Annotated in this window: 57 protein-coding genes (2 of these 57 cut by a window edge); 46 read left to right on the top strand and 11 right to left on the bottom strand. The window is 43.9% G+C overall.

Features of this window, described 5'->3' with window-relative positions:
• Positions 1-587, top strand: partial view of a mechanosensitive ion channel family protein gene (locus K9M52_RS12310; protein WP_224068726.1) — the 3' portion only. The gene continues 352 nt to the left of window position 1, outside the view; 587 of the gene's 939 nt are visible here — the last part of the coding sequence; the start codon falls outside the window, past its left edge; the stop codon is at positions 585-587.
• Between the two features lie 85 nt (positions 588-672).
• On the opposite strand, the gene uvrB is transcribed toward K9M52_RS12310, so the two are convergent.
• The gene (gene uvrB, locus K9M52_RS12315) at positions 673-2,718 is read right to left on the bottom strand and encodes an excinuclease ABC subunit UvrB (protein WP_224068727.1); all 2,046 of its coding nucleotides are present in this window, start codon (positions 2,716-2,718) and stop codon (positions 673-675) included.
• 122 nt (positions 2,719-2,840) lie between these two features.
• Here uvrB and K9M52_RS12320 point away from each other — a divergent pair, with 122 nt between their 5' ends.
• The 10 genes from K9M52_RS12320 (at position 2,841) to K9M52_RS12365 (ending at position 15,852) form a co-directional block, all read left to right on the top strand.
• Positions 2,841-3,578, top strand: coding sequence for an MBL fold metallo-hydrolase (locus K9M52_RS12320; protein ID WP_224068728.1), 738 nt, complete (start codon positions 2,841-2,843; stop codon positions 3,576-3,578).
• A gap of 784 nt (positions 3,579-4,362) precedes the next feature.
• Positions 4,363-5,556, top strand: a complete 1,194-nt coding sequence (locus K9M52_RS12325; protein WP_224068729.1) for a sensor histidine kinase — start codon at positions 4,363-4,365, stop codon at positions 5,554-5,556.
• A 154-nt stretch (positions 5,557-5,710) separates the two neighbouring features.
• Positions 5,711-6,655 carry a dienelactone hydrolase family protein gene (locus K9M52_RS12330; protein ID WP_224068730.1) on the top strand — a complete coding sequence of 315 codons (945 nt, stop codon included), beginning with the start codon at positions 5,711-5,713 and terminating at the stop codon, positions 6,653-6,655.
• A 244-nt stretch (positions 6,656-6,899) separates the two neighbouring features.
• A complete protein-coding gene (locus K9M52_RS12335) occupies positions 6,900-7,604 on the top strand; it encodes a phosphoadenylyl-sulfate reductase (RefSeq protein ID WP_224068731.1) in 705 nt (234 codons plus the stop codon).
• Between the two features lie 33 nt (positions 7,605-7,637).
• Positions 7,638-8,546 carry a sulfate adenylyltransferase subunit CysD gene (cysD, locus tag K9M52_RS12340; RefSeq protein WP_224068732.1) on the top strand — a complete coding sequence of 303 codons (909 nt, stop codon included), beginning with the start codon at positions 7,638-7,640 and terminating at the stop codon, positions 8,544-8,546.
• Positions 8,547-8,631: 85 nt separating this feature from the next.
• Positions 8,632-9,873 (top strand): sulfate adenylyltransferase subunit 1, encoded by a 1,242-nt coding sequence (locus K9M52_RS12345; RefSeq protein ID WP_224068733.1) that lies wholly within the window; start codon positions 8,632-8,634, stop codon positions 9,871-9,873.
• 40 nt (positions 9,874-9,913) lie between these two features.
• Entirely contained in the window at positions 9,914-10,789 is an 876-nt protein-coding gene (gene cobA / locus K9M52_RS12350) for a uroporphyrinogen-III C-methyltransferase (RefSeq protein WP_224068734.1), read from the top strand.
• 37 nt (positions 10,790-10,826) lie between these two features.
• The gene (locus K9M52_RS12355) at positions 10,827-12,560 is read left to right on the top strand and encodes a diflavin oxidoreductase (protein WP_224068735.1); all 1,734 of its coding nucleotides are present in this window, start codon (positions 10,827-10,829) and stop codon (positions 12,558-12,560) included.
• 25 nt (positions 12,561-12,585) lie between these two features.
• Positions 12,586-14,280 carry an NADPH-dependent assimilatory sulfite reductase hemoprotein subunit gene (locus K9M52_RS12360; RefSeq protein ID WP_224068736.1) on the top strand — a complete coding sequence of 565 codons (1,695 nt, stop codon included), beginning with the start codon at positions 12,586-12,588 and terminating at the stop codon, positions 14,278-14,280.
• A gap of 9 nt (positions 14,281-14,289) precedes the next feature.
• The gene (locus tag K9M52_RS12365) at positions 14,290-15,852 is read left to right on the top strand and encodes a TSUP family transporter (protein ID WP_224068737.1); all 1,563 of its coding nucleotides are present in this window, start codon (positions 14,290-14,292) and stop codon (positions 15,850-15,852) included.
• A gap of 279 nt (positions 15,853-16,131) precedes the next feature.
• Here K9M52_RS12365 and K9M52_RS12370 read toward each other — a convergent pair whose 3' ends face one another.
• Positions 16,132-17,811, bottom strand: a complete 1,680-nt coding sequence (locus K9M52_RS12370) for a pyruvate dehydrogenase complex dihydrolipoamide acetyltransferase (RefSeq protein WP_224068738.1) — start codon at positions 17,809-17,811, stop codon at positions 16,132-16,134.
• Between the two features lie 441 nt (positions 17,812-18,252).
• Between K9M52_RS12370 and infA the strand changes: the two genes are divergently transcribed.
• The 8 genes from infA (at position 18,253) to K9M52_RS12410 (ending at position 22,908) form a co-directional block, all read left to right on the top strand.
• Positions 18,253-18,471 carry a translation initiation factor IF-1 gene (gene infA, locus K9M52_RS12375; protein ID WP_066208999.1) on the top strand — a complete coding sequence of 73 codons (219 nt, stop codon included), beginning with the start codon at positions 18,253-18,255 and terminating at the stop codon, positions 18,469-18,471.
• Between the two features lie 83 nt (positions 18,472-18,554).
• Positions 18,555-18,671, top strand: coding sequence for a type B 50S ribosomal protein L36 (ykgO, locus tag K9M52_RS12380; protein ID WP_091398692.1), 117 nt, complete (start codon positions 18,555-18,557; stop codon positions 18,669-18,671).
• Positions 18,672-18,703: 32 nt separating this feature from the next.
• Positions 18,704-19,084, top strand: coding sequence for a 30S ribosomal protein S13 (rpsM, locus tag K9M52_RS12385; RefSeq protein WP_224068739.1), 381 nt, complete (start codon positions 18,704-18,706; stop codon positions 19,082-19,084).
• A 148-nt stretch (positions 19,085-19,232) separates the two neighbouring features.
• Positions 19,233-19,637 carry a 30S ribosomal protein S11 gene (gene rpsK, locus K9M52_RS12390; protein ID WP_224068740.1) on the top strand — a complete coding sequence of 135 codons (405 nt, stop codon included), beginning with the start codon at positions 19,233-19,235 and terminating at the stop codon, positions 19,635-19,637.
• Between the two features lie 135 nt (positions 19,638-19,772).
• A complete protein-coding gene (gene rpsD, locus K9M52_RS12395; RefSeq protein WP_224068741.1) occupies positions 19,773-20,378 on the top strand; it encodes a 30S ribosomal protein S4 in 606 nt (201 codons plus the stop codon).
• A gap of 116 nt (positions 20,379-20,494) precedes the next feature.
• A complete protein-coding gene (locus K9M52_RS12400; RefSeq protein WP_224068742.1) occupies positions 20,495-21,493 on the top strand; it encodes a DNA-directed RNA polymerase subunit alpha in 999 nt (332 codons plus the stop codon).
• Between the two features lie 73 nt (positions 21,494-21,566).
• Positions 21,567-22,154, top strand: a complete 588-nt coding sequence (gene rplQ, locus K9M52_RS19210) for a 50S ribosomal protein L17 (RefSeq protein WP_224068743.1) — start codon at positions 21,567-21,569, stop codon at positions 22,152-22,154.
• Positions 22,155-22,326: 172 nt separating this feature from the next.
• Positions 22,327-22,908 carry a DUF6580 family putative transport protein gene (locus K9M52_RS12410; RefSeq protein WP_224068744.1) on the top strand — a complete coding sequence of 194 codons (582 nt, stop codon included), beginning with the start codon at positions 22,327-22,329 and terminating at the stop codon, positions 22,906-22,908.
• Positions 22,909-22,995: 87 nt separating this feature from the next.
• Here the strand turns inward: K9M52_RS12410 and metG are convergent, their stop codons facing one another.
• On the bottom strand, positions 22,996-25,143 hold the full coding sequence (gene metG / locus K9M52_RS12415) for a methionine--tRNA ligase (RefSeq protein ID WP_224068745.1): 2,148 nt from the start codon (positions 25,141-25,143) through the stop codon (positions 22,996-22,998).
• A 349-nt stretch (positions 25,144-25,492) separates the two neighbouring features.
• Between metG and K9M52_RS12420 the strand changes: the two genes are divergently transcribed.
• The 5 genes from K9M52_RS12420 (at position 25,493) to K9M52_RS19040 (ending at position 30,539) form a co-directional block, all read left to right on the top strand.
• Positions 25,493-26,734, top strand: a complete 1,242-nt coding sequence (locus K9M52_RS12420) for an MraY family glycosyltransferase (RefSeq protein ID WP_224068746.1) — start codon at positions 25,493-25,495, stop codon at positions 26,732-26,734.
• Between the two features lie 242 nt (positions 26,735-26,976).
• On the top strand, positions 26,977-28,419 hold the full coding sequence (locus K9M52_RS12425) for a glycine--tRNA ligase (RefSeq protein ID WP_224068747.1): 1,443 nt from the start codon (positions 26,977-26,979) through the stop codon (positions 28,417-28,419).
• Positions 28,420-28,621: 202 nt separating this feature from the next.
• Positions 28,622-29,206: a LemA family protein gene (locus K9M52_RS12430; RefSeq protein ID WP_224068748.1), complete on the top strand. Its 585-nt coding sequence runs from the start codon at positions 28,622-28,624 to the stop codon at positions 29,204-29,206.
• A 50-nt stretch (positions 29,207-29,256) separates the two neighbouring features.
• Positions 29,257-29,718 (top strand): TPM domain-containing protein, encoded by a 462-nt coding sequence (locus K9M52_RS12435; RefSeq protein WP_224068749.1) that lies wholly within the window; start codon positions 29,257-29,259, stop codon positions 29,716-29,718.
• Positions 29,719-29,735: 17 nt separating this feature from the next.
• Positions 29,736-30,539, top strand: a complete 804-nt coding sequence (locus tag K9M52_RS19040) for a TPM domain-containing protein (RefSeq protein WP_262902405.1) — start codon at positions 29,736-29,738, stop codon at positions 30,537-30,539.
• Positions 30,540-30,899: 360 nt separating this feature from the next.
• Here the strand turns inward: K9M52_RS19040 and K9M52_RS12445 are convergent, their stop codons facing one another.
• Positions 30,900-31,454 carry an aminotransferase class IV gene (locus K9M52_RS12445; protein ID WP_224068750.1) on the bottom strand — a complete coding sequence of 185 codons (555 nt, stop codon included), beginning with the start codon at positions 31,452-31,454 and terminating at the stop codon, positions 30,900-30,902.
• A gap of 34 nt (positions 31,455-31,488) precedes the next feature.
• The gene (locus tag K9M52_RS12450) at positions 31,489-32,490 is read right to left on the bottom strand and encodes an aminodeoxychorismate synthase component I (RefSeq protein WP_224068751.1); all 1,002 of its coding nucleotides are present in this window, start codon (positions 32,488-32,490) and stop codon (positions 31,489-31,491) included.
• On the opposite strand from K9M52_RS12450, the gene K9M52_RS12455 reads away from it, so the two are divergent.
• Positions 32,475-33,167 (top strand): anthranilate synthase component II, encoded by a 693-nt coding sequence (locus K9M52_RS12455; protein ID WP_224068752.1) that lies wholly within the window; start codon positions 32,475-32,477, stop codon positions 33,165-33,167. The two genes, K9M52_RS12450 and K9M52_RS12455, sit on opposite strands and share 16 nt — an antisense overlap.
• Before the next feature lie 10 nt (positions 33,168-33,177).
• On the opposite strand, the gene K9M52_RS12460 is transcribed toward K9M52_RS12455, so the two are convergent.
• The gene (locus tag K9M52_RS12460; protein WP_224068753.1) at positions 33,178-34,170 is read right to left on the bottom strand and encodes a sugar nucleotidyltransferase; all 993 of its coding nucleotides are present in this window, start codon (positions 34,168-34,170) and stop codon (positions 33,178-33,180) included.
• 144 nt (positions 34,171-34,314) lie between these two features.
• Here K9M52_RS12460 and K9M52_RS12465 point away from each other — a divergent pair, with 144 nt between their 5' ends.
• The 11 genes from K9M52_RS12465 (at position 34,315) to K9M52_RS12510 (ending at position 42,709) form a co-directional block, all read left to right on the top strand.
• A complete protein-coding gene (locus K9M52_RS12465; RefSeq protein WP_224068754.1) occupies positions 34,315-35,595 on the top strand; it encodes a serine hydroxymethyltransferase in 1,281 nt (426 codons plus the stop codon).
• A 1,445-nt stretch (positions 35,596-37,040) separates the two neighbouring features.
• Positions 37,041-37,310 carry a hypothetical protein gene (locus K9M52_RS12470; RefSeq protein ID WP_224068755.1) on the top strand — a complete coding sequence of 90 codons (270 nt, stop codon included), beginning with the start codon at positions 37,041-37,043 and terminating at the stop codon, positions 37,308-37,310.
• Between the two features lie 80 nt (positions 37,311-37,390).
• Entirely contained in the window at positions 37,391-38,017 is a 627-nt protein-coding gene (locus K9M52_RS12475; RefSeq protein WP_224068756.1) for a hypothetical protein, read from the top strand.
• Between the two features lie 966 nt (positions 38,018-38,983).
• A complete protein-coding gene (locus tag K9M52_RS19045) occupies positions 38,984-39,118 on the top strand; it encodes a hypothetical protein (RefSeq protein WP_262902406.1) in 135 nt (44 codons plus the stop codon).
• Between the two features lie 34 nt (positions 39,119-39,152).
• Positions 39,153-39,374: a hypothetical protein gene (locus K9M52_RS12480; RefSeq protein ID WP_224068757.1), complete on the top strand. Its 222-nt coding sequence runs from the start codon at positions 39,153-39,155 to the stop codon at positions 39,372-39,374.
• A gap of 316 nt (positions 39,375-39,690) precedes the next feature.
• Positions 39,691-40,020 carry a hypothetical protein gene (locus tag K9M52_RS12485; RefSeq protein ID WP_224068758.1) on the top strand — a complete coding sequence of 110 codons (330 nt, stop codon included), beginning with the start codon at positions 39,691-39,693 and terminating at the stop codon, positions 40,018-40,020.
• Positions 40,001-40,498, top strand: a complete 498-nt coding sequence (locus K9M52_RS12490) for a hypothetical protein (RefSeq protein ID WP_224068759.1) — start codon at positions 40,001-40,003, stop codon at positions 40,496-40,498. The genes K9M52_RS12485 and K9M52_RS12490 overlap by 20 nt, the downstream gene beginning before the upstream one ends.
• Positions 40,499-40,537: 39 nt before the next feature.
• Complete coding sequence (locus tag K9M52_RS12495; RefSeq protein ID WP_224068760.1) at positions 40,538-41,017, top strand: hypothetical protein; 480 nt, start codon at positions 40,538-40,540, stop codon at positions 41,015-41,017.
• A complete protein-coding gene (locus K9M52_RS12500) occupies positions 41,017-41,337 on the top strand; it encodes a hypothetical protein (protein ID WP_224068761.1) in 321 nt (106 codons plus the stop codon). Before K9M52_RS12495 ends, K9M52_RS12500 begins: the two co-directional genes overlap by 1 nt.
• 40 nt (positions 41,338-41,377) lie before the next feature.
• Positions 41,378-41,755 (top strand): hypothetical protein, encoded by a 378-nt coding sequence (locus K9M52_RS12505; RefSeq protein WP_224068762.1) that lies wholly within the window; start codon positions 41,378-41,380, stop codon positions 41,753-41,755.
• A 519-nt stretch (positions 41,756-42,274) separates the two neighbouring features.
• Positions 42,275-42,709 carry a hypothetical protein gene (locus tag K9M52_RS12510; RefSeq protein WP_224068763.1) on the top strand — a complete coding sequence of 145 codons (435 nt, stop codon included), beginning with the start codon at positions 42,275-42,277 and terminating at the stop codon, positions 42,707-42,709.
• A 62-nt stretch (positions 42,710-42,771) separates the two neighbouring features.
• Here K9M52_RS12510 and K9M52_RS12515 read toward each other — a convergent pair whose 3' ends face one another.
• The 4 genes from K9M52_RS12515 to K9M52_RS12530 form a co-directional block, all read right to left on the bottom strand.
• The gene (locus tag K9M52_RS12515; protein ID WP_224068764.1) at positions 42,772-43,689 is read right to left on the bottom strand and encodes a helix-turn-helix domain-containing protein; all 918 of its coding nucleotides are present in this window, start codon (positions 43,687-43,689) and stop codon (positions 42,772-42,774) included.
• A 288-nt stretch (positions 43,690-43,977) separates the two neighbouring features.
• Complete coding sequence (locus K9M52_RS12520) at positions 43,978-45,393, bottom strand: bifunctional UDP-3-O-[3-hydroxymyristoyl] N-acetylglucosamine deacetylase/3-hydroxyacyl-ACP dehydratase (RefSeq protein ID WP_224068765.1); 1,416 nt, start codon at positions 45,391-45,393, stop codon at positions 43,978-43,980.
• Positions 45,394-45,503: 110 nt separating this feature from the next.
• The gene (gene lpxD, locus K9M52_RS12525) at positions 45,504-46,544 is read right to left on the bottom strand and encodes a UDP-3-O-(3-hydroxymyristoyl)glucosamine N-acyltransferase (RefSeq protein WP_224068766.1); all 1,041 of its coding nucleotides are present in this window, start codon (positions 46,542-46,544) and stop codon (positions 45,504-45,506) included.
• Positions 46,545-46,609: 65 nt separating this feature from the next.
• Positions 46,610-47,827: an HD domain-containing protein gene (locus tag K9M52_RS12530; RefSeq protein WP_224068767.1), complete on the bottom strand. Its 1,218-nt coding sequence runs from the start codon at positions 47,825-47,827 to the stop codon at positions 46,610-46,612.
• Positions 47,828-48,239: 412 nt separating this feature from the next.
• On the opposite strand from K9M52_RS12530, the gene ileS reads away from it, so the two are divergent.
• On the top strand, positions 48,240-51,623 hold the full coding sequence (gene ileS, locus K9M52_RS12535; protein WP_224068768.1) for an isoleucine--tRNA ligase: 3,384 nt from the start codon (positions 48,240-48,242) through the stop codon (positions 51,621-51,623).
• Here the strand turns inward: ileS and K9M52_RS12540 are convergent.
• Positions 51,594-52,046: a hypothetical protein gene (locus tag K9M52_RS12540; RefSeq protein WP_224068769.1), complete on the bottom strand. Its 453-nt coding sequence runs from the start codon at positions 52,044-52,046 to the stop codon at positions 51,594-51,596. The genes ileS and K9M52_RS12540 overlap by 30 nt on opposite strands.
• Before the next feature lie 28 nt (positions 52,047-52,074).
• Here K9M52_RS12540 and K9M52_RS12545 point away from each other — a divergent pair, with 28 nt between their 5' ends.
• The 9 genes from K9M52_RS12545 to K9M52_RS12585 all read left to right on the top strand — a co-directional run.
• The gene (locus tag K9M52_RS12545; RefSeq protein ID WP_224068770.1) at positions 52,075-52,605 is read left to right on the top strand and encodes a TraR/DksA family transcriptional regulator; all 531 of its coding nucleotides are present in this window, start codon (positions 52,075-52,077) and stop codon (positions 52,603-52,605) included.
• Between the two features lie 70 nt (positions 52,606-52,675).
• Positions 52,676-52,825 (top strand): hypothetical protein, encoded by a 150-nt coding sequence (locus K9M52_RS12550; protein ID WP_224068771.1) that lies wholly within the window; start codon positions 52,676-52,678, stop codon positions 52,823-52,825.
• A gap of 70 nt (positions 52,826-52,895) precedes the next feature.
• Positions 52,896-53,702, top strand: a complete 807-nt coding sequence (surE, locus tag K9M52_RS12555; protein ID WP_224068772.1) for a 5'/3'-nucleotidase SurE — start codon at positions 52,896-52,898, stop codon at positions 53,700-53,702.
• Entirely contained in the window at positions 53,695-53,988 is a 294-nt protein-coding gene (locus K9M52_RS12560; RefSeq protein WP_224068773.1) for a hypothetical protein, read from the top strand. The genes surE and K9M52_RS12560 overlap by 8 nt, the downstream gene beginning before the upstream one ends.
• A 9-nt stretch (positions 53,989-53,997) precedes the next feature.
• The gene (locus K9M52_RS12565; RefSeq protein ID WP_224068774.1) at positions 53,998-54,600 is read left to right on the top strand and encodes a DNA-3-methyladenine glycosylase family protein; all 603 of its coding nucleotides are present in this window, start codon (positions 53,998-54,000) and stop codon (positions 54,598-54,600) included.
• A gap of 99 nt (positions 54,601-54,699) precedes the next feature.
• Entirely contained in the window at positions 54,700-55,266 is a 567-nt protein-coding gene (gene efp, locus K9M52_RS12570) for an elongation factor P (RefSeq protein WP_224068775.1), read from the top strand.
• Between the two features lie 198 nt (positions 55,267-55,464).
• Complete coding sequence (gene accB / locus K9M52_RS12575; RefSeq protein WP_224068776.1) at positions 55,465-55,950, top strand: acetyl-CoA carboxylase biotin carboxyl carrier protein; 486 nt, start codon at positions 55,465-55,467, stop codon at positions 55,948-55,950.
• Positions 55,951-56,120: 170 nt separating this feature from the next.
• On the top strand, positions 56,121-57,464 hold the full coding sequence (accC, locus tag K9M52_RS12580) for an acetyl-CoA carboxylase biotin carboxylase subunit (RefSeq protein ID WP_224068777.1): 1,344 nt from the start codon (positions 56,121-56,123) through the stop codon (positions 57,462-57,464).
• Between the two features lie 126 nt (positions 57,465-57,590).
• Positions 57,591-57,671, top strand: the 5' portion of a protein-coding gene (locus tag K9M52_RS12585; protein WP_224068778.1) for a DEAD/DEAH box helicase. It continues 2,790 nt past the right edge of the window; only the first 81 of its 2,871 coding nucleotides appear in the window; it begins with the start codon at positions 57,591-57,593; the stop codon falls past the right edge of the window.

The raw sequence follows: 57,671 nt of genomic DNA on the forward strand, positions 1-57,671 counted from the left end.
TTGGCAGTACGCTAAACGGGACACTGGGGAATTTTGCAGGCGGGGTCATGATTCTGATTTTAAAGCCCTTTAAAGTAGGCGATTTGATTGAGGCGCAACAGCAGTTTGGGATCGTTAAAGAGATTGGTATCGTTTACACGTCGATATTAACCTCACAAAATAAAACCATACGGTTACCCAATGGTGCATTGAGCACAGGTGTGATCAATAACTATACGGATCAGGATAACCTCCGGATAGATATTAAAGTGCCGGTAGCGGACTACACTAATGTAGATAAAGCAAGACAAGTGGCTATCGAGGCGATGAAGACGATTCCTACAGTCATTTCAGACCCGGCGCCGGATGTAAAGGTGACAGAACTTACCGGAGACGGTCCGGTCCTTGTGCTGTGGCCAAGGATTAAAATTAAACCTTACGATCATAAAAATCCACGCCAGATGGAAGCCGATTATTATAGTGTCTATTTCGGGGTGCGAAAAGCGGTTTACGACGCCTTCGTCTTAAATAATATATCTACCCCAAGTAATACTTTTGAGGTAACGATGATGGGAGAAAGAGCGCCACATAAGGGGTTTGATGTGTAGAAATCGATCTGTATGTCGGTATTTATACTAAAATGCCGGTGTCTATTCATTATGCCGGGCATCTTAGCAGTTGAGCCGTTTCCTATTATTTTTTTGCTTTTAACTCATTTTGTAAAGCGAACATTTCGTCTCTCAGGCGGGCCGCTTCTATAAAGTCCAGGTCTTTAGCCGCCTTTTCCATTTGCTTCTTAACCTTGGTAACAGCTTTCTCCAGGAAGGGGATCGTCCGCCTGGCCGGATCCACCTGGGATTCGCTCACCTTGTGTTCGATGATATCCTCATTATAACCGATCGCATAGGCTTTATGCTCGTCAAATCCTTTAATGTCCAGGACGGCTGTCTGGGCAAAGACCTGCTCTTTACTTTTTGCAACCGTTGTAGGGATAATATGGTGTGCCTCATTATAGGCGATTTGCTTTTCCCTTCGCCGGTTGGTTTCGTCAATGGTGCGCTGCATGCTCATGGTCATCTTGTCTGCATAAAATATGACCCGGCCTTCTGCGTTACGGGCCGCGCGACCTGCCGTCTGGGTTAGGGATCTTTCATTTCTTAAAAAGCCTTCTTTATCGGCGTCCAGGATGGCGACTAAGGTCACTTCCGGTAAATCCAGCCCTTCACGCAGCAAATTCACCCCGACCAATACATCGATCTCTCCGAGTCTTAATTGACGTAAGATTTCCACACGGTCAAGCGTATCGACATCACTGTGGATATACTTGGAATTGATATTGATCTTTTTGAGATATTTATCCATTTCTTCGGCCATTCTCTTTGTTAGCGTAGTAACGAGAACACGACCTCCTTTTTTAACCTGTTGGTCGATCTCATCCAGAAGATCATCGACCTGATCATGGCTGGGCCGGATTTCAATCGGTGGATCTAATAAACCCGTGGGCCGCACGACCTGTTCGACTACTACGCCGCCGGTTTTTTCGAGTTCATAATTGCCGGGCGTGGCAGAGACAAATATGGTCTGCCCGATCATGGATTCAAACTCGCTGAAACTGAGTGGGCGGTTATCTATTGCACTGGGAAGCCGGAATCCATATTCGACAAGTGTCAATTTTCTGCTTCTGTCTCCTCCATGCATGCCGGAGATCTGGGGTATGGTCTGATGTGATTCGTCCAGAATACATAAAAAGTCGTCAGGGAAGTAATCCAACAGACAAAAAGGCCTGGTCCCCGGTTCTCTCCTGTCAAAAAAACGGGAATAGTTCTCAATACCATTGCAATACCCCAGTTCCCGCATCATTTCCAGGTCATACTCTACTCTTTCTTTAATACGTTGGGCTTCCAGGTGCCGGCCGATGCCCTCGAAATATTCTATCTGTGCCCGAAGCTCGTCCTGGATCTCATAAGTGATCTGTTGCATCATGTCCTTGGGTGCCAGATACAGATTGGCCGGAAAAATGGCGGCATTGTCCATTCTCAGCATCCGCTGATTGGTAATGACATCGATCGTCTCAATCGACTCAATCTCGTCATCGAAGAAGGTAATCCGGTATCCATAGTCCACATAGGGAAGATTGATATCGACCGTGTCCCCCTTCACCCTAAAGCTGCCACGGGTAAAATCGACTTGTGTCCGGACGTATAAAGAGTTGACCAAGGCATGTAAAAAAGCCTGGCGAGGGATCACCTGGCCGACATGTAAACGAATGATTCCTTTCTCGAACTCTGCAGGGTTCCCGATACCATATATGCAACTGACACTGGCGACGATCACGATATCCCGGCGACCGCTGAGGAGCTGAGCAGTGGCCTGAAGCCGCAGCTTGTCCAGTTCCTCATTGATACTGAGATCCTTCTCGATATAGGTATTACTGACCGGCATAAAAGCCTCAGGCTGATAATAATCGTAGTAACTGACAAAATAGCCAACAGCATTGTGCGGAAAGAACTGTTTAAACTCTCCATACAATTGGGCCACCAGGGTTTTATTATGTGTCAGGACCAGGGTGGGGCGCTGTACATTCTGGATGACATTGGCCATCGTAAAGGTCTTACCGGAACCTGTTACGCCCAATAATGTCTGAAACTGTTCGCCTGCATTCAGTCCATCCGTTAACTGACGGATGGCCGCTGGCTGATCCCCGGAGGGTGTATAATCGGCTTGTAATTCAAAAGGCATAGAGCGAAGTTACGAACTTGCTTTCTTAATGAGGTGCTATTTACCTATTCCTTAAGGTGGCCCACCGAAAGAATAACAGTGTCTCTAAATCTTCGTTGAAAATAATGGGTTACTTTTGCGCCATGAGAATAATACCTTTATCAGAAGGCGCTTTTACCATAGATGCCAGCAAGAAGTTTATCCCATTTGATCCGGCAACGGATAATCTGCAGCAAAGAGCGGTTGGAAGTTTACTTGTTGAAATCCAGCCTTTTCTAATTGTTACGGACAGAGATATTCTCCTTCTGGATACGGGACTTGGCTTTACAAATGATGGGGAAATGCAGATCCATCAGCTACTGCGATCCCACGGTATCGGCGCGGGAGAAGTGACCAAAGTCCTGCTGTCACACCTGCATAAGGATCATGCCGGCGGCATAAAAATGAATACCTTAGAAGGAAGTGACACGCTCGCTTTCCCTCATGCCACCTATTATCTCCAGAACAAAGAACTGGAATATGGTTTAAGCGGCGAGAATCCTTCTTACCATAAAGAACAGTTTGAAATACTGAAAGATCATCCGCAGGTAGTCCTTCTGGATGGCGACGGCATACTGGATGACTATATCCGCTATGAAGTGACGGGCGCCCATAGCAAATATCATCAGGTATTCTGGTTTAAAGAAGGGACCGAGACCATTTTTTTTGGAGCAGATGACGCACCACAGCTGGGACAAATGAAAAACAGATTTGTGGCCAAATATGATTATGATGGCAGAAAATGTATGGAACTGCGTAAAAAATGGTGGGCGGAAGGGGAGCAGGAAAAATGGACCTTCCTTTTTTATCATGATGTTAAGTCGCCAACATTTTCTTTTTAGCGCTTGCCGTCTTGGTTGAAGACACGGGAACAAAAAAATCAAACCGGGTTTAAAGGTTTGATTTTTGATTTTTTTTAGTGGCGTTCCAAGACTAGACCGCCACCTCTATTCAAATTGTGATATTGCTGCGTGTTGAGGCAAAGGTACACTGCGACGGATTGCCTGGTTTATCAAATCGGGAAAAATGCTTTCGGAATAAGGAAAATATGCCCGTTTGTAATGGCTCTAATGCTTCAAAAAATAAACACCAGGCTGCTTAGGCCGGGTGCTGTTTTTTAGTGGCACGCCAGCAATAGCGTGCCACCTCTATTCAAATTGTGTGATATGTTGCTAATCGTGTGATACAAAGTTGACTCATTTGTAAATCAATTATTTACCGATTCGGGAATACGACTTACGCGATATGGAAATTTCTTTTCTTTGAAACTGATACCGAGCCTCCTTTAAAATTAAAATCAGGCCTTTAAAAAAGCCTGATTTTTGATTTTTTTTAGTGGCGTTCTAAGACTAGGCCGCCACCTCTATTCGAAATTGTGATATGTTGCTTTGTGTTGTGGATACAAATATAAGGCAGGCGCAACCGGCCTTGTTTATGAAATCGGGAAAAAGGATTACGCAATCGGGAAAAGCTCAGTTCGCTTCCATCCATTAGATTGAACTTAAATCTCCTTCCCTGATTTTTAGTTTCATCCTTAACCTTGATTTGCCGGTAAAGGCATGGATTTCAGTTAATATTCATCGTGAGTCCAGAGCAGTTTCCCATATTTTGCCTTAATTTCGGGGAATGAAGACTGCCCTCGGTTTTAATTGGAAAATACTATTGGTACTGGTTGCCCTGGCAATCGTCACCGGCAGTCTTTTTTATTCAAGATACCTTTCCCGGAAACTGGGCAAAATAGAAAAACAGCGAGTCGAGACCTGGGTAGAGGCACAAAGAACCATTGCAGGAGCGACAGAAGAAACCAACCTTAATCTGGCAGTCAAGATCTCCTCAGAGAATAAAGATATTCCCATTATAGAGACAACTGCCAACGACAGTATTACCGGTAATTACCTGAATCTGGACAGCGCGAATGTCGCCGGCAATCCGGCTTATTTGTCATCTAAGCTCAATGCATTCAAAAAAATGCATCCGCCAATTATTCTGACACTGGATCAGGATGCCAGTCAATCCCTGCGTTATTATTACGGGGAAAGCCGGCTGCAAAGAGAACTGCGGTATTTTCCCTTGATCCAGTTACTCATTGTCGGTTTATTTATTATTGTATTATTTGTTGGACAGCGGATCGCGAATAAAAGCGCTCAAAACCGTCTCTGGGTGGGTATGGCTAAGGAAACTGCTCACCAATTGGGTACTCCGCTGACCAGCCTGGAAGGCTGGGTTGAGATACTCAAAAATGCCTATGAAGAAAATGTTTCATTGCAACAAGGCGGGAAAAAACTACAGATTGTCCGGGAAATGGATGCGGATATCGCCCGGCTTAAACTGATCAGTGACCGGTTTGCCAAGATCGGCAGTACGCCCAAGCTGGAGCCGGCAGATCTGGCTGTGCAAGTGGAAAAAATGGTGGCTTATATAAAAAAGAGGGCCGGGGGCAAAGTACAATTTAGCGTCGTCAAAGAACAGTTGCCTTACCAGGCGGCTATCTGTGCACCGCTAATGGACTGGGTCATAGAAAATCTGCTAAAAAATGCACTCGATGCCATGAACGGAACGGGGCAGATCCAGGCGACCCTGCTCAAGAATGACCGGCAGGTGATCATTGATATTCAGGACAGCGGAAAAGGTATCCCTCACAGCCAGTTTAAGAAGGTTTTCCACGCAGGATTTACTACCAAAAAAAGGGGCTGGGGGCTGGGTTTGGCGCTTACCAAGCGTATTGTAGAGGAGTATCATCACGGAACGATCGTTGTCAGGCACAGTGAACTGGGTAAAGGATCCATCTTTCGTATTATATTGCCATGTGCTAATCTTTGAATATTGAGCAGTATTGCCATTAAAGGGGGCAAAGTCCTGTTTTACGCCAGATCTTGTTTTTTTGTTATAATCCCTTCCCCGACCAGCTTGCTGTTGAAATAGCATTAACTTTAAGGTGGCAAGTCATATTTTTCTTCATCATAATCGCCTCGTTATGACAAAACCTGAAAATCAACGACGTCAGGCCGGAACCGGACATGGCCCGGTGCATCCATCAGCCGTTCAAACGGAAGAAATTAGACAGGAGGTCTTTGATCTTTATGATGATTACGCGCATAGCCGTATCACCAGGAAGGATTTTGTGCAAAAGCTGTCCATTTATGCAGTAGGTGGTTTGACCGTTCCTGCTTTAATGAGTTTTCTGATGCCTGATTACAAAGGCGCTGTAGAAATCCATGCAGACGACCCCAGGATAGACAGTGCGTATATCTACTACGAATCCCCGAAAGGAGGAGGGCGCATAAAAGCCTTGCTTTGCATACCAAAAGACGTCAAAGGGAAAGTCGGAGGTGTTGTGGTTGTCCATGAAAACCGAGGGTTGAATCCCTATATTGAAGAGGTGGCCAGAAAACTGGCCATTGAAGGATTCGTGAGCATCGCCCCGGACGCGCTCACACCACTGGGCGGTTACCCGGGCAATGATGATGAAGGCCGGGCGATGCAGGCAAAGCGAAATAAGGAAGAGATGCTGGAAGACTTCATCGCAGCCTATTATTTTCTCAAGGATCAAAAAAACTGCAATGGGAAAGTAGGCGTGGTCGGATTTTGCTTTGGAGGAGGGATCGCCAATCTAATGGCCGTACATATTCCTACGCTGGCAGCTGCGGTGCCGTTTTACGGCGGTCAGCCGCCACTTGACGAAGTCAAACAGATCCAGGCGCCGTTACTGATCCAGTATGCCGGTCTGGATACCCGCGTGAATGCCGGCTGGCCGGCATATGAAGCTGCGCTTAAGGAAAACCATAAAAAATACCAGGTTTTTATATATCCGGATGTCAATCATGGATTCCATAATAATACGACGCCCCGGTTCAACAGGCCAGCAGCTGATTTGGCCTGGAAACGGACGATTGATTTTTTCAGATTATATACAAAATGATCACCCGGATAACTTACGAACGTTATTTATGTTTTATTTTTTGTTTTTATAATTTGTTGAATATTAGCTACATGTATCTTTTCTTCTCGAAAAAAGGCGATAAAGAATAAAATTATTTTTTGCCGCTGTTTGTTTTATATCTATTTTTGTCCACAAATATGGTAGACTTCTGGCAATGTCGTCCTACCGGGTGTTGTGGAATCACCTTTTATTTGATTATTTAATTTTTAAGTGCATTTATACAATGGCGAACAATTGGGATTTATTAGCCTATAAAATTGGTGGACTAAGTGAGGTGGACGCATTGCGTCTGCTGGCTGAGACCTACCCTGGTGAAGTTGTTTTCTCCAGTAGTTTCAGTTTTGAGGATCAGGCTATCACCCATATGATCTTGTCAGAGGGATTGCCTATTGAGATTTTCACGTTAGATACCGGCAGGCTTTTCAAAGAAACCTATTCTGTATGGAGTAGTACCAATGAAAGGTATCATACCCATATTAAACCTTATTATCCGGCCCATGCCGCACTGGAGTCCTTCGTAGAACAGGAAGGCCCCAATGCCTTTTATATTTCCCCCGAACTCCGTAAACAGTGTTGTTTTCTTAGAAAGGTTGAACCGCTGGGCAGGGCACTTAAAGGCAAAAAAGTCTGGATCACCGGACTCAGAGCCGAGCATTCCGCCAATAGACAGGGTATGGATCAACTGGAATGGGACGGTTCACACGAATTATTAAAATTCCATCCGATCCTGCATTGGACGACAGAACAGACCCGGGCCTATATCAACCAACACAATATTCCCTACAATAGCCTTCACGATAAAGGCTTTGTGAGTATCGGATGTGAACCCTGTACCAGGGCCATCAGAGCCGGAGAGGATTTCAGAGCCGGCAGATGGTGGTGGGAAGATAACAGCAAAAAGGAATGCGGCCTTCATGTCCATTCTTAATTACAAATTCTACATTTATTTTTCAAGTATATTATGAGTAACTATCAACTGGATTATTTGGATCAACTAGAGTCAGAGTCCATCCATATTTTTCGTGAAGTAGCGGGGCAGTTTGAAAAGCCGGCCTTACTGTTTAGCGGCGGTAAGGATTCCATTACATTAGTCCACCTGGCCCTCAAGGCATTTCGGCCGGGGAAATTCCCCTTTCCTTTAGTACATATTGATACCGGACATAATTTTCCGGAAGCATTAGCTTTCAGGGACCAGCTGGCAGAAGAGTTAGGAGAGCAACTGATTGTCCGTAAAGTCGAGGATACGATCAAGGCGAAGCACCTGACAGAACAAAAAGGCAAGTTTGCTTCCAGAAATCAGCTACAGACGTTCACCTTATTAGACACGATTGAAGAATTTGGATTTGATGCCTGTATCGGAGGTGCCCGGAGGGATGAGGAAAAAGCCCGCGCCAAAGAACGAATCTTCTCTGTAAGGGATGATTTTGGCCAGTGGAACCCCAAACTGCAACGTCCTGAACTCTGGCATACCTATAACGGTAAGATCCATAAAGGAGAGAATGTGCGGGTATTCCCGATCAGCAACTGGACGGAGCTGGATATCTGGAATTATATTAAAAGAGAAAACATCGCGCTTCCGTCCGTGTATTTCTCGCATGAAAGAGAGGTGTTGGAATATCAAAATGCATTGATCGCCGTTTCTCCATATATCCAGATCGAAGAGAACGACAAGATCTCCACCCGCAGGGTGCGCTATCGTACGGTTGGAGATATGACCTGTACAGCTGCCGTCGCTTCCGAGGCTTATAGTGTAGACGATATCATTAGTGAGATTACCGCTACCCGGACCAGTGAACGTGGAGAAACCAGGATCGATGACCGTTTCTCTGAAGCCGCCATGGAAGACAGAAAAAAGAACGGCTACTTTTAACGGGCATCCGTTAAATAAAGGCACTTGTGCGGCGGATATCAATTAACAAATGTGCTTTGCACAGCAAGGCAACAAAACGAAGAAAATGGATTTACTTAGATTTTTAACGGCAGGCAGTGTGGATGACGGAAAGAGTACGCTTATCGGACGTCTGTTATATGATAGCAAAAATATTCTGATCGACCAGCTGGATGCCATTGAGCGCAGCAGTAAGAACCGTAAGGACGGTTCCGTTGACCTGGCGCTTTTAACAGACGGCCTGCGGGCTGAGAGAGAGCAGGGCATTACCATCGATGTCGCCTATAAGTATTTCTCTACACCTAAGCGCAAATTCATTATCGCAGATACCCCCGGCCATATTCAATATACAAGAAATATGGTTACCGGGGCTTCCAATGCGGATCTGATCATTATTCTGGTAGATGCCCGTAACGGTGTGGTGGAACAGACCAGGCGCCATTCTCTGATCGCTTCTTTGCTGAATATACCGCATGTGGTCGTGGCCATCAATAAAATGGATCTGCTGAACTATGATCGAAATGCCTACGACCAGATCGTTGCAGATTATAAAAAAGTGGCCGCGACGCTGAAATTGAATACCGTGTCGTATGTGCCCATCAGTGCGTTGGTAGGGGATAATATTGTAGATGCGTCCACAAAAATGGGCTGGTATGAAGGCCCTACTTTACTGGAGTACCTGGAAAATGTCGAAGTGAAGAGTTCTGTGAATCTGGACAATGCCCGTTTCCCGGTACAGTATGTGATCCGCCCTCAAACGGATGCGCTCCATGATTACCGGGGTTATGCCGGCAAAATCGAGAGTGGCATTTATAGAAAAGGCGATCAGGTAGTGGTATATCCTTCGGGTGTAGAAGCTACGATCGAGAAGATCGAACTGGGCGGTAAGGAAGTGGAAGAGGCATTTGCTCCTCAGAGTGTGGTGCTGCATCTGGATCAGGATGTGGATATCAGCAGGGGAGACAGCATCGTTAAAAAAGACGACAGCCTGAAAGTAAGCCAGGATATCGATGCCATCGTTTGCTGGATGGATGAAAAACCCCTTTCTGTAGGGCAAAAATATTTTTTGCAGCATGGCAGTAAAGTGGTGCCGGCCATGGTAAAGGAGATCAGATATAAATTAGATGTCAACGAACTGGAGAAGATCTATGAAGTAAGCAAGGCAGATTTAAACGAAGTAGTGGAAGTAAAATTGAAAACGGCCTCTCCATTGGCTTATGATGCATATAGTCATATCCGGGAGTCAGGCGGTGCTGTCCTGGTGGATCAGACCAGTTTTGTGACGGTAGGAGCAGCATTATTGCAATAGTTCGAAAAAATTTTATCACACATATAGCATTTGAATTCAGATGAAATTGAGGGTCCCGGGAGCACATACGACAACAGTAAATGAAGATATAAAGGTCAGCATCATCGGTGCCGGACCAGGTGACGCAGAGCTCCTGACGTTAAAGGCGGCCAGGTTACTGGGCGAGGCAGATGTGGTGCTGACAGATCGTCTGGTCAATCAGGATATTGTGGACACTCATGTAAGGATAGGGGCTAAGGTCATCTTCGTCGGTAAGGAAGGCAGAACGCAGAGCGGTTCCGTCGCCCAGAAAGAAATTGACCATCTGATCGTTAAATATGCCAGACAAGGCAGAAAGGTTGTCCGGCTGAAAGGAGGAGATGTCGCGATCTTTTCGAATGTATTAGATGAACTGGAAAGCCTTAAAACGGCTGGCATTTCTTACCAGATCGTTCCGGGCATTACAGCCGCGTCGGGCGCCTCGGCCTATTCGGGAATGCCACTGACAGCCAGGGGGTACAGCAGAGGTGTCCGGTTTTTGACTTATTCTGACCGCTATGCTGTGGAACCGGGATATTGGGCTGAACTGGCAAGAACTGAAGATACGCTCGTTTTTTATATGACCGGTGAAAACTGGTTTGAACTCGCGACCCTGCTTCAAAAAAACGGAATTGATCCTACTAAGTATGTATCGGTCATACAACAGGCGACGACCCCTTTTCAGCAAATCTTCACCTATCAATTCCGGAATTTAAAGGAACCACTGGAAAAACAGTCTTTTATTTCTCCGTCGCTGATAGTCATTGGGCGGGTACCGCAGTTGCATCAGCAGTATTGTTGGCGCCCACAGATAGCACCCGATCAGGTTGAATCATTTTTCAGACCCTCTACCAGCCGCGCAGTAGAGGTAATCAATAACAAAAAGCGTAGCGCCTAACCCTAATTACTATTATACTATATATAAAGTTTCAGTCATGTTAGTAGAAGCCAAAAAAGATATTTTCAGCAGGCTCATTAAAGAAGCCACCCACGATGAACTGGTTTGGATGAACGGTTTTTTAGCCGGTTTGCTAGACCAGGGTACGCTGCCGGCAGGCAGGGCACAGAGCGGGACGGGAGCGCCTTCCGTGACAACGGCGTCCGCTCAGGTCGATAAGTTGACTTTACTCTATGCATCAGAGACGGGCAATGCCAAGTCAGTGGCTACCAAGTTTGCGACGGTTACTAAAAAAAGAGGTATAAAAACCAAGCTGGCTTCGGTGGAACAATATAAGTTAACGGACCTGGCGAAAGAAAAATATCTTTTATTGGTGATCAGTACCCAGGGTGACGGAGAACCACCTATCACGGCGGTGAAGTTTTACAATGCCGTACATGATGCCAGCCTCAAACTGGACAAACTGCAATATGGGGTACTGGCATTAGGAGACAGCTCCTATCCTTTGTTTTGCCAGGCGGGTGTCGATGTCGATAGGCAACTGGAACTAAGAGGTGCGACCCGTAAAGTTCCGCTGCAAAAACTGGATACGGACTACGCTGGCTATACAGAGAGCTGGTTAGACACGGCGCTTGGCTTATTATCAGACAGCACAGAAGGTGGTGCAGCGCAGGCGGTTGCAAAAATCCCTAAACCTGCCGGCGGCAGTCATAAAAAGATCTATGATGGCACAGTTATCACTAATTTCAATCTGAACGACAGAGATTCTGCTAAAAGGACGCATCATATAGAAATCGAAGCCGAAGATTTGGCTTATGCACCTGGAGACGCCTTAGGTATAGTGCCGCCGAATCCCACTCCGGTCGTGGAGGAAGTGCTGGCATTAGCGGAGATTGATGCGCAGCAATCCATAGAATGGAGGGATCAGAAATATACTGTCAAAGAATTACTCGCGATTAAAGCGCAGTTGCTGTATCTGCCGGAAAGAGTGGTACGTAAGTATGCTGAGATCGCCGGCCAGGAAATACCTGATACCCGTATGAGTCTGGTAGATCTGTTGAGGATTTATCCGCTAAAAAATAACCAGGAGGATTTTTTACAGGTATTACAGATACTGGAACCGATTGCCCCCCGACTGTATAGTATATCATCTTCTCCTGAAGCCCATGGTGATGAGATCCATATTACGGTCGCCAGAGATCAGTTCTATGTTGGGGAAAAACAGGAATCAGGCCTTTGCTCAGGGTATCTGCTGGATGTTCCGGTAGACACTAAACTGCAATTCTATATCCATCCCAATAAAGGATTTAAATTACCTCCGGACGATAAAGATGTGATCATGATCGGACCGGGTACTGGGGTGGCACCTTTCAGATCCTTTCTATTCGAGAGAGATGCTGCCGGTGCAGAAGGCAGAAACTGGCTCTTTTTCGGAGATCAGCATATTTCCAGTGATTTTCTTTATCAGACAGAAATCCAGTCTTTTTTGGAAACCGGCGTGCTGACTGAGTTTAACGGAGCCTTCTCCAGAGATCAGGAGAACAAGGTCTATGTACAGGATAAAATGCGTGAGCGCGGGGCAGAGCTCTTTGAATGGCTGGAAAGTGGCGCCTTTATCTATATCTGCGGTGCTAAAGAGCCGATGAGTTTTGATGTGGAGAAAGCACTGACAGAGATTATCGCCACTCAGAAAGAACTGTCCTTTACGGAAGCAGGCAAATACCTGGATGCATTAAAAGAAGAGGGCCGCCTGCTGAAAGATGTATATTAATAGCTAATACAGGCATGAAGGTATCATGCCATTACAACAAAATACGAGAAGAACTTCAATGAGCAATAAAGAATCACACGTTGAGAAAATAAAAAAGGCCAGCCGCGGCCTCAGAGGCACTTTATTGGAAAGCCTGGCCGATGAGCACACCTTAGCCATTAGGGAAGATGACAGGGCCCTGGTAAAATTCCATGGGATGTATCTTCAGGATGACAGGGATAGGCGAGAGGAAAGAGCGGCCAAAAGGCTGGACCGTCTTTGGGCGTTTATGGTCCGGCTCAGACTGCCGGGCGGTAAACTGTCGGCGCAGCAATGGAAAGGCCTGCATCACGTAGCCGGTACTTATTCTACCGGAACTATTAAGATTACGACCCGTCAGACGGTGCAGCTACACGGCATATTAAAACACCATGCCCGTCCGACGCATCAGGCTTTTAATCAGGTGGGGCTGGATTCGATAGCAGCCTGTGGAGACGTTAATCGTAATGTACTGGCTTCCGCACATCCTGATGTTTCTCCCATACATGAGGAAGTGTATCAGACGGCCGTTCACCTGAGTGAGTTGATGAAGCCGAAGACAAGGGCCTATTATGAAGTATTTGTCGGTAATGAGAAAGTTGCGGAAAAGGTAGAAGAAGATCCTTTGTATGAGGACCGCTATCTGCCTCGTAAGTTCAAGATCGCGATCGCTATACCTCCGCAAAATGATGTGGACGTATTCGCCAATGACTGCGCGCTCATCGCGATTGTAGAAAACGGCACCTTGGTTGGTTATAATGTGGGCGCGGGCGGAGGCATGGGCGCCACTCATGGGAATCCGTCCACTTATCCGAGAGTGGCATCGCTATTCGGGTATATCGATAAAAAAGATCTGGACAAGGTGGTCTACGAGATCGCCACGGTACAAAGAGATTTTGGTAACCGGGAAGATCGTAAGCTGGCCCGCTTAAAGTATACTATTGATCGCATGGGTGTGGATGCCTATAAAGCGGAAGTGGAGAAAAGAAGCGGTGTTACGTTCCAGCCATTAAAACCTTATGAGTTTACACAACGTATCGACAGTTACGGTTGGGCGAAGAATCATCATGATAAATGGTTCTATACCGCTTTTATAGAGAATGGCCGTGTATTCGATGACACGGACAATGGCCGCCTCTATAAAACGGCTTTTTATGAGATCGCTGAAACTGGGAAGGCTGACTTTCGTTTCACGTGTAACCAGAATATTGTTATCAGTGATGTGGCAGAAAGGGATAAGGCAGAGGTCCAGCAAATCCTGGAAAAGCACGGTATAACTCAGTTTACAGATAACGCATCCGTGATCCGCAAAAATGCGATTGCCTGTGTGGCCCTGAACACCTGTGCTTTAGCTCTGGCAGAATCCCAAAGATATTTGCCCACTTTGCTGGAGAAAATGGAGCCAATTTTGCAAAAGCATCATCTTGAAAATGAGGCCATCTCGATAAGAATGACTGGCTGCCCTAATGGCTGTGCAAGACCTTATATAGCTGAAATTGCCTTTATCGGAACTTCGCTGGGGCATTACAATATGCACATTGGTGCGGATGCTTTGGGATTCCGTTGCAATAAGCTGTATAAAGAAAACCTGAATGAAGCACAGATCCTTGAAACGGCGGATGAGCTACTGGGGCGTTTTGCCGCCGAAAGAGAGGCAAAAGAAAGTTTTGGGGATTTTGCAATGAGAAAAATATTGGCTTAAATTAGCTTTATGATATCGCAACAAACACCTGTAGTCATGCTGGATGGGCCGGCTCCTAAGGAATCTTTGCCCAATCCGCTGTTTCCGGTTTTTCTAAAACTGGAGCAGTTGCGTTTGTTACTGGTGGGGGCCGGCAATGTCGGCCTGGAAAAACTCACTGCTGTTTTGTCCAATGCCCCGGCCACCCGGATTAACGTGGTGGCGCTTGAAGTAAGTGAGGCATTTAAGGCTTATGCGGACAAATACCCGAATGTCCGGATTCAGCTCAAGGCCTATGAGCCTGCTGATCTGGATGACTGCGATATCGCGATTGTGGCTACGGCAGATATTGCTCTGGATGAACAGATCAGATTGGATGCAACTTCCAAAAGCAAGTTGATCAACGTAGCAGATAAACCCACACTCTGTGATTTTTATCTGGGGTCCATTGTCAGAAAAGGCAGTATTAAGATCGCCATTTCTACCAATGGAAAATCGCCCACACTGGCCAAAAGACTTAAGACCGTTATTCAGGATGGTCTGCCCGGCGAGTTGGAGACATCTCTGGATAATCTTCAGAAAATCAGAAAGACACTCGGTGGTGACTTTCAGTATAAGGTGCAGCACCTGAATCAATTGACCCAGGGCCTGGTTAATCCGGTTCAGAAAACCCAGGAGGAGAAACCACGCATCCTGAGAGCCAGTTTTTGGAAAAAAGCGGGGTTATTTGCATTGGCTTTTTTAGCGACGATGCTTTTTGGCTATTGGTTATTTGGTTATGTATTACCTGTGCACTGGGTCGATAAAAGCTTCGATTATCTGGCTGGCAGCCTGGACCAGCAATTTTTCTGGATGTTTGCTGCAGGTTTTTTTGCCCAGCTGGTTGACGGCGCCATGGGTATGGGCTATGGCGTACTGTCGACGACCTTTTTGCTCTCCTCGAATCTTCCGATTCCCATTGCGGGAATCAGTAGCAGCGTACATATGGCAGAGATGTTCTCAGTAGGGACAGCGGGTATCAGCCATTATAAATACAAACACGTCAATAAAAAACTATGGGTAGCACTGGTGATCCCCGGCGCCATCGGCGCTATTTTGGGCGCACTTTTTATTGGCACCATGGGTAAGGAATTTGGCCATATCCTACGGCCTGTTATTGCTGTCTATACCTTCTATTTAGGGTTTAAGATCGTGAAGAAAGCATTTAAAAACCTAAGATTACAAAGGCACCGCAAGATTGTCAATGTGCGCCCGGTCGCTTTTGTTGGTGGGTTTCTGGATGCCTTTGGCGGCGGATGGGGGCCATTAGTTACCAGTACGCTGATTTCCGGCGGAAGGGACCCGCTCTATACTATCGGGTCTTCTACCTTCACCAAATTCTTTACCTCAATCGGAAGTACAGCAACTTTTATCATCGTATTCGGGCAGATGCATTTTCAGGTGATCGCCGGCCTGATCTTCGGCGGCATGCTGGCCGCGCCGTTTGCAGCCCGTCTTTCCGGTAGACTGCCGATCAAAACCATGTATATTTGCGTGGGTATTTTAGTGATCCTTTGTTCACTGAGAGTGCTTTGGGGTGTTTTTATGCCCTAGGTTTGAAGCAGGTCCGTTTAATTAATCCTGGACTTGATGTCTGGATACCTCACATTAGGAAAAGCAGTATTTTTAGTGTATTCCATGTTCTGATGTCGTTCGACTGATCAGGATGCAATACGCTGCGTCGCACCCGTATTGCCTTTAGGTCAGTCAAAAGAGGGCGAAAAAATGAAAATCCCTTCTCGCTGTTTGTGGCGGAAGGGATTTCGCTTACTCTTGAACTTGGGATGCTATAATAATATGCATCCTTTTGTATCTTTTTGAGAGTGGTGTTTTTTAGAGCAACATTCTCAATGGTTCTTCTAATAGTTCCTTCAGGGTCTGCAGGAAGGCAGATCCGGAAGCGCCGTCGACCACGCGGTGGTCGCAACTCAGGGTGACTTTCATAATATTGCCTACCACAATCTGGCCATCTTTAACGATCGGTTCTTGGGAGATACCACCCACAGCCAGAATACAAGAATCCGGCGAGTTAATAATACCGGTAAACTGGTCGATGCCAAACATTCCCAGGTTGCTTACAGTGAAAGTGTTGCCTTCCCAATCAGAAGGTTGCAGCTTTTTGTCTTTTGCCTTCTTTGCGAAGGTCTTCACTTCCTGAGAGATCACTGTCAGGGGCTTGGTATCTGCAAAACGAACAACAGGTACCAGCAGGCCGTCTTCCACAGCGACAGCGACACCGATATTAACATGATGATTGATACGGATCTTGTCGCCCAACCAGCTGCTATTGACGGCCGGGTGTTTTTTCAGAGCGACAGCAACGGCTTTTATAACGAGGTCATTGAAACTGATCTTGGGTTGCCCTTCTTTGTTCAGTTTAGGGCGGACGGCAACCGCGGCATCCATATTGATCGCCATGGTCAGATAGAAATGCGGCGCAGAATATTTGCTTTCTGCCAGACGGCGGGCGATGGTTTTACGCATCTGGGAAACCGGAACCTCTTCAAAAGATACTTGTCCGGCAGGAACCTGCGGCTGTTGTGCAGCGCCTGCGGTGGCAGTAGCAACTGCAGGTACTGCCTCAGGTGTATAGTTTTCAATATCGCTTCTGACGATTCTGCCATTATCACCGGATCCTTTTACATATTTTAAGTCAACGCCTTTCTCTTCTGCCAGCTTTTTAGCCAGCGGAGAAGCAAAAATGCGCCCTTCGTTCACAACAGCCTGTTGTGCCGGGGCGGCTGTGGGAGCAGCAGAGGACTGAGCAGCAGGCGCGGCTGTTTGCTCAGCAGGGGCCGCTTCCGCTTTTGGTTGTTCTGCTGGTGTAGGGGCTCCACCTTCGCCTGCTTTGGATGCCTTTACAATCGCCTCGACATCTACATTGTCACCACCAATGATGGCTAACAGATGATTAACTTCTATTTTATCTCCTGCAGGAGCGCCCTGATATAATAATTTACCATCCTTGTAGCTTTCCAGCTCCATGGTGGCTTTATCCGTCTCTATTTCAGCAAGTACGTCACCTTTCTTAACGTCATCACCGACATTTTTTTGCCATGAAGCAATCACACCTTCCGTCATAGTATCACTTAGGCGCGGCATGAGCACTACTTCTTCCATATTGGCCAGATCCAGGGTAGCCGCCGGTGCTGCCGGCTCGCCAGTACTGGCTTGCTGTTTTTGTTCCGTAGCGGGGGCTTCTGTTTTAGGTGCTTCAGCGGGCGCTGCTTCAGCCGGAGCCGGGCCGCCACCGATCAAACCACTGATATCTTCCCCCTCTTTCCCTATAATGGCCAGTAAATCATCTACTTGCAATTTGCTGCCATCTCCGCCGCCTACATGTAACAAGGTGCCTTCTTTATAGCTTTCCAGTTCCATTGTGGCCTTATCTGTTTCAATTTCAGCCAACAAGTCGCCTTTTTTAACAGGGTCACCCACTTTTTTATGCCAGGCGGCAATAACTCCTTCTGTCATGGTGTCGCTTAATCGCGGCATTTTAATCACTTCGGCCATAATGGTATCATTTTTCAATTGCGCAGATGGATTCCTGCACGTCTTTTTGCTTAATAATGAGGGCGTGAAATTACATCAAAAAGATGTAGATGCGAAACGCCCGGGCAAAATTAATTGGTTAAATCGAAAAATAGGGTGTTTAAAGGTGATTTTATCTAACTGCCAACACTCGGGGTTCTGTCTCCTTTTTGATAAGCAGGCAGAAGGCGTATAATGGAAGAGCGGAGACTAAAATGCCCCGGCTAATCCTGCTTTTTGTGCAGAACCCGTCCAATCTTAAACAATCTCTTAAAAAATAATCTTAAATTCGCTTTAATATTTGCAAATTATGATCTAAATTTGCGGTTGAATTTCAAGAACTTGCGCAGGGTATAAATATTTTGAGGAATTAATTTTTATTATTCCGCCTATTAATTGTATCTTTGCGCTCCCAAAAATAGTATGGCGAAACAACCACTTATAAAACAGGATGGAGTAATACTCGAAGCGCTAAGCAATGCGATGTTTAGGGTAAAGTTAGAAAACGGACACGAGATATTAGCGACCATATCAGGGAAAATGAGAATGCATTATATCCGTATTCTGCCAGGAGATAAAGTGGGTGTAGAAATGAGCCCCTATGATCTTTCCCGGGGCCGGATCATTTTCCGGTATAAGTAGTCCTTAGGCGGACAAGTCTGGAAGCGCTGAAAAGCACAACCGGTATATAAAAGGGTTTTAGAAAATTGTAAATAAAAACACTAATGAAAGTTAGAGCATCTGTCAAAAAGCGTAGCGCCGACTGCAAAATTGTTCGCAGGAAGGGAAGGCTTTACATTATTAACAAAAAGAATCCCAGATTTAAGCAACGTCAGGGGTAAGATTTTTTTAATTTTTAATTCTTAATTAATTTATGGCTCGTATTGCCGGTATAGATTTACCAAAAAATAAAAGAGGCGAAATAGGATTGACCTATATTTTTGGTATTGGTCGTTCAACAGCTCAATATATTCTGAACACTGCAGGTATTGACCCTAATAAAAAAGTCAATGAGTGGAATGATGATGAGCAGACTGCCATTCGTAACATCATCAACAATGAAATCAAAGTAGAAGGTGCTTTACGTAGTGAGGTCCAGATGAACATCAAACGTCTCCTGGATATTGCTTGTTATCGCGGTCTGCGTCATCGTAAAGGTTTGCCTTTACGTGGACAGCGCACCCGCACCAACAGTCGTACCCGTAAAGGTAAGCGTAAGACCGTTGCCGGTAAGAAAAAGGCGCCTAAGAAATAATATTCAACTTTGTTTCAAATCTCAAACGGATATCAACGCTGTTTGGGATTTGAAATTTTGTGTTTATAAAAAAGCCACCGGATAATTAGAGCTGATGCTATAATAGGAGGGGCTATCAATTTTAGAAGACTACCTACAAACAAAAACAATGGCAAAAGGAAAACAACAGAGTGCAAAAGCCGCTGCGAAGAAAAGAATCGTGAAAGTGGATGCACATGGGGATGCGCACATCAGTGCAACATTCAACAACATTATTATTGCACTCACCAATAAGCAAGGTCAGGTGATCTCCTGGTCTTCCGCTGGTAAAATGGGCTTTCGTGGTTCCAAGAAAAACACGCCCTACGCTGCTCAGACTGCAGCTGCAGATGCTGCAAAAGTTGCAGTTGATGCCGGTTTAAGGAAAGTGGATGTATATGTAAAAGGTCCGGGATCAGGAAGAGAAGGTGCGATTCGCTCTTTGTCTCAGAATGGTATTGAGATCAACATCATCAAAGATATCACTCCATTACCGCACAACGGTTGCCGTCCTCCTAAAAAGAGAAGAGTATAACTTGAATTAATTTTTAAGCAGAAGCCCGGTAAAACAGGTTTCTGCTTCTTATTCTGAATATAGGGTGTGCTATTCATTTTAGATTTTTACAGATAACACATCGTCATTAAAAAATCGCAAAACAAGTAAAATTTTATGGCTCGTTACACAGGTCCAAAAACCAAGATCTGCCGTATTTTCGGTGAACCCATTTTAGGTAATGGTAAGTATTTAGGTAAAAACAGCAATCCTCCCGGCCAGCACGGTGCAAACCGCAAACGCAAGCAGCTGGGCGAATATGCTACACAGCTGAAAGAAAAACAGAAAGCGAAATACACCTATGGCGTATTAGAGCGTCAGTTCCGCAATACTTTCGATGACGCTAACCGTCTGAAAGGGATCACTGGTGAGAATCTGATCAAATTACTGGAAGCCCGTCTGGACAATACGGTATATCGTCTGGGGCTGGCTGCTTCCCGTCCTGCTGCCCGTCAGCTGGTTAGCCACAAACACATCACTGTAAACGGTGACGTCGTAAATATTCCTTCTTACCGTTTGAAGCCAGGCGATATCATCGGACTGAAAGAGAAAAGCGAGGCTAATTCAGCTTTGACTTCCCAGATCCGTGGTAAAAATCCTAAGTTCAGCTGGTTGGATTGGAACGAAGCAGACAAGAAAGGTACTTTCATTACTTTTCCGGAAAGAGAGAGCGTTCCTGAGAACATTAAAGAACAGCTGATTGTAGAGTTGTACTCTAAATAAGAATCAGTCGAAGTGGTTTTGGTACCATTTCTATATATTCGCACAATCTTTTCTAAAACAAATATCTTTCGGGCTTTTCCATAAAGCCCGAAAGTTCAATAAAATCAAGTTTTAATATGGCAATATTAAACTTTCAGAAGCCAGATAAAATCGTTTTGCAGAAAGCAACTGATTTCGATGGTAAATTTGAATTTCGTCCGCTGGAACCCGGTTTTGGTTTAACCGTCGGTAATGCGCTTCGCAGAGTTCTTTTGAGCTCCCTGGAGGGTTATGCGATCGTGGGAATCAAAATTGATGGTGTAGACCACGAGTTTGCTACTATTCCCGGTGTTACAGAAGACGTGACAGAATTGATTCTGAATCTGAAGCAAGTCCGCTTTAAAAAGACTGTTGATCAGGACCTGGGTCCTGAAAAGATCGTTTTATCTATTAAAGGCAAACCAGAGTTTACCGCCGGTAATATCGGAGAAGCTACACCTAATTTTGAAGTGATGAATCCTGAACTCGTATTATGCGTTCTGGATCCTTCTGCAAAACTGGACATCGAACTGACGATCGCTAAAGGTCGCGGTTATGTTCCTTCTGAAGAGAACAAGGTGAAAGATGCTCCTTTTGGTTACATTGCTATTGATTCTATTCATACTCCGATCAAGAATGTAAAGGTCGCTATTGAGAACTATCGTGTTGAACAGCGCACTGACTATGAAAAAATGTTACTGGAAGTCGCTACTGACGGTACCATTCACCCGGAAGATGCCGTTAAACAGGCATCCCGCATTCTGATCCAGCACTTAATGATTATCACCGACGAGAATATCACCTTTGACAGCAAAGAGGATAAGAAAGAAGACGTGGTAGACGAAACAGTGCTGCAGCTGCGTAAAGTATTAAAGACGCCACTGGAAGATCTGGATCTTTCAGTACGTGCCTTTAACTGCCTGAAAGCGGCTAAGATCAATTCTCTGAGTGAGCTGGTTCAGTATGAGCAGGAAGATCTCATGAAATTCCGCAACTTTGGCCAGAAGTCACTTACTGAAATTGAACAGGTGTTACATGAAAGAGGTCTGCAGTTCGGTATGGATCTCATTCGTATGGGTGTAGAAGTAAACGATTAATTTTTATCACATAAGCCAATAAAGGCTGGTATTTGCATTCCTTGACACGGTGTAAATATAAAATTCAATTAAAATGCGTCACGGAGATAAACAAAACAATTTAGGTCGCAAGAAAGCGCACAGAGATGCCCTTCTTTCTAATCTGGCTGCACAGCTGATTACACACAAAAGAATCGTAACCACGCTGGCTAAAGCAAAGGAGTTGCGTAAATACGTTGAGCCTTTGATCACGAAGACTAAGAAGAACGCTACTGAAGCGCAGATCAGTCATAATCATCGCCTGGTATTTTCTTTTTTACAGAATAAATCAGCGGTGAAAGAACTCTTCACAGTTGTAGCTCCTAAAATCGGCGACCGTCCCGGTGGTTATACCCGTATCATTAAACTGGGCATCCGTCCTGGTGATAATGGAGAGAAAGCAATGATCGAACTGGTTGACTTCAATGAAGTTTACGGTAAATCAGCTGCTGCCGGTGAAAATCAGGAACCAGCCAAGAGAACGCGTCGTAGCCGCAGTACTTCTAAGAAGGCTACTGAAGAAAAAGCAGAGCAGACGACTGAATCCGCTATTCAGGATGCAGAGGTTGTAGAAGAAAAAGCTGCAACAGAAGCGCCTAAAGCAGACGACGGCGCAGACGCGCCGGCTGAAGAAACAAAATAAAACCTCAATGCAAATTGTATCATTGCAGTTTGTCATGAAAATAAAGAGAAGCCTCCGATGATAGCATATGCTATACCGGAGGCTTCTCTGTTTACGGTGTTGCATTCCCTTCTAAAGAAATCTTGGCATTCCCTGTATTTGTTGTTAATTTTGTGCAGAACAAGTAGAAATCATGGAAAAGAGAACAAAAGTTATTGTCTGTTTTGCGTTACTGGTAGCCTTAGCGGTTATCAGCAGGCTAATCCCTATGCCTGCGGGCATATATGGTATAACGCCGATGTATGCAATGGCTATTTTTGGCGGGGTTGTATTTAAAAAAGACAGGAAATTCGCCTTCTTACTACCCTTGCTTAGTTTCTTTATTTGTGACGTATTGATTCAGCTACTGTACAGCATCGGAGCCTGGTCTACTCCCGGATTCTACGAAGGACAGTTGCTTAATTATGTTTTGTTCGCACTGTTGACATTTGTGGGCCTGGGCATTAAGAAGCCTGGCGTATTGTCTATTGGTATTGCTTCACTTATTGCTCCGACAGTGTTTTATATATTATCTAACCTTGGGGTCTGGGCATTTGCCGGTTTCTATCCTTTGACTGGCGCAGGGCTTAAGGCTTGTTATGTTGCCGGCTGGCCATTTTATTTTCCTTATAGCCTGTTGTCTACGGTTGTAGCTGCTGCAGTGTTATTTGGTGTGTATCACTTGTATAAAAACAAGGCCGGTATTGCAACCAGTACCACGCACTCTCATATCTAAGCGCCTATTTTTCAGAAAAGGCACAAATAAAAAAGCTAAGCAGGTTTCTACACTGCTTAGCTTTTTTATTTTCATTGGATCAGGCCATTAATTAACAGCCTTGCCATTGGGGATGTCAGCATCGGGGTTCACAAAAACCAGTTTGCCATCAGCATTTTCCGACATAAGGATCATACCATTACTTACAATACCTCTCATTTTACGGGGGGCCAGATTGGCGACTACGGTTACCTGTTTGCCGACAATCTCTTCCGGCGCAAAATGTTCGGCAATACCGGAGCAGATGGTTCTGATTTCAGTGCCCATGTCTACCTCCAGTTTCAGGAGCTTATCAGCCTTAGGAATTCGCTCGGCTGAGGTAATCGTACCCACTCTGAGATCTATCTTAGCAAAATCGTCAAACTGAATTTCTTTTTTACCGTTATCGGCCTGTTCTGTGGAGGCCGCTTCAGACACTGCGCCGGAGCGTATCGCTGCGGTGGCGGCTTTGGCTTCAGCAGCAGCTGCAGCGCCATTTTTCAGCTTTTCGAGCTGGGCCTCAATCTCACTGTCTTCAATTTTCCGGAATAAAAGTTCGGGCGCCCGCAGGCTGTAGCCGACACTTAATAACTTAATACGGCCGCCGTTTTTCCATTCCAGCATTTTGTCTACCACTTTCATCATGTGACAGAGTCTTTGTGCGGTCTGCGGCAGGAAAGGATTGATAAAGATGGCCAGATTAGCCGTTAATTGCAAGCAGAGGTGCAAGCAATTGTCGATCAATTGTTGATTCAGCGGATGTGCCTCCAGTGACTTTGCCAAAATCCATGGTTCCTTTTCCTGCATATAGCGATTTCCCTTTCTGGCCAGGTCGATTACTTCAAACAGTGCTTCCCGGAATTTATAGTTTTCAATCGCTTGTTCGATGTTGATTCTTGCGTCTTCAATATCTTTAATGATCTGTTGATCACGGTCATCCAGACGCGTGGCATGCAATGGTGGGACTTTCCCGTTACACAGCTTATGCATGAGCACAAAACTCCGGTTCACGAAGTTGCCAAATATAGCCACCAGTTCACTATTATTGGCCTCCTGAAAGCCCTTCCAGGTGAACTCACTGTCTTTGGATTCGGGCATGATGGTGGTCAGGTAATACCTTAATACATCCGCCATAGCCGCTCCGCCATTGTCCTTGTTGATGAAGTCATCGATATAGTCCTGCATCTCCAGTTTCCAGTTGCGGCTGGTACTCATTTTATCCCCCTCGAGGTTGACGAATTCATTGGCAGGTACATTATCTGGCAGGATATTATTATGGAGTTTGAGCATGACCGGGAAAATAATACAGTGAAACACTATATTATCTTTTCCGATAAAGTGTACAAGTTTGGTATCCTTATCATTCCATAGGACGTCGGCATTCATGCCATGTTCTTTGCAATATTCTTTCGTGGCGCTGATGTAGCCGATAGGGGCATCAAACCAGACATATAATACTTTACCTTCCGCGCCGGGCACGGGCACCTTAACGCCCCAGTCCAGATCACGGGTGACGGCACGGGGCTGAAGACCGCCGTCCAGCCAGCTTTTACACTGGCCCAGTACATTGCCTTTCCAATCATCCTTATGATCTGTCAGTATCCATTCTCTTAACCAGGCTTCATGTTTGTCCAAAGGCAAATACCAGTGTCTGGTGCTTTTTTTAACCGGCTTTTGTCCACTCAGGGTACTGATCGGGTCGATCAGCTGTTCAGGGCTGAGGCTGGTTCCGCATTTCTCACACTGATCTCCAAATGCCTGATTGTAACCACAGTTAGGGCAGGTTCCCTGAATAAACCGGTCAGCCAGGAAAGTGGCCGCCTGCTCATCATAATATTGTTCGCTTTCTTTGATCTCCAGATCGCCCTGGTCGTTGAGCTGTTTAAAGAATGCGCTGGCCGTTTCATGATGGATAGGGGCAGAAGTGCGGTGATAAATATCAAAGCTTATCAGCAGATCTTCAAAATTTTGTTTGATAATCGGATGATATTTATCTATAATGGCCTGAGGAGTAGTACCTTCTTTTTTTGCCTGTATGGGGATGGCGGTACCATGTTCGTCACTGCCGCAGACAAAAAGAACCTCTCTTTTCTGCGCCCTGAGATAACGGACATAAATGTCTGCCGGCAAATAAGCACCGGCAAGGTGACCGATATGTTTTAATCCGTTGGCATATGGTAATGCCGCCGTGATGAGATAACGTTTCGTTGGATTCATGCTACGTATTTATTATCCTACAAAAGTATTGCAATATATGCCAATACCCAAATACCTGATGCTGATAGCCTATGCCGGTAATTGTCCTGGCCCGCTACCATAGTGGTGTAGCGAAATGCCATTTTCTATCGTTCCTCTTAGTTGGGAGAAAAACTCAGGGTTTCTGTAAAAAATTGTAAGTGTTTGGGTTATTTAGTATATTTTTGCATATATCAACATTTTTTTGACCCTAGTCGCAGGTATTATATAAATATTAAGAAGGAAATACGGCACGTAAATTGTGTCTTATCAATTCTTTGGCAAGGAGTATTTAAATATCGCCTTTGTTACGTTAATTAGACTTTTTTGCATGAAATATTTTGACCTATCACAATCTGTCGTCTATATATACATCGCTATGTTTCTGCTGGCTATGGGGATTACAATATTCTCCATACCTAATATCATATTTGTCGCGAAGAAAAAGAGACTACTGGATAAGCCGGATCACCGCAAAAAACATGTAAATGTTACACCTAATCTCGGCGGTATCGGTATCTTCTCCGCGTTTATCTTCGTAGCATCTATATTCAACGTAGGTTTTTATTTTACAGGATGGAATTGTATTCTCGGTGCAAGTTTCCTGTTATTTGTAACCGGTTTGAAAGATGACCTGGTCGCCATTGATCCTTATAAGAAGTTTTTAGCACAACTGGTGGCTGCAATTATCGTGGTTTACCTGGCAGGTATCCGGCTGGAAAACCTGCAGGGATTTCTGGGTATCTATGAATTACCTTATCTGGTCAGCTTCCTGCTCTCTGTCGTAGGGATTACCTTTGTCACCAATGCCTTTAACCTGATCGACGGGGTCGATGGTCTGGCAGGCAGTCTGAGTATGTTATTGTTTACTTTCCTGGGCGTACTGTTTGCGATCAATAAGAATATTGGTTCAGCCATGCTGTGTTTTACAATAGCAGGGGCGGTTGCGGGCTTCCTGAGATACAATATAGCACCCGCTAAAATATTTATGGGAGATACCGGGTCTTTGATTCTGGGTTTTCTGGCATCCGTTATGGCGATCTCTTTTGTGTCTAAGATGAGCCTTTTGCCCGCCTCTTCTCCACTGAGTGGATTATTTGCCGGTGGTAAGGGAGGAATCGTTATTGCGTTGGCGGCCATCATTGTTCCGGTCTATGATACGTTCAGGGTCTTTACGACCAGAATATTACGTGGTTTCTCCCCCTTTCATGCTGACAGAACGCACGTACACCATGTTCTATTAGATATTGGCCTGAATGCGACTCAGGTAGCCGGCACATTGGTAGGCGTGACTGCGTTTCTAATTGCGACAGCGGTTGGAATGGTAGCACTGGGATGGAATGTGAGCATTGCTATTCTGGTATTAGTCGTGTGTGCGACCTTACTGCTTTATCTGGCGGTGAAGGTGCGCAACCAGAAACTGGAAAAAATAAGATTGGCCGGATTGGCAAAAGAAAATGCTAAAAAGGAAAAACTGCAAAAAGTTTCCCTGGATGACTATCTTTCATCAACCCTGACCAAACCTGAGGAAAATTATCATGATGATCAACATGTATACTCCAAAGTTCATTAATAAATAATATGGCCGCTTACCGACGACGCATGCGTGCTGGAAGTGTCCATAAAGAAGCGAATAAAACGGGCAGTCTGATCTATAAAAGTGATGGTTGCCCGATTTCTTTTATTATCTTGTCAAGTTGTTTTTCGGTTGGTAGATAACCGACTGGATTGGGAGTCTTACCTAAAAAAGGAGACTTCTGCTGAATTTTTACTAAAAAGATACTTTCGTCTTGAAGTCTTATTTATATTTGCCATATGAGTACCCAACAAGAAGGAAAATTCCAGGCGATTATTTCGCATGCAAAAGAATACGGTTTTGTTTTCTCCAGTTCCGAAATCTATGATGGCTTAAGTGCCGTATATGATTATGGCCCTTACGGCAGTGAACTGAAAAAGAATATCCGGGATTATTGGTGGAAGTCTATGACCCAGCTCCAGGAAAATATTGTAGGGATCGATGCGGCCATTTTTATGCACCCGACTACCTGGAAAGCCAGCGGTCATGTGGATAGCTTCAGTGATCCGATGATTGATAATAAGGACAGTAAGAAAAGATATAGAGTAGATCACCTGATTGAGGCTAAGGCGGCAGAACTGTCCGAAGCGGGCAAACAGGCAGAGGCTGATCAGCTGCTCGCTGAGATGGATCGTCTGCTGGCAGCAGATGATTATGCCGGACTGCGTCAGTTGCTGGACGACCAGAAGATCGTCTGTGCTATCAGCAAGACGGCTAACTGGACAGACATCCGTCAGTTTAACCTGATGTTCGATACACAGTTAGGATCGGTTACGGAAGAGGCTAATACGATCTATCTGCGCCCGGAAACGGCACAGGGCATCTTTGTGAACTTCCTGAATGTACAGAAGACAGCCCGTATGAAAATTCCTTTCGGTATTGCCCAGACAGGGAAAGCTTTCAGAAATGAGATTGTGGCCCGTCAGTTTATCTTCCGTATGCGGGAGTTTGAACAGATGGAAATGCAGTTCTTCGTTCGCCCGGGTACCGAGCTGGAATGGTATGAAAAGTGGAAACAGACCCGCTTTGAGTGGCATTTAAGCCTGGGGACGCCTAAAGAAAAGCTGCGTTTCCATGATCACGTGAAGCTCGCTCATTATGCAAACGCGGCGGTCGATATTGAGTTTGAATTCCCATTTGGCTTTAAAGAGCTGGAGGGTATTCATTCCCGGACAGATTATGACCTGAGCCGTCATCAGGAGTTCAGCGGTAAGAAGCTGACTTACTTTGATACGGAGATCAACAAACACTATGTGCCGTATGTCGTGGAGACGTCTATTGGCCTGGACCGTATGTTCTTGTCCGTACTCTCCAATAGTTATGAGGAAGAAACGATTACCAAAGAGGACGGATCGACAGACCAGCGTGTGGTTTTACATATCGCCCCGAAGATCGCCCCTATAAAACTGGCTATCTTCCCGCTGACTAAAAAAGACGGTCTGCCTGAGCTGGCCCATGATATCTATAAAAACTGCGCACAACAGTTCAGGTGTTTTTATGAGATCAAGGACGCGATCGGCAAACGTTACCGCAGACAGGACGCGATCGGTACCCCGTTCTGCGTGACTGTGGACCATCAGTCTTTAGAAGACCAGACTGTGACGATTCGCCATCGGGACTCTATGGAACAGCAAAGAATACCGATTGCAGATCTGATCGCTACTGTTCAGGCGGCATTATAAGGTCAGAAAAGACAACGGATAAGATTCGGAAACAGTTAAGCCCATGGCCTGTTATGGTTATAAAATTCCCATTTACTGGCCAGATGAGAAAAAATTGCCCCAATCTTATGGTCAAAAGGACAAAAAACGTTATTTTTAATAAACAGTGCTGCTGCTAATTAGCGCCGTAGCGCTGGAATAAACCAATTAAAATTAAAAACCCATGAAGAAAGGTTGGATCATTCTTGTAATAATCGCCATCGTGTTGGGCGTCTATGGCTGTAATGGTTATAATGGCCTTGTTAAGCAGGATCAGCAGGTACAGCAGGTCTGGAGTAATGTAGAAACTAATTACCAGCGCCGTACTGATCTGTATAATAGCGTTATTAAAACAATCCAGGGGTCCGCTAACTTTGAGAAATCCACGTTAAATGATGTCATCAGTGCCCGTTCCAAGGCCACCAGTGTGACTGTGGATATCAATGATCCCGAAAGCCTGGCCAAATATCAGGCAGCACAGGCACAGCTGCAGGGAGCTTTCAGCCGTTTGATGGCGGTATCGGAGGCGTATCCTGATCTGAAGACCACAAAGGCCTTCCAGGATTTCCAGACACAGATCGAAGGAACTGAAAACAGGATCAATGTAGCCCGCAGAGACTATAACGCCGCAGTCAATAGCTATAATCTGACAGTGAAGACGTTCCCTAAGAATATTCTCTCCGGTCTATTCGGTTTTCATGCTAAAGCATATTACAAAGCAGATCCGGGTTCTGAGAAAGCACCGGATATCAATTTCGATATTAAATAATCTGCACCAGATCATATAACACCTTACCTGAGCGCGTTAAATCGTCCGTAATGAGTTTATTCAATAAAAAAAAGGATCCTGGATATTTTACGCCAGAGCAGCAATCTGAGATCGTTGAGGCGATTAAAACGGCAGAGACAGCTACAAGCGGGGAAATTCGGCTATATGTGGAAGGCCATTGCCGGTATGTGGATGCACTGGACAGGGCTAAAGAGGTCTTTGATGAACTCCGGATGTTTGAAACGACTTCCAGAAACGGTGTGCTTATTTATCTGGCCATGAAAGACCGGCAATTGGCGGTATTCGGAGATGAAGCCATCCACGAAAAGGTGGGGCTGGATTTTTGGAAACAGAAACTCCAGCAGGTGAAAACCCATTTTCAGCAGAAGGCTTATGGTACAGGTCTTAAATTAATGATATTGTCGATAGGGGATGCATTAAAAACTGCTTTCCCCTATGACAAAGTCAGTGATGTCAACGAGCAGCCGGACGATATTGTCTTTGGCAAATAGCTTAAAAAAAGTAATACGTGTTTTTTTCTTTCCCTTATAAAGTCCGAAGTTTTTTTCTGGTCTTACTTTGTCTGATCACTTTTGCAGGTGCTCAGGGACAAGATCTGAATCTGTTAGCTCCGCCCAACCCGCCCAGGTTACTGGTGGATAAGGCAGGTCTGCTCATCCCGGAGCAGGCCGAGATTCTGGAACAGAAGCTGGTTGCTTTTGATGACAGCACCTCTAATCAGATCAGTGTGGTGATCATTCCGACTTTGAACGGCTATCCTCTTGATGATTATGCGAATAAACTTTTTCGTTCCTGGGGTATCGGCGGCAAGAAAAATAATAATGGTGTTTTGTTACTCATTGCTGCCCAGGACCGCAAAGTAAGAATTGAGGTCGGCTATGGTCTGGAAGGTGCGATCACTGATGTGCAATCCAAGAGCATTATAGAAAATGACCTGGCACCGAATTTTCAGAAAGGAAACTATTACAGAGGAATCGATCAGGCCATTAACTCGCTTGAAAAAGCGGCTGTCGGCGAATACAAGGTTCCACGTGACAAATCAGACGATTCCGGCGGTGGCGCGATTGTCTTCTTTATCATACTGGCCATCGTCATTTTTATCATCATCGGCGCTAACCGCGGCGGCGGTGGTGGGGGCGTTGCCAGTCATGGCGGCTGGTCCAATATTCTGCTACCGATGATTCTGGGTAATGCACTCGGCCGCGGCGGTGGAGGTGGCGGATTTGGCGGCGGAGGCGGCTTCGGCGGAGGTGGCTTTGGAGGATTTGGCGGTGGTAGCAGCGGCGGAGGAGGCGCCAGCGGCGGCTGGTAGCTTTTTATTAAAGTGAATAAAAATATTAATCAACAGAATGCTGTTTTTGCGCCGGTGATATAAAGGCCACCACTGCAAAAACAGCATTTTCGCTGCGGGCAAGGAGTCATCCAGATTGCCTTCAGCCGCTATGCAGGTAATTATTGTGGCGACAACCGCTGTCGAGCCATATATGCCGTACGAAAACTATTGGAATGCTTCCTCTTTCCTAAAAATCTGCTTGTCGATTGTTGAATAATAATGATAGCTCCGTTCGGGAACTTACCATCTTCCATTCACGGAATGGATAGGTGAACCGAAAACGCGGCAAAAGGTGACTCCGGAAAGCGCCCCCTGATCTGTTTGTCTTAGATGTAAAAATCAGAACTTTATAGCGGTGACAGGCAATTCCCAGGTATGGTTCCAGTCCATCATGGCATTGATAAGTCGGATCTGCTTAAATTTTTTAAGATCAGCTTGGGTAATATCTTTTTCCCGGATAACACGCTTGTCTAAAAGGTAACCTCTATGTATGCCTTGTAATAAAGGTACTTTCGGCGTCCACCAGTCTTTACCGTCAAATAATGCCAGATTGGAGAAACTGCTATCTGTCAGCAGTTCATTTTGGAAGATCAATATCTCTGTGTCTGCAGGTAGTCCGGTGGTTAAAGCGTCAAGTCTGCTGCGGTCTGCAGACTTATAACGGTAATGGATCTGCTCGTCGGTAACCACTTGTAATCTGGTAATGAATCTGGGTGTATAGGTAATAAAAGAAATTGAAATTTCTTCCGGGCTATAGACAACCCGGCATTTATATTTTTGATCATCTTTCGGGAAACCGGGATGCCGGATAATCAGGCTGCTTAAATCGTTATAATGCACCTTTCCCCAGTTGTCCTGCTGTGTAGTGACAAAGCGAACCTGATGCCTCTGCATGAAAGAAAGCTGCCGGTTTTCCAGACGTATGGATTCAAGGAAGGGGAACATAGACTTTTGTGATCATTTCGTGATATTCAGTTTCGGCTTCACTTAAGGAAGTAATACCGCCTCCGCTTTTAAAGATAAGCCCTTCGGGAGTGCTTTCCAAATAACGGATAATAACACAGCTATCCAGTATCTGTCCGTTATAATAGCCCCAGACCCCCGTATAAAAGTTTCTGCGGTGTGTTTCTGCCTGCCTGATGATCTTTATTGTTGCCGCTTTTGGTGCTCCGGTAATGGAGCCGGCAGGTAACATGGCTTTTAAGACATCGCCGGGATTATGTAGGTAGGCGGGCCTTAACGTACCTGTAATATGGGAACTGACAGTATAGAGATTCTTTTGATTGGTCTTTAATTTTTCCAGATACCTGAAACTCGCTACCTCCACACCTGCAGCGACCTGGTGAAGATCGTTGCGAATCAAATCGACAATGGTGTATTGCTCGGCGATTTCCTTTTCACTTAAGCGTAGTCTGTCCGCGGCATCGGGTTCGCTGTCTTCTATAGTGCCTTTCATCGGATAGCTGCTGATGCGATCATTTTCTATCCGTATAAAGGGCTCGGGGGAAAAGTGTACAAACCAGTCCCTATACAGTAGTTTGTATTTACCCTGGCCCAGTTCATACAGATCGGCCAGTGAATAGTTGGTATCCACGGGGGTGCTGCAGGTGAGATTGACCAGATAGGAATTGCCCTGCTGCAGCCCCTGCTGTACAATTTCAAAAGATTTTTTATAGGCAGCAAAACTGATCGGATGTTTATGCCAGATTAACGGATTGTCTGGATGGATAAGATGAGCAGGCTGCTTTTTGGGAAAGCACATGCCGGGTGCCCGAAAGCGGATACTGTTGCCCAGTCCTTCTTCCTTTTCATCTATAGCGGTTACTTCCATTTGCTTTCCATCGTAATCCGTCAGAAAGAAAAATGGTTGCTTCGCCTGATAGAGCTTATTAATCTCATCAAAAAATACTTCCTTTGTGTCTGTTATCATCCTTCAATACAGTGGCCGCAAAAATATTAATAATTGACCATAATGACTCTTTTACCTATAATCTTGTAGGCCTTTTTGAATCCTTTGCAGGTAAAAAGGGACGGGTAGCGTCTGTTGACGTATGGTCGGTGGATGACTTGCCGGCCATTGACGTGTCGTTGATCTGGCAATTTGATGCCGTAGTCCTGTCTCCCGGGCCCGGGCTTCCCGAAGACTATCCGGCGGTCAGCGAATTACTGAAGGAATGTCTGGAAGGTTATAGAAATATGCCGGTGCTGGGTATTTGCCTGGGTTTACAGAGCCTGGTCGCCTACTACGGAGGTGTATTATATAATCTTCCCGTGATACAGCACGGCAGGCAGGTGAATATGTGGGTGCAGGATGTGGGCATATCCAGTTCCGCCTCTTTATTATTTGCCGGTCTGAAATTGCCTGTAAAAGTGGGCCTTTACCATTCCTGGGGTATGGACAACAAAGTGCCCGTGAAAGATCTTGAGGTGTTAGCGACTGCAACCATTGCAGAGAGCGCTTCAGGAGGTAAAGGAACCAATGCGGTGGTCATGGCCATTGGTCATAAACACCTACCCGTATATGGATTACAGTTTCATCCCGAGTCCTACATGACACCGGAAGGTGACAGGATTATCCGTAATTGGCTGGATATGATAACGGTATAAAGCGTTCAGTCTAGCCAAAGTCGATTTCAGTGTTATCTCCGATATTTAGATTTCTGCTGAGTCCTTTTACGCTTGCATCATTACCGATCAGAGAGTTATCCAATACTACCTCATGCAGATTGGAGAAGGAGCCGATGATACAGTCTCTGATAACAGATTGTTCAATAACCGTATTGGCACCAATGGAGGCATGAGGGCCAATAATGGTGTTGGCTACCCGGCTGCCCGGTCCGATACTGACCGGAGGTTTGATGATGGCATTTTCTATTGTTGCGGTGGGGTCTATTTCGTTACCTATTTTTTTGAGCAGCAAGGCATTGGTTTCCAGTAAGGTCTCTTTGCGGCCACAGTCATACCAGTGTTTTACCTTAAAGGTCTGGATCTTTGCCTTGCGGCTGATCATACACTGCAGGGCATCGGTGAGATGAAACTGCCCTTCCGTAGTAATATTCTGGGAGAAAATATGGGAAAGACAATCATACATGATATTGGTTTCCTTGATCTTATATAAACCTACCAGCGCGGTATTGCTCATGGGGATCTTCGGCTTTTCTACCAAGAGCTGTATGAAGCCGTCCTGGCCGATCTCTGCCACTCCAAATCCTCTGGGATCGTCTACTTTCTGGACACCGATCATCGAATAGGGGCTGTCCAGCACCGCTTTGATATCAAAATCGCAGATGGTATCTCCCATAACAATAAAGACTTCGTCATCGCCTACAAGATCTCTGGTCAGCGCAATGGCCGGACCGGTACCGATTCTGGACGATTGAAATACATATTTGCAATTCAGGTCAGGATAGGCATTACTGACATATTCCTCGATCTTTTCTCCCAAATAACCAATGATAAATATAAATTCCTGGATACCAGCGTCTTTTAACTGATCAACGATAAAATTCAATATAGTTTTGCCAGCCAGAGGCAATAAAGCCTTAGGTTGTGTGTAGGTATGGGGTCGAAGTCTGGCACCTGTTCCGGCTACCGGAATAATTGCTTTCATGAAATCGTTTTTTCTGTAGTTAATTATCCTAAAACGCACGAATAGTCGTTATTTACGGATAATTATTTTATTGTTTGTACCGCTATTTTGCACGAATGTAGTAAATTCACGCCCAAATTACATTAAATTTCAAAAATAGAATCAATGCAAAGAGATAGCCAGGTTTTCGATCTTATTAACCAGGAGTTACATCGTCAGAGAAATGGCATCGAACTGATTGCCTCTGAGAACTTTACGAGCCTCCAGGTTATCCAGGCAATGGGATCAGTACTGACCAATAAATATGCGGAAGGTTATCCGGGCAGAAGGTATTATGCAGGATGTGAGATCGTCGACCAGACGGAACAGCTGGCGATCGATCGCCTAAAAGAGATCTTTAATATCAGCTATGCGAATGTGCAACCGCATAGCGGCGCCCAGGCCAATGCAGCCGTTCACCTGGCTTGCCTGAAACCTGGTGATAGAATACTGGGACTGGATTTAAGCATGGGTGGTCACCTGACCCATGGTTCTCCGGTTAACTATAGCGGTAAATTATATGAAGCTCATTTCTACGGAGTGGTGAAGGAAACCGGCCTTATCGATTATGAGATGCTGGAAAACCAGGCACGTTCTCTGAAACCTAAAATGATCATCTGTGGAGCCAGTGCCTACAGCAGGGACTGGGATTATGCCCGTATCCGTAAAGTGGCCGATGAAATCGGAGCGCTGGTAATGGCAGATATTGCACATCCCGCAGGCCTGATCGCTAAAAAACTTTTGGCAGATCCGTTCGATCATTGTCATATTGTTACCTCCACCACCCATAAAACCCTTCGCGGACCTAGAGGTGGTATTATCATGATGCGTAATGATTTTGAGAATCCATGGGGGCTGACAGATAATAAAGGGAACGTCCGTACGATGAGCGCTTTATTAGATCTCGCGGTATTTCCAGGTATCCAGGGCGGACCGTTAGAGCATGTTATTGCTGCTAAAGCCATCGCTTTCGGAGAGATATTAAGCGATGACTATACTCAGTACGCCAACCAGGTGCAGAAAAATGCACAGGCACTGGCGAAAGCTTTTGTGGATAAGGATTATCATATTATCAGCGGCGGTACTGATAATCATCTTATGCTGATCGATCTTAGAAATAAAGATATCAGTGGTAAAAAAGCGGAACAGGCACTCGTTAAGGCAGAGATTACGGCCAACAAGAATATGGTGCCATTTGATGACAGGTCCGCATTTGTTACTTCCGGTGTTCGGTTCGGGGTGGCTGCCGTCACAACCCGTGGCATGACAGAGGAACATATGGGCTTTATCGCTGATTCTGTGGATCAGATATTGACCAATGCAGATGACGAGCAGGTTATCGCTGCTGTTAGAAAACAGGTCAATGAGTTTATGACACAGTTTCCGCTATATCCTGAACTTGGTTAAGCAAAGTCGCTTAATTAGAAAGTGTAATTTATTAAAATAATAAAGGCTGTCTGTTTACTGAAGAGTGACAGGCAGCCTTTGTGATATATGTCTTTTTTTGTCTTAATAGTATAAAACTTTGCTTGGCCATAACTTCGTTGCCTAAAAACATATTCCAGAATTTACGTTGCGCAGAGAGTTTATTCTAGAGTCTTTTGTTTACAGTTTATAGGAATATGTATTTGACGCTTTCCCATTCTGATCTTTCATAACTGTTGTGCTTTTTTTTTAAAAATACTAATTTGCATGGCAATTAGATTAATGTTAGCCTTACTAAATGGAGAAATTATGAGAAAATGCTACTTCTTTTTCTTTCATTACATTTTATATCTGTAATATTTGCCCAAAGGAGTCAGCCATGAATATTATAGTCATAATCCTCCGTCTCCAGCGGCGTGGTGGTGTAAGCTGAGGCACTGCTCCTTCTCCTGCTGATCTTCTAATTTGATCGAAGGAGGAGGCGCAAGTTTAGGAGTCTCTATAACCATTGAAGATGAAGGGCGGTAATATATACGAAACAGGGGAATTATCAAATTCATCAATTTCTGTAGGAGCAAAGATAGGTGCTGTAGGAGTAGATGTCAAGGCTGATATTTTTCAAGGAGCGAATGCAATGATTAATACAATAGGATCCTTATGATTTTATTTGGCAGTTATGTTAATGAAAAAAATCACAAAGTAATGCATCAGACGACAATATTCCATTAAAAAAGTAGATTTATAACCCATTTTAATTTTAAACCATGAAACTCTTATTTCGTTCGTTTTTTTTATCTCATTAATTTTTGTAGCAGGTTGCAAACCGCAGACTGTCAAACATGAAAATGGTACCGAGCTGTCACGCACATCGGCCATAATTGTAAAATCTTTTTTTAATTCTATTAAATCTGGTGATTATAGTAAGGGCTTGAATCAACTATTGGGAGGAAATGGCATTATTGATATGAAAGATTCTGGAACAATTCTAATGCAGAATAAATTTAGGCTTCTAAATGAAACCTCAGGAAAATTTGTCTCTGAGAAATTGTTAAGAAAAAGGAATCTTGGCAACGATTTGGCTGTTTACATTTACTTTGTAAAGTATGACAAGAAATTTTATAGATTCACATTCACATTTTATAATAATGATAGTGATGTCAAAATATATAAATTTTCATTTGACGATACAATAGATTCTGAAATGGTTGAGAGCCTTCGCTTATATCTTGATCAACAGCAAAATTAAATTGTTCTAAACGTGTCTTGTCGCACATAGATAGAATATTTCATTAGGAGTTTATTTTAATGCTAACCGTCTTTCATTGACGGAAGTCTGACCTCGAAGATCTGTCGATAGAGAAAGGATACGGAGATACTCATAGCAGCTTCTGGGACGGTATAGATTTGCTATCACCAAAACTGCAACAATGGTCGACTATACCTACGACGGTAACGGTAATATGATTAGTGATCAGAACAAAAAGATTATCGGTATCAGCTATAATGTCTTAAATTTACCTGGCGGTATTACGGTAGCGGGGAAGGGGGCTATTAAATATTACTTTGATGTATCGGGCAACAAACTGCAAAAGCGAAAGGATTTGAAAGGTGACTTGTTAAGGGAGAGCGAACAGCTAATAAATATACAAAAGAAGAGGGCAGTCCACTGGGAAGAGGTAAATGTTGATCCCGTTTGATGTTCTCGTGATAATCGAACGTAGTGATCCAAATTCTAAAGTACATGCTACAATTTTAGAGAAGCCAAAAACTAGTAATTATGACGTTAAACAGCTTTAGTTATGTGGTGTTAACAATATTTGAAAAAAATATATCGGATTGTTTTGACGAACTTTCCGAATTTATACTAAACGATGAGAGAGATAACTATAAAATTTCAAAAGGAAAAATAAACTTTAATAAGATATATATTAATGAACCACCTCCCGGAGGAGCTCATTTTAGTATATTTTTAATTTGGGAGCCCCGAAATTTAATTGGAAAAACTGCATTCCTTTCAAGTTACAGTGATGGACGATATACATTAGTTTTGAATTATTGTGAGAAATATAAAGTTAAGGCAGTATCTGTAAGTTTTACAAATCGAAAAGATACATCTTATCTGGCTTATATGTTTAAGTATTTTGATTTTTCTCAGAACGAGGTAGTTGAAAGAATAATATATACAATTAAAGATGATGCTAAATGGGTATTTTATGAAAAAGGGAAAATTCAGCCATTCGAAGATATGGCTAATTATAAAAATAGAATTAAAACAAAGCGGTTTAATAGAAATATATTATTGAGTTATTTGGGTAAAATGAATATAAATATTGAGAAGGGGTCTTTTTGGCAATCTAATGATGGCATAGCGTTTTATTTTGAACAAATATGCTGGTCGTTATAATGTTAATAGAATAGGGCCGTAAAATTATAGAAAACGAAGTGCCAGTTTTCATGAAAGTAGAAACCTGTTATGTTAAACATGAAATATGGAAAGCGGCGGATATCGAGGTTTCTATTGAGAAAATAGGACAATAAGTATTTCATTTTTCCCTTTCCAGTAACTTTGTATGATGGCGAACGTTTTCTTAAATTAGGAAAAAAATAATGGTTGTTGACGTTTTCGTTTTTAAATGGATAAAAAAAAGTGTAAATGATTTTAATATTTAAAGATGTGGATTTTTAGCTGGGATAGGGTAAAATGGATGAGATTACTAACCCGTTTTGACAGGCAGCAATTTGAATATGATTCAATTTAGTTCAGAGGTTGATTGGGATTTTGGATTAATAAATATTGCAGAATTAGGTTTAATGCCTCCAATTTATAAAATAAGGACGTGATCTTATGATACTGAAATACTCTTTGACAATGTTTATGGCAACTTCTTGGCTGATTAAATTGGTAATTCATTTTCATTTGGACTGGAGAACCAATAGACGAAGAGAATTCCCTCTGGCTAACATGCTTCCAATTGATTACTTGTTTCCCTATTTTTATCCTGTAGAAAAGAAGTATTTAAAAAAAGAAAAAGTGTGCAACATATTTTATTGGGCAGCGTTTTTATCCACTATCTTTTTTTTAGTTTGGAAGCTTTTATACCCTATTGATTGGAAATAGAATGGTGGTGTGCAGATGCTGTTAATAATTCTAACAGCACGTTGGAGACTATAGATACGTTATTGCCACCAAAACCGCAAAGACAATCGACGATATATATGACGGTAATGGTAATATGACTAGCGACCACAACAAAAAGATTACCGGTATCAGCTATAATATCTTAAATTCACCCAGTGTTATAACGGTAGCACGGAGGGAGCTATTAAATATTACTATGATGCGGCGGGTAACAAGCTGCAGAAGCGCATCATGGATAATACCGCCAGTCCCAATACCACAGTTACCACCTATATCGGTGGAATCCTCTACCAAAATGACACACTACAGTTCTTTGGCACACCGGAAGATAGAGTAAGGGCCACTACGGCTAAAACGGATCTATGATTACTTTCTGAAAGATAATCTGGGCAATACCCGGATGATGATCACAGATGACTTCAATGTATCCAGTCCAATACTGGACGCCAATAGTTATTATCCATTCGGATTGCAGCAAAAGAGGATAGGGGTAACGGTAACGGTAACGGTAACGGCAGGAAGTCCACTACTTAACTATAAGAACACCTTCCAGAAACAGGAATTCAATGAGGACCTGGGAGTAGATCTCTATGAGTTTAAATACCGGATGGACGATACTTAGATCGGAAGGTTTTGGCAGGATCCGTTGGCGGATAAGTATGTTTATAACTCTACCTATGCCTTTAGTGAGAACAAAGTGATCAATGGTGTCGAATTTGAGAGGCTCGAGCGGGCACCGGCTCCATATAATAGTTATGAAGTCGCCAAGTCCATGGAGGATATTAAATTTGAGCCAAAATCTCAAACCATAGGCAGAAAAGTTTTTGGAACCGCCGGCAAATATGGACTTATTGTGGTAGGTATTGCAACTGACAATCCAGCCGCTATCATTTTAGGTATACCCAGTTTGGGGCTTACCGCCTCGCAAGATATTGCGCTTGCCAAAAAAACTGATAACAAACCCGCTCAGAAAACACCCAATAGTAGCAAGTGGGGGATTAGTTATAGTAGTCGACAAATTAGTAGAAGCTGCTACTGGCAAAAATACAAACGGAGCTTTTCAGACGATGGAAGAATTCGCAGAATCAGTTTACAATATAAGTCAATTAAAAAAGCCAACGGCGAGCGAAAGTGCTGTTGAAACTGTTGACAAAGTGAATGTAGTTGTCGAGTTTGTGGATAAAGCAATGAAGTTAATCAATAGTCTATTTAACAAAACGACACCGCTTAATTCGAAAGATAATAAAGATGATAAAAGCAAAAAATGATATATATGAAATAAGGCTTGATAAATCAAACACGAATATATTTATCAGGGTATTACGCTTATATAAATATTATTTATTATTTATTCCTATGGGCTTTCTAGTCATAATATTATTTAAAGACTATAGTTTTTATTTGTTGCTAATTGGGCTTGGTGTAACATTGAGTATTACTTTTTTATTTTGCTTTATTGCTAATTGGAAAATATTATATTCAGTTAAATATGATATTTCGTCAGATACGATAGAATTGTTTTCAATTCGGGGTTCAAAAGTCTGTCGGGAATTGACAACTAAGCGCACGGACATGAAAATATCTATTAGACAAAATTTTGGCTACAGATATCCCATATGGCAAATTTTTTTTTATTATAAGAATAAACTCATTCTTTCTCAAAAAGAAGTGGGTGGCTGGAATAAGGCCATGTTTATAGAAATAGAGGAAACTATTAAGACTGCGAACTTGAAAGCACGTGATTAAAAAGTTTGTACATAATATTCGTTAATTATATTAATAATTATGAAAAGCATTGCACCTTTATATTTATCGTATAGACAACGAATTATCAATGGATTGTCTAAAGTGTTGATTTTTATCCTATTTATGATAGTACTTGTATTTTTGACTGATGTGAATACATATCGAATTGTGGCACTTGTTTGTCTGGGAGGTTTTATAGGCTTTAATATTTATAAACTTTTTCAAAAAAGCAAAAGGTATATTAAATCTATTGAATTTTCAGGGACAGCGGTAAGAATTACTATCATTGATCAATTCAATACAACAACGGTTATGTCAAATGATATTAAAGAAATAAGGATAAAGTTGGTTGAACTTTTCATCGGGTTTAATCGTATTGGTAGAAATTTTAAACTACAAATTGACATTAGAAAAAATGGGAAGTTTGAAAAAGTTTTTGACCAATACGAAATTGGTGGCGGGAATTTAGAATTATTTAAAAAAAGCTGTGCTCTGTATTCAGAAATGAAAATCAGTTAATGATACTTTGTCGCAATGGAGAGAATGTTAATAGAGTCAATTTTGCTTCTGTTGCTGGAAGTTTATTTATCGGGAATCCTTTTGCTAGTGCATTGCCTGGGAGTGCGGTGGAGTTTAATTTAAAAGAAGGGATTATAGTCCATAATGCCCAAACATCAATGATTAATTATTATTACGGTACTGTTGGTAATTTTATGGGAGTTGCTGCTAAAAAAGGATTCAGTAACGCTTTCAAAGTTACTGCAACTCAAATAGCAGCGAGTACAGATACTAATTATTTAGCTAATCAACAATTAAAAGCAATTAATAATGGAAATTAAATTAAATAACCGAATACGGAGTATTCTAAGTTATTTATTCATGGCTTTTGTATTTATATGCATAATTATTGGACTGAAAAGTCAATGTAATTTAACTTCTAAGCATTTATTGGGAAATGCCAAAATTGATGCTTGCGGAGTTGGAGGCGGTAGAACTTCTGGTTTTTGGATAGATTACACACTCGAAGTAAATGGAGAAAAGTTTAAAAATTCTTCCTTATATGATATATATAAGTTGACAGTTCCGATGGTCCGAAAATATTTTATTGGGAAAACCTTTCCAGCTGCTTATTATCCTTCTAACCCTTCTAATTCCCATCTATTAATCCTGCCAGAAGATTTTGAAAACTTTGGGTATAAATTTCCCGATTCTCTTAGTTGGGTAAAAGCAATAACTGAAAAGAAAAATGATAAATAACAATATGGATTCATGGTAAAGCTGTTTTATAAAAGCCACAATAACATTTATAAAAATTGTAACCAATAGTAAAATCTAATGGCCTCATCACCGATGGTTCGTAAGTGTTTTATTAAGAAAATTTTCCCGAAGATTTTGAAAACTTTGGGTATAAATTTCCCGATTATCTAAATTGGGTAAAAGCTCTAATTGGAAAGGTACATGGAAAATAGTATTCCGGAATGTTAGTAAGCGCATTTTTTAAAGTTGCGACAGGATTCATTAGGCTAATTAATAATCGTATAATCATCACGGCCTCAGCAACAATTCACATGGCTTGATCCCGGTCTGCTTTTTAAAGGCAGCAGAGAAATGAGAAATCGTAGAATACCCCAAAAATGCTTAATTATTATTATGGTACAGTTGGTAATTTAATGGGAGTAGCTGCTATTAGGGGATTTAGTAACGCGCTCAAAGTAACTGCGTTGCAAATTGGAGCAAGCACAGCTACAAATTATTTAGCTGATAAAACGATTAATTATGGAAAATGATCAAAAAGAAATATTCCGAAAAGGGCTAAGTTTTTTATTTATAACACTTCTGGTTAGTCTCATGGTTAATGGTCTTATTAGGCAATGTAATTTAAACGCCGACCATGTATTAGAAAATGCTAAAATTTATAAGGCTGGGGCAGAGGGAGGTAAAAATTCGGGCTTCTGGATAGACTATACATTTCAGACAAAAGGAGAAAATTTTGAAGGTTCCTCGTTATATGGCATAAATAAATTGAATGTGCCAATGGTTCGCAAATATTTTATTGGGAAAACCTTCCCAGTTGCGTATTATCCTTCTGATCCTTCAAATTCGCATCTACTAATTTTGCCAGAAGACTTTGACAAATTTGGATATGAATTCCCAGATTCACTTAATTGGGTTAAAGATTTAATTGAAAAGGAGTCAGGGGACAGAAAATAATAATTTGGTCTTACAGATACCGCATAGATTAAATTTATCCTTAATATCCCGTTAATGACTACTTACGGCCTCAGCAACAATTCACATGGCTTGATCCCGGTCTGCTTCTTAAAGGCTGCAGAGAAATGAGAAATCGTAGAATAGCCCAAAATAGCTGCCACATCAGTTACACTCAATCCTTTTTGATAGAGCAGGTACTTGGCATGATCCATTCTTTGTTGCTGATAAAAGTCAAATATAGTCGTTCCAAAGACTTCTTTAAACCCTTTTTTCAGATAGCATTCATTTATAGCCACTCTTTTACTGAGTTCTTTGATGGTAATAGGAGAGTCCAGGTTTTCCAGTAAGATATCTTTGGCCTGCTGGATTTTATCCAAACCGGCGTCATCGGCTAAGAAGCGGCAGGTAAATACTTCCCGGTTCTTCTCCTCGATCAGGCAATCCATACTGTACAGCAGGATTTCGTGGATCTTGGAGTTGATAAAGATGTTCTCCATGGTACCGGTGTAATTTCTTTCCAGTAGTGCAGAAAGCGTCGTGCGTTGTTTTGGACATACTGGAAAAAGCTTAACGAAAGATGTAGAATAGGTAAAAGAGAGGACATGCTCTTTTTTACTTTTATCTTTCCCTGTGCCGGCAAACTGGCTCAGATAATTAGGCGTAAACTGAAAATTAAACAGACTAAGTGTGTCCAAGGCATTGACACAGGATTCCGCATTCTTGGAACTGCAGACCCTGCATTCTGTATCACTGCAGTAACGATTGCCTGTAAGACAAAACCGCAGGTCCAGTGTAGGCTCACCGCCATCCTCTGCTGTATTATAGCGGAGCATGCCACTATCTTGTCTGTTCCAGTCGTCATCCAGCGCAAACGCAGTAATACTTGACGCGGTAGACCCCGGTACCGCATATTCCTTGCGGTAAACGATCTCCATTCCCGACCTCAAACATTCATTCTCTGTCATTCTTACTAAATCCATGGACATGTAACCTTTATGATTCAATCCGACCAGATAACAAATAGCTATGAGATCAGATGCCGTTAATGTTTCTTACTTCTACCAAGTGCCCATTCATAGTTTATGTCAGAGGTCTCGAGCGGATCTGAACGATTCCGATTTAACTGAGTCTCTTTCAGTCACCTAGTAAAAAGCCTGGTTATGGAAACCAGGCCTCAAAGGTCGCTTATTTTTTGTCACTAAATTGTCATATATAGACGGCGGTTGCTTCCTGATGGGAAATCGCCTTCCCGCAGCTTTTCGGCCCGGCTATTTATCCTTTCTGCGAACCACCTGAGCGACCATGTCTGCTTCTGTAGCGACCTTGCCGTTAGCATATACGGTACCATGCATGTCGCACAGGCCACGGCGGATCGGGCTGTTCAACTCCATTTTAAGCAGCAGGGTATCGCCGGGGCGTACCATCTGCTTAAATTTACAATTGTCTATTTTCAGGAAATACGTATCGTATTCCCCCTCACCCATCATATTGATGCATAGGATGCCGCCGGTCTGCGCCAGGGCCTCAATCTGCAATACGCCCGGCATGATCGGATTTCCGGGAAAATGTCCCTGGAAGAACTGTTCATTAAAAGTGACATTTTTGACACCTACAATTGAGGTATCGGTCAGGTCAATGATCTTATCTACCAGTAAGAACGGATAACGATGGGGCAGCGTCTTTTCTATATGCTCCAATGTATAAATAGGAGGCTGGGTATAATCGTAGGTCGGCACATCCTTTATGTGCTTATTACGTTTGATATGCGCCTTAATGGTTTTCGCAAATGCCACATTAGAGCTGTGCCCCGGCCTATGCGCCAGTATTCTTGCTTTGATGGGATAACCGATCAGAGCTAAATCTCCTACAACATCCAATAATTTGTGGCGGGCCGGTTCGTTAGGAAACCGAAGTTCCAGATTATTCAGATAGCCGCCGCTCTGAACCTCTACTTTATCTCTTTTGAATACTTTGGCCAGATGGTCCATTTCTCCTTCTGTGATCGGTTTGTCCACAATAATGATTGCATTATTGATGTCTCCGCCCTTGATCAGGTTATGTTCCAGCAGCATTTCCAGTTCATGCAGGAAAGAAAAGGTTCTGCAAGGAGCGATCTCCGTCTTAAAATTGCGGATGTTTTTCAACTGGGCATACTGTGTCCCGAGTACGGGGCTATTAAAATCGATGAGTGCCGTAACGCTAAAGCCATTGGCTGCCGGCATGGCGACCATCTCTACCTGCTTCTCTTCATCATAATGGAAAATATTCTCGTCAATCTGATACCAGATCTTGGCCGCTTCCTGCTCCTGGATACCTGCAGATTCAATGATCTCAATAAAAGGCTGGGCACTGCCATCCATAATCGGGATCTCCGGACCATTCAACTCAATTAAAACATTATCAACGCTCATGCCCACCAGAGCTGCGAGAATATGTTCTACTGTTGACACTTTGGCATCTCCTACCTGCAGGGTCGTTCCGCGACTGGTGTCGGTTACCAGGTCACAATCGGCCTTGATAATCGGCTGACCCGGCAGATCGATACGCTGAAACTGGATCCCGAAACCGGGACTGGCCGGACAGAGTTTCATATCCACTATGGCACCGGTATGCAAACCTGTACCACTGATACTGACTGGATTACCTAAAGTGTGTTGCTTATTCTGGTTAAACTTCTGCGTCATATTTTAATTTGTCATTAAAGTTGTGTCTGAAACGGGGCCGAACTTTCCATCATGAAGGCTTGGTCCGGCACCGGGCAAAATTACGATTTCATGGGTTAAAGGGAAAACTTTTAGTCCTTTTTGCGTTCGCTGAGGGCTTTTTCCAGCTCGGCGATGCGTTTTTCCAGCTCGGGTAAGCGTCTGAATATCGCACTGCTTTTCAAGTGGTCGCGCATGGCAAAGGCGGGTGATCCGCCTACCATTTGGCCGGGAATATCGCTTACCTTGGAAATCCCGCTCTGGGCCGTGGCGATAAAACGCTCAGGGGTCTCCAGGTGACCGGCAATACCTACTTGTCCGGCGATCATATTATACTTGCCGATATGTGTGCTGCCGCTGATACCCGCCTGGGCCGCAATGCCCGTATGCTCGCCCACTTCCACATTATGCGCTAACTGCACCAGATTGTCGATCTTCGTTCCTTTTCTGATGATCGTGGCGGTTAATGTGGCCCTGTCAATACAGGTATTCGCGCCGATCTCCACATCGTCTTCAATAATGACATTGCCAATCTGCGGAATTTTTTTATAAATGCCCTGCTTATCCGGTACAAACCCAAATCCGTCGGCGCCGATGACGGCGCCCGCATGAATAATGACATTACTGCCGATCATACAGTCGTGATAGATCTTCACACCGGCATAGATGATTGTATTCTCACCTATGGTAACATTCTCTCCCAGATAACAACCGGGATAGATCTTGGTGTTCTTGCCGATTGAGCTTCTGTTATTCACGTATGTAAAGGCTCCGATATAGATATTCTCTCCCAGACGGGCAGATTCAGAGACAAAGGCCGGCTCCTCTATGCCTTTTAAGCCCTGGACATGCATTTCCTGATAGATCTGCAGTAAGGTCGCAAACGCCGCGTAGGCATCTTCTACCACCAGCAGCGTTGCCTTTATCGGGCTATCAGGTACCATATCTTTACCGATCAGCACAATGGAGGCTTCTGTTTTTAGCAAGGCTTCCGTGTATTTAGGATTGCCCATAAAGGTCAGATCCCCTTTAGTGGCAGCTTCAATATTATTGAAGCTGCTGACGACCGTTTCCGGGTTGCCCTGTATCGTGGCATTTATTAAACCAGCTATTTGTTGCGCTGTAAATTGCATGAACTGTATTTTATGAGCGTAATATATAATTTTTTCTTTCTAAAAACCTCTTAAAAATGAAGCCTTCACTTTTTGGGAAAGCAAATGTAGAACTTTTTAACAGGCATAGAAAGCGCGCCCTGAATGATAGCGTTTTCTACCAATGATATTTCCTGAACACTGCCATCTTTAGCCATCAGCAGGATGTTCTCATCGCCGATCTGGTAGGTCGTATTGACGGCATCACCGGTAAATACAAAGTAGTCCACCTGGTCTTCCGTCAGATGATATTTCTTTCGGGCTTTCTCCTTTTTTTCCAGGATAAATTCAGGGTCAAAAGGGTGGCCTTGCAGCTGGCATTTAAAGAGTTTTCTGTTCAGGATGTTACTGCTTAGGCGGCTGATGACAGGATCTGAATGATGGCTCCATTTTTTGATCGCAGACTGAATATCTCCGTCATCCAGCTGACAGAATTTATCCAGTGAAGCCCGGTCCATTTCCCCGGTAAACTCCAGGAAAAAATAGTCCAGCGGAGAATGCAGTATTATTTGTTCGTCACCGCTGTCATATAGATAACGGGCCCGCTGCAGGATCTTGACCATCATTTTTTCGGCAGCGATAACCGTTTTGTGTAAGTAGACCTGCCAATACATCTGTCTTCTGGCGATCAGAAATTTTTCTACGCTATGAATGCCCTTTTCTTCGACGACCAACTGGTCGTCATGGACAGACAGCATTTTCAGTATCCTGCCGTAACCGATGACCCCCTCACTGACACCGGTGAAAAAGCTGTCCCTGGATAAATAATCCATTCGATCCATATCCAGCTGCCCGCTGATCAGTTGGTGCAGAAAAGGCTTATGATATTTGTCGGTAAAGATGGCAATGGTCAGATCCAGTGCCCCCTTGAACTCCTCATTTAAGGCTTTCATAATCTGTAGACTCAGATCCTCGTGATGGACACCCCTTACCAGCATATGCTCCAGTGCGTGGGAGAAGGGCCCATGACCAATGTCGTGCAATAGTATGGCACACTTTACGGCCAGTTCTTCTTCTGCTGTGATCGCTATTTTCTTGTCCTTCAACTCACTGACAGCAATACACATCAGGTGATAGGCGCCAAGTGCATGGTGCAGACGCGTGTGGACGGCCCCCGGATAGACCAGGCTGGCCATGGCCATCTGTTTGATCCGGCGCAGCCGTTGAAAATAGGGATGTTCGATGATTTTGAAAATCAATGGTTGATTTATCGTAATAAAACCATGTACCGGATCATTGATGATCTTCCTCGTGGGCTTTTTCATCTGGCAAATTTAACGCATATAAAGGTTATATGGGCATTTATCGGCATCCTGCCGGCCTGAACCATGAGGGACCGGTTATTTTGAGAGGATTTACGGTGCTCTTATTGATTTTCCCGCAAATTACCAAAGGAATCGAAGGGATTTTAACATCCAGGATGCAGAGTTCGTTGTGAAAATGATTAAAAATTATTCTATAATTATTTAATAGATAGTTTTATATATATATTATATTAACCAATGCTTACCAAATCAGCCTTGACAATTTAAATCGTAAAATATCCTTAACTTTGCCCACATTTTAAGAGAACCTGTAAGAGAAATCAGGTTTTCTAAGACTAATGGATAATAAGATACCCGGATAATCTCGGATATCTCTTAAGACAAGACTTAGTAGTAGGAGATTAACATATATATGGCAAATAAGTATAAAGAGTTTTCAAAATTGGATTTGCCCGCTGTGGAGCAAGCCATGCTGAAAAACTGGCAGGAAGGTAAAGCATTTGAAAAAAGTATCACACTTAGAGAAGGAGCACCCAGCTTCGTGTTTTATGAGGGGCCTCCCAGTGCCAATGGTATGCCTGGTATTCATCATGTCATCTCCAGAACGATCAAAGACATGGTTTGCCGTTATAAGACCATGAAAGGTTTCCAGGTGCGCCGTAAAGGTGGGTGGGATACCCATGGACTACCTGTAGAATTAGGGGTGGAAAAAGAACTCGGTATTACCAAGGAAGATATCGGTAAAAAGATCACCGTAGAAGAATATAATAAAAAATGCCGCGAGGCCGTACTGCGCTATAAGGATAAATGGGATCAGCTGACCATGCAGATGGGATATTGGGTAGATCTTAAGAATCCTTATATCACCTTTGATAATAAATATATTGAAACCTTATGGTGGCTACTGGAAAAGCTGTATAAAAAAGGCTATCTCTACGAGAGCATCAGTATACAGCCGTATTCGCCGGCTGCAGGCACCGGTCTGAGTTCTCATGAACTCAATCAGCCAGGCACCTATAAGGATGTAAAAGATACATCAGCGACTGTCATTTTCAATATGGTTGAAAATGAACAGTCCAGAGCGCTGTTTGAACAAAGCGGTGGTCGTCCGGTTGGTCTGATGGCCTGGACAACCACGCCCTGGACACTGCCCTCTAATCTGGGACTTACTGTTGGTAAAAATATCGACTATGCCCTGATTGACAGTTTTAATCCGTATACCGCGGCTCCTATCATGGTACTTGTTGCACAGCCGCTTGTGGGTAACTATTTTAAAGCGGAGGCGGAAAATCAAGACTTCGAAACGTATCAATCAGGTGATAAACTGATTCCCTGGCGTCAGGTGGCCAGCTTTAAGGGGAAAGAATTGGAAGGTGTCCGTTATGAACAATTGCTTCCCTTTGAGGCCAATCATACCGAAAACCCTAATGCATTTAAAGTGATGCTGGGTGATTTTGTTACCACAGAGGATGGTACCGGTATTGTTCATACCGCACCTGCTTTTGGTGCGGATGATTATAAGGTGGGGCAAAAGTATGGCATCGGCATACTGATCATGGTGGACCGGGAAGGGAAGTTCATTGATGGCATGGGACATTACAGTGGCCGCTATGTCAAGGATTATAAAGATGCACCCGACTATGTAGACGTGAACGTCGATATCTGCGTAGAATTGAAGCAGGCCGGCAAGGCGTTTAAAGTCGAGAAATATGAACACAATTATCCTCATTGCTGGAGAACGGATAAACCAATTCTTTATTACCCTTTAGATGCCTGGTTTATCAAGACGACAGCACTCAAGGACCGCATGGTGGAACTCAATAAGACGATCAATTGGAAACCTAAGTCCACCGGCGAGGGCCGTTTTGGTAACTGGCTGGAAAATATGGTCGACTGGAACCTCAGCCGCTCCCGTTTCTGGGGAACGCCACTACCCGTTTGGCGGACGGAGGACGGCAAGGAAGAACGTTGCATTGGTTCTATTGATGACCTGCAAGCCGGTATTAAAGAAGCCGCTGACGTATTGGGCGGTGAAGTGAATGTGAGGTTTCTGAATAAAGGTGTATTGGATCTGCATAAACCCTATGTAGATGAGATCATCCTTTTATCGGCTTCCGGCAAACCGATGAAGCGTGTGCCGGATCTGGTTGACGTATGGTTTGACAGTGGCGCCATGCCGTTTGCCCAGTGGCATTTCCCATTTGAGAATAAGGAGGTCTTCGCCGATAACTACCCGGCGGACTTTATCTGCGAAGGCGTGGATCAGACCAGAGGCTGGTTTTATACCCTGCATGCCATCAGCGCCATGCTGAAAGAGGACGTATGGGAAGAACTAAAAAAAGACGGACTGCCCGTTTCTGAAGAAAAATATCCCGGTCTCGCGTACCGGACTGTAGTGTCTAACGGTCTGGTGTTGGATAAATACGGCAACAAAATGTCTAAAAGATTAGGCAATACCGTAGACCCGTTTGAGACCATTGAAAAATACAGTGCAGATGCGACCAGATGGTATCTGATGACGAATGCGTCTCCCTGGGATAATCTTAAATTTGACTTAGCCGGTATTGAGGAAGTTCAAAGAAAATTCTTCGGCACCTTATATAATACTTATCAGTTCTTTGCGCTGTATGCCAATCTGGACGGGTTCTCTTTTAAAGAAGCTCCCATTGCCCTGGAAGAGCGCCCTGAAATCGACCGCTGGATTTTGTCTGTATTACATTCTCTTATTGAGCAGGTAGGCACCCAGATGGACGATTATGAGCCGACGATTGCCTTCAGGGCGATCGACAGTTTTGTTGGAGAGCAGCTCAGCAACTGGTATGTCAGACTCTGCAGAAGGCGTTTCTGGAAAGGCGATTATGAAAAAGATAAGATATCTGCCTATCAGACCTTGTATGAATGCCTGGAGACACTGACCCGGCTTATGGCACCGCTTTCACCGTTTTTCAGCGATGAACTCTTCCGGAACCTGAATGCGGTAACCGGAAGGTTCACGGTTGAGAGTGTACACCACAGCGATTTTCCGGTAGCAGACAGCTCTAAGATTGATCTGGCACTGGAAGAAAGAATGCAGCTGGCACAGGACAGTGCTTCTCTGATCCTTTCCTTACGCAAGAAAGAGAACATCATTGTCCGTCAGCCCTTACAGAAGGTGCTGATTCCGGTACTCGATGACAGGATGCAGCAGCAGTTGTCCAAGGTTGAGGATCTGATCAAATCGGAGACCAATATTAAAGAAGTAGAATACCTGAAAGATGATCAGGGCATCATTCATAAGAAGATCAAGGCAGATTTTAAAGCCCTGGGTAAACGTCTGGGCGCTAAGATGAAGCAGGTCGCAGGACTGATTGCTCAGTTCTCCCAGCAAGATATCGCCCGTCTGGAAAAGGATGGCAGGCTGGATCTGGAAGTGAATGGTGAACGGATACCGATTGAAAAAGATGACGTAGTGATTACGGCGGAAGATGTGCCCGGCTGGAGTGTTGCCGGACGTGGTCCGTTGACGGTAGCCCTGGATATTACCATTACGGAGGATTTAAAACAGGAAGGGATGGCCAGGATATTCGTCAACCGCATTCAGAATATCCGTAAGGAAGAGAAATTTGAATTGACCGACCGTATCCAGGTAGAAGTGCTTGATAATAGTAAAATTAAAGCCGCACTGCAAAGATTTAATGATTATATTTGTTCTGAAATATTGGCAGATAAATTGTCATATGTTTCAGATGTTAAAAACGGAACGGAAATTGATATTGACGATAATAAGCTAAAAATCAAGGTCCAAAAAAACAGTTAAGCGTATGCCTACAACGAAGAAGACTGCTAATAAAAAAACTGTGAAAGCTGCAGCAACAAAACCTGCAGCCAAGAAAGCAGCAACCGCCAAGTCTGGGACGGCCGCTAAGAAAGCAGCGCCCGCAAAGAAGGCGACTGTAACGGCAAAAGCCGTGAAAGCAGCTGGTAAAACGGCACCTAAATCAGCGGCAAAGTCTGCGGCAAAACCGGTAGCGAAAAAAACGGCTTCTGCGGCAAAGACACCTGCCAAAAAGGTACCCGCAAAAAAAACGCCTGCTAAATCAGTAGCGCCCAAGAAGGCAGCTCCTGCAAAAAGCGCGGCCACCAAAAAGGCTACGACCGCTGCATCTGCTCCTAAGAAAGCATCTGCAGCAAAACCTGTCTCTGCACCTGCTAAGGCAGTTGATAAAAAATCATCATCCAAGCAAACAAAAAGTAAAGAAAGTATATCTGTGGCAATAAAGAAACCGGTAAAGAAGAAGGTGGCACCGCTTAAAGAGGTAAAAGTACCGAAGACAAGTGTAAAGACCAGTAAACCTTATGCACCTAATTATCAGCCCCTGGAAGAAAGAAAGGCGGCCGATGGGGCTAATGAACTGATGATCCGTTATTCAGATGCGGAGCTGGAAGAGTTCAGGGTACTCATCAATAAGAAGCTGGCAGATGCCAGTCGTGAAGTAGCTTACTTACAGGGTATCATTACCCGTAAAGACGATATGGGGGGTGATGTTGACGGTCGTTATATGACCATGGAAGACGGAACCGTCAGCATGGAAAGAGAGCAGATGTCACAGATGGTCAGCCGTCAGATCTCTTTTATCGATAACCTGAAAAAGGCGCTGATCCGTATCGAGAACAAAACCTATGGTGTATGCCGGGTAACGGGTAAACTGATTGATAAGGCCCGACTGCGGGCTGTTCCGCATGCGACCTTGAGCCTGGAGGCTAAACTGGGTATCGTTAAACCAAAAGAACAGAATTAAAATTATACCAGAAAGCAGCCTGACCATTCCGGCTGCTTTTTTATTCGATTTCATTTATATTAATTATTTTATGGAAGAATTATTAAAGCGCTTAAAAGAAGAAGCTGATCTAAATGATCAGCAGGCTGCCAAGTCCATCGAAGTTGTCAAGGACTTTGTGAAGGAGAAATTTCCAATGCTCAGCGATGCTGTAGATAAGATTTTTGCCTCCAACGGTTAAAAGAGTATTGTGTTTGAAACAGAGCTGCTCCTATGTTTTGAAGTAAGCCGTCTTATGAATCAAGTGAATTATGACAGGAAAAACAGATAGTAAGCAAAAACAAGACAGACCCGTTATTCTTATTACCAATGACGATAGCATCCATGCACCTGGCATCCGGGCACTGGTGGAAGCGGTAAGTGATTTAGGAGAGGTCGTCGTAGTGGCGCCAGATAAGCCGCAAAGCGGTATGGGGCATGCCATCACTATCGGATTTCCGCTCAGACTCGTCAAAGCACAGCTTTTTGGCAACGGCGTCGAAAGTTATCACTGCTCCGGTACGCCGGTAGACTGCGTGAAGCTCGCTGTTGATAAAGTCCTGCATCGCAAACCGGATATCTGTTTGAGTGGTATTAATCACGGTGCCAATCATTCTATCAATGTGATCTATTCAGGCACGATGTCTGCGGCACTGGAAGCCAGCATCGAGGGTATACCCAGCCTGGGGTTCAGTTTGCTGGATCCTAGTGTGGAAGCTGATTTTGAAGGTGCCCGCAAATATGCCAGACTACTGGTAGAAAGTCTGTTACATAAAAAACTGGACAAACATTTATGTCTGAACGTGAATTTTCCGGCTGTACCCGCGGATCTGATCCAGGGAGTGAAGATCTGCAGGCAGGCTTATGCTAAATATGAGGAAGATTTTGAAGAGCGCAAAGACCCGACTGGAAAAAAATATTACTGGCTGACCGGTGAATTCGTTAATTTTGATGAGAAGCCTGATACGGATGTATGGGCACTGGCCAATAACTACGTAAGCGTCGTGCCGGTGCAATTTGACCTGACCAATTACAAATTAAAAGAAACGCTGGAAAAACAACTACATTTTGATGCTTAAAAAAGATAATGTTAAACTGGGAATACTGATCGGCCTTTTGGCACCGTCGATCGGTATACTGGGGTATTATCTGGTTAAGTTCTTTCCCGTTTTTTCCTTTAAAGAGTATGCAAGGGCTGTCTTTCATAATAAATCTATACTGACGGCCGTATCCAGTATATCTTTGATGGCCAATGTAATCATCTTCACTTACTATATCAATCGCAAGATCGATCAGACGGCGAAGGGTATTTTTTTGATCACCTGCATTTATATTCTGGCCGTTCTTGTTTATAAAATCGTTTAACGCTGGGCTATGGAATATTTTGTCCATCTCCAAAAGGATAAACATTTACGAAAGGCACTTTTAAGCCCGCTGCCTCCGCTGCAAGTGAGATCAGGAGCGCCTATCCGGCTGATTCAGTCTATTATGGGCCAGCAACTCAGCGTCCGAGTCGCCCAAGTACTCCATGAGCGCTTTTTCAGACTCTGTGGCCGAAAAAATCCCTCCCTTAAGCTAATCAGCGACCTGGATCCAACGCAGCTTCGCTCCATTGGTCTCAGTAATGCTAAATCCCAGTATGTGCTGAATGTAGCCCGGTTCTGTCTGGATAACAAAGTAACCGATAAAAGGCTCCAGGGCATGGAATCTGAGGAGGTTATCGAATGGCTGACCCAGATCAAGGGCGTAGGGCGCTGGACAGTTGAAATGCTTTTAATGTTCACCCTGGGCCGCGAAAATATCTTTGCTGTGGATGATCTGGGTATTCAGCTGGCCATGGCCAGCTTATATAAACTTGATCGTGCAGACAAAAAGCAGTTCCGCCGTCAGGTGTTGGAGATTTCTGACGGGTGGAGCCCCTATAAAACGTACGGATGTATGCATTTATGGGCTTTTAAGGACAATACCCCTGCCTGAAAAGGCCTATTTTTTGCAAAAAAAATAACGGATTTGCTCCCTAATCAGTACATTTGCCTCTTGTAAACGTTTCAAAATAATCAATAAGTAAAGATTTTTATGGCTACAACTTCTGATATCAGTCGTGGTTTAATCCTGAAATTAGACAATAACCTGTACTCTGTCGTAGAGTTCGGAGAAAATAAAACCGCAAGAGCCGCGGCCAAAGTATGGGCAAAGTTAAAAGGGGTGGATAACAACCGTACGATTGAAAAGACCTGGAACAGTGGAGAGACCATTTTTCCTGTCAGAGTAGAAAAACACGCATTTCAGTACCTATATAAAGATGAAACCGGGTATAATCTGATGAATAATGAGACATTTGAGCAGATTACCCTCGCTGAAGAAATGATTGATGCCCCCCAATTCCTAAAGGACGGTAGCGAAGTCAATGTATTTATCAATACAGAAACAGAACAGCCCATTGGTGCTGAATTACCTGAAAAAATTGTTCTGCAGGTAACTTATTGTGAACCCGGCCTGAAAGGCGATACCGCTACCCGTGCCACCAAGCCTGCCACGCTGGAAACAGGCGCTACTGTCAATGTGCCGCTTTTTGTCAATGAAGGGGAATTGATCCGTATCAATACAAAGACCGGGGATTACGTAGAAAGAGTGAAGGAGTAGGAGACTACTTGTCCTTTGCCTTGAAGCTGGGTAAATGCGTTTCCGAAGATGAAGGAAAGGGTTTTTGCCTCGCTTTCCAGCGCCCGCTATTTTTAGAGAAAACCGCATGGTATATTAAACACATGCTATGTTTTTTTAGTATAGAAAAATTCGGTAATTTTCAATAAAATTGTAATTATTCATAATTAATTTTTAACCATGGAATATAAACAGATCCAGGAACTTATCAAGACGATTAACAAAAGCAATATAGGCGAGCTTTCCATCGAGGAGAAGGATTTCAAGATCACCATCAAGCAGAAAAAGGAAAACATCCAGACTTTTGTTAATGCGCAGCCCATTCAACCGAATTTTCTGCCACAGGCGGCAGCACCCGCTCCATTGCCTCAGCAAGGTCCAGCACCCGCTGCTGAAAAGAAAGCAGCGGCAGCCGATACGAGCAACCTGGTCACCATCAAGAGCCCGATGATCGGCACATTTTACCGTCGCGCCTCCCCGGATAAGCCCTTACTCGTTGAAGTGGGACAGGAAGTAAAACCCGGACAGTCTGTCTGTATAATTGAAGCCATGAAACTGTTCAATGAAATCGAAAGCGAGGTGTCAGGTACGGTTGTAAAAGTACTGGTAGATGACGCCTCTCCGGTGGAATTCGATCAGCCTTTATTTTTGGTAGAACCCCAATAAAGAAAGATATAGCGCCCGGCCGTATGGCCTGGCCTGTTTGTTTAGGGCCGGTTGGCCCAGTTAATTTTTCCCCGGTGAACAAGACAGACAGGGGTTAGGATACTAAAGGCAAGTGTCAGATGTGATGTATCAGCTTTCTGTGTCCATTTAATCATGACCAAATTCATACAATGTTTAAGAAGATATTAATTGCCAATCGCGGAGAAATTGCCCTGAGGGTTATCAGAACCTGCCGTGAAATGGGTATTAAAACGGTTGCTGTTTATTCTACTGCTGATAAAGAAAGCCTCCATGTACGTTTTGCAGATGAGGCCGTCTGTATTGGTAAGGCTCCTAGTGTAGACTCCTACCTGAATATTGCGCATATTATGGCAGCAGCAGAGATTACCAATAGTGACGCGATTCATCCGGGTTACGGGTTTTTAGCCGAGAATGCCAAATTTGCCCAAATCTGTAATGATCATGGCGTGAAATTCATCGGACCCACTGCTGAGATGATCAACATGATGGGTGATAAAGTGACAGCTAAAGATACGATGATCAAGGCCGGTGTGCCGGTAGTACCCGGAGTGGAAGGGTTATTACAGAGTCTCGAGCACGCGAAAGCGTCCGCAAAGATCGTGGGCTATCCGGTGATCCTGAAAGCAACCGCCGGAGGTGGCGGTAAAGGAATGCGGGTTGTCTGGAAAGAGGAGGAAATGGAGAAAAATTACACCACGGCTAAAATGGAAGCGGCTGCTTCCTTTAAGAACGATGGTATTTATATGGAGAAATTTGTGGAAGAACCGCATCATATTGAAATACAGGTGGCCGGCGACCAGTTTGGTACCGTCTGTCATATGAGTGAAAGAGATTGCTCTATTCAGCGCCGTCACCAGAAGCTGGTAGAAGAATCACCTTCTCCTTTCATGACGCCGGAGTTGAGAGAAGCGATGGGCGCTGCCGCTATCAAGGCTGCTGCTTCTATCAATTATGAAGGTGTGGGAACCATTGAATTTCTGGTAGACAAACATCGCAATTTCTACTTTATGGAAATGAATACCCGTATACAGGTAGAGCATTGTGTGACGGAAGAAGTCATTAATTTTGATCTGATCAAAGAACAGATCAAAATTGCCATGGGAGAGAAGATCTCCGGTAAGAATTATGTCCCGGTAATGCACGCTATTGAATGCCGTATTAATGCGGAGGATCCCTATAATGACTTCAGGCCTTCTCCCGGTACAATTAAGACACTTAATACACCTGGCGGACATGGTGTCCGTGTGGACAGCCACGTGTATTCCGGTTATGCGATCCCTCCCTACTATGATTCCATGATCGCCAAACTGATCGCGGTGGCCAGAACCAGGGAAGAAGCGATTGATACGATGTACCGTGCCCTGAGTGAATATGTAATTGAGGGAGATGGTGTAAAAACGACCATTCCATTCCATCTGCAACTGATGCAGGATGAGCAGTTTCGCAAAGGGGAGTTTACGACTAAGTTTATGGAATCTTTCAAGATGAAGTAAGCAAAATGATACATTGCCTGAACAGGCGCAAGAAGAGGGTGGCCAAGTAACAACTAAGACGGACTACCCTCTTTTGTTTTTAGGCTAACTTAGCCCATAAAAAAGAAGATAAAGCGCGTTAGAAATATGAGTGGAAAATTAGAATTGGGCCTGTTATGGGAGCCGGAAAATCTAAAGAAAAATAACGGGTATTTTTCCTTTCTCTCT

Origin of the sequence: Arachidicoccus terrestris, assembly GCF_020042345.1 — a bacterium.
Classification (GTDB): domain Bacteria; phylum Bacteroidota; class Bacteroidia; order Chitinophagales; family Chitinophagaceae; genus Arachidicoccus; species Arachidicoccus terrestris.

Excerpts from the sequence above, each read along its gene's own strand:
- uvrB (WP_224068727.1), bottom strand. The coding sequence starts at position 2,718 with ATGCCTTTTGAATTACAAGCCGATTATACACCCTCCGGGGATCAGCCA.
- K9M52_RS12320 (WP_224068728.1), top strand. The coding sequence starts at position 2,841 with ATGAGAATAATACCTTTATCAGAAGGCGCTTTTACCATAGATGCCAGC.
- K9M52_RS12325 (WP_224068729.1), top strand. The coding sequence starts at position 4,363 with ATGAAGACTGCCCTCGGTTTTAATTGGAAAATACTATTGGTACTGGTT.
- K9M52_RS12330 (WP_224068730.1), top strand. The coding sequence starts at position 5,711 with ATGACAAAACCTGAAAATCAACGACGTCAGGCCGGAACCGGACATGGC.
- K9M52_RS12335 (WP_224068731.1), top strand. The coding sequence starts at position 6,900 with ATGGCGAACAATTGGGATTTATTAGCCTATAAAATTGGTGGACTAAGT.
- cysD (WP_224068732.1), top strand. The coding sequence starts at position 7,638 with ATGAGTAACTATCAACTGGATTATTTGGATCAACTAGAGTCAGAGTCC.
- K9M52_RS12345 (WP_224068733.1), top strand. The coding sequence starts at position 8,632 with ATGGATTTACTTAGATTTTTAACGGCAGGCAGTGTGGATGACGGAAAG.
- cobA (WP_224068734.1), top strand. The coding sequence starts at position 9,914 with ATGAAATTGAGGGTCCCGGGAGCACATACGACAACAGTAAATGAAGAT.
- K9M52_RS12355 (WP_224068735.1), top strand. The coding sequence starts at position 10,827 with ATGTTAGTAGAAGCCAAAAAAGATATTTTCAGCAGGCTCATTAAAGAA.
- K9M52_RS12360 (WP_224068736.1), top strand. The coding sequence starts at position 12,586 with ATGCCATTACAACAAAATACGAGAAGAACTTCAATGAGCAATAAAGAA.
- K9M52_RS12365 (WP_224068737.1), top strand. The coding sequence starts at position 14,290 with ATGATATCGCAACAAACACCTGTAGTCATGCTGGATGGGCCGGCTCCT.
- K9M52_RS12370 (WP_224068738.1), bottom strand. The coding sequence starts at position 17,811 with ATGGCCGAAGTGATTAAAATGCCGCGATTAAGCGACACCATGACAGAA.
- infA (WP_066208999.1), top strand. The coding sequence starts at position 18,253 with ATGGCGAAACAACCACTTATAAAACAGGATGGAGTAATACTCGAAGCG.
- ykgO (WP_091398692.1), top strand. The coding sequence starts at position 18,555 with ATGAAAGTTAGAGCATCTGTCAAAAAGCGTAGCGCCGACTGCAAAATT.
- rpsM (WP_224068739.1), top strand. The coding sequence starts at position 18,704 with ATGGCTCGTATTGCCGGTATAGATTTACCAAAAAATAAAAGAGGCGAA.
- rpsK (WP_224068740.1), top strand. The coding sequence starts at position 19,233 with ATGGCAAAAGGAAAACAACAGAGTGCAAAAGCCGCTGCGAAGAAAAGA.
- rpsD (WP_224068741.1), top strand. The coding sequence starts at position 19,773 with ATGGCTCGTTACACAGGTCCAAAAACCAAGATCTGCCGTATTTTCGGT.
- K9M52_RS12400 (WP_224068742.1), top strand. The coding sequence starts at position 20,495 with ATGGCAATATTAAACTTTCAGAAGCCAGATAAAATCGTTTTGCAGAAA.
- rplQ (WP_224068743.1), top strand. The coding sequence starts at position 21,567 with ATGCGTCACGGAGATAAACAAAACAATTTAGGTCGCAAGAAAGCGCAC.
- K9M52_RS12410 (WP_224068744.1), top strand. The coding sequence starts at position 22,327 with ATGGAAAAGAGAACAAAAGTTATTGTCTGTTTTGCGTTACTGGTAGCC.
- metG (WP_224068745.1), bottom strand. The coding sequence starts at position 25,143 with ATGAATCCAACGAAACGTTATCTCATCACGGCGGCATTACCATATGCC.
- K9M52_RS12420 (WP_224068746.1), top strand. The coding sequence starts at position 25,493 with ATGAAATATTTTGACCTATCACAATCTGTCGTCTATATATACATCGCT.
- K9M52_RS12425 (WP_224068747.1), top strand. The coding sequence starts at position 26,977 with ATGAGTACCCAACAAGAAGGAAAATTCCAGGCGATTATTTCGCATGCA.
- K9M52_RS12430 (WP_224068748.1), top strand. The coding sequence starts at position 28,622 with ATGAAGAAAGGTTGGATCATTCTTGTAATAATCGCCATCGTGTTGGGC.
- K9M52_RS12435 (WP_224068749.1), top strand. The coding sequence starts at position 29,257 with ATGAGTTTATTCAATAAAAAAAAGGATCCTGGATATTTTACGCCAGAG.
- K9M52_RS12445 (WP_224068750.1), bottom strand. The coding sequence starts at position 31,454 with ATGCAGAGGCATCAGGTTCGCTTTGTCACTACACAGCAGGACAACTGG.
- K9M52_RS12450 (WP_224068751.1), bottom strand. The coding sequence starts at position 32,490 with ATGATAACAGACACAAAGGAAGTATTTTTTGATGAGATTAATAAGCTC.
- K9M52_RS12460 (WP_224068753.1), bottom strand. The coding sequence starts at position 34,170 with ATGAAAGCAATTATTCCGGTAGCCGGAACAGGTGCCAGACTTCGACCC.
- K9M52_RS12465 (WP_224068754.1), top strand. The coding sequence starts at position 34,315 with ATGCAAAGAGATAGCCAGGTTTTCGATCTTATTAACCAGGAGTTACAT.
- K9M52_RS12470 (WP_224068755.1), top strand. The coding sequence starts at position 37,041 with ATGGTCGACTATACCTACGACGGTAACGGTAATATGATTAGTGATCAG.
- K9M52_RS12475 (WP_224068756.1), top strand. The coding sequence starts at position 37,391 with ATGACGTTAAACAGCTTTAGTTATGTGGTGTTAACAATATTTGAAAAA.
- K9M52_RS19045 (WP_262902406.1), top strand. The coding sequence starts at position 38,984 with ATGGATAATACCGCCAGTCCCAATACCACAGTTACCACCTATATCGGT.
- K9M52_RS12480 (WP_224068757.1), top strand. The coding sequence starts at position 39,153 with ATGATGATCACAGATGACTTCAATGTATCCAGTCCAATACTGGACGCC.
- K9M52_RS12490 (WP_224068759.1), top strand. The coding sequence starts at position 40,001 with ATGATAAAAGCAAAAAATGATATATATGAAATAAGGCTTGATAAATCA.
- K9M52_RS12495 (WP_224068760.1), top strand. The coding sequence starts at position 40,538 with ATGAAAAGCATTGCACCTTTATATTTATCGTATAGACAACGAATTATC.
- K9M52_RS12500 (WP_224068761.1), top strand. The coding sequence starts at position 41,017 with ATGATACTTTGTCGCAATGGAGAGAATGTTAATAGAGTCAATTTTGCT.
- K9M52_RS12505 (WP_224068762.1), top strand. The coding sequence starts at position 41,378 with ATGGCTTTTGTATTTATATGCATAATTATTGGACTGAAAAGTCAATGT.
- K9M52_RS12510 (WP_224068763.1), top strand. The coding sequence starts at position 42,275 with ATGGAAAATGATCAAAAAGAAATATTCCGAAAAGGGCTAAGTTTTTTA.
- K9M52_RS12515 (WP_224068764.1), bottom strand. The coding sequence starts at position 43,689 with ATGGATTTAGTAAGAATGACAGAGAATGAATGTTTGAGGTCGGGAATG.
- K9M52_RS12520 (WP_224068765.1), bottom strand. The coding sequence starts at position 45,393 with ATGACGCAGAAGTTTAACCAGAATAAGCAACACACTTTAGGTAATCCA.
- lpxD (WP_224068766.1), bottom strand. The coding sequence starts at position 46,544 with ATGCAATTTACAGCGCAACAAATAGCTGGTTTAATAAATGCCACGATA.
- K9M52_RS12530 (WP_224068767.1), bottom strand. The coding sequence starts at position 47,827 with ATGAAAAAGCCCACGAGGAAGATCATCAATGATCCGGTACATGGTTTT.
- ileS (WP_224068768.1), top strand. The coding sequence starts at position 48,240 with ATGGCAAATAAGTATAAAGAGTTTTCAAAATTGGATTTGCCCGCTGTG.
- K9M52_RS12550 (WP_224068771.1), top strand. The coding sequence starts at position 52,676 with ATGGAAGAATTATTAAAGCGCTTAAAAGAAGAAGCTGATCTAAATGAT.
- surE (WP_224068772.1), top strand. The coding sequence starts at position 52,896 with ATGACAGGAAAAACAGATAGTAAGCAAAAACAAGACAGACCCGTTATT.
- K9M52_RS12560 (WP_224068773.1), top strand. The coding sequence starts at position 53,695 with ATGCTTAAAAAAGATAATGTTAAACTGGGAATACTGATCGGCCTTTTG.
- K9M52_RS12565 (WP_224068774.1), top strand. The coding sequence starts at position 53,998 with ATGGAATATTTTGTCCATCTCCAAAAGGATAAACATTTACGAAAGGCA.
- efp (WP_224068775.1), top strand. The coding sequence starts at position 54,700 with ATGGCTACAACTTCTGATATCAGTCGTGGTTTAATCCTGAAATTAGAC.
- accB (WP_224068776.1), top strand. The coding sequence starts at position 55,465 with ATGGAATATAAACAGATCCAGGAACTTATCAAGACGATTAACAAAAGC.
- accC (WP_224068777.1), top strand. The coding sequence starts at position 56,121 with ATGTTTAAGAAGATATTAATTGCCAATCGCGGAGAAATTGCCCTGAGG.